The 45,254-nt window shown below is 41.9% G+C and carries 43 protein-coding genes and 1 pseudogene; 12 read left to right on the plus strand and 32 right to left on the minus strand.

Going from position 1 to position 45,254, the window contains the following annotated elements; translation table 11 throughout:
* From PI95_RS36055 to nrdJ, 9 genes are all read right to left on the minus strand, one after another.
* Positions 1 to 266: hypothetical protein (locus PI95_RS36055; protein ID WP_236117119.1), on the minus strand; the 266-nt coding region annotated here is incomplete at its 3' end.
* Entirely contained in the window at positions 212 to 1,600 is a 1,389-nt protein-coding gene (locus tag PI95_RS19605; protein WP_039747333.1) for a cobyrinic acid a,c-diamide synthase CobB, read from the minus strand. The genes PI95_RS19605 and PI95_RS36055, both read right to left, overlap by 55 nt.
* A 203-nt stretch (positions 1,601 to 1,803) precedes the next feature.
* The gene (gene opcA / locus PI95_RS19610; RefSeq protein WP_039747332.1) at positions 1,804 to 3,177 is read right to left on the minus strand and encodes a glucose-6-phosphate dehydrogenase assembly protein OpcA; all 1,374 of its coding nucleotides are present in this window, start codon (positions 3,175 to 3,177) and stop codon (positions 1,804 to 1,806) included.
* A gap of 219 nt (positions 3,178 to 3,396) precedes the next feature.
* Positions 3,397 to 4,926 carry a glucose-6-phosphate dehydrogenase gene (gene zwf, locus PI95_RS19615; protein WP_039747331.1) on the minus strand — a complete coding sequence of 510 codons (1,530 nt, stop codon included), beginning with the start codon at positions 4,924 to 4,926 and terminating at the stop codon, positions 3,397 to 3,399.
* Between the two features lie 166 nt (positions 4,927 to 5,092).
* On the minus strand, positions 5,093 to 6,241 hold the full coding sequence (gene tal, locus PI95_RS19620; RefSeq protein WP_039747330.1) for a transaldolase: 1,149 nt from the start codon (positions 6,239 to 6,241) through the stop codon (positions 5,093 to 5,095).
* Between the two features lie 212 nt (positions 6,242 to 6,453).
* Entirely contained in the window at positions 6,454 to 7,503 is a 1,050-nt protein-coding gene (gene fbp, locus PI95_RS19625; RefSeq protein WP_039747329.1) for a class 1 fructose-bisphosphatase, read from the minus strand.
* 695 nt (positions 7,504 to 8,198) lie between these two features.
* Positions 8,199 to 8,483, minus strand: coding sequence for an RNA-binding regulator (gene rbp / locus PI95_RS19630; RefSeq protein WP_039747328.1), 285 nt, complete (start codon positions 8,481 to 8,483; stop codon positions 8,199 to 8,201).
* 494 nt (positions 8,484 to 8,977) lie between these two features.
* Positions 8,978 to 9,196 carry a ssl0294 family protein gene (locus PI95_RS19635; protein WP_163519013.1) on the minus strand — a complete coding sequence of 73 codons (219 nt, stop codon included), beginning with the start codon at positions 9,194 to 9,196 and terminating at the stop codon, positions 8,978 to 8,980.
* A 175-nt stretch (positions 9,197 to 9,371) separates the two neighbouring features.
* Positions 9,372 to 13,856 carry a ribonucleoside-triphosphate reductase, adenosylcobalamin-dependent gene (nrdJ, locus tag PI95_RS19640; RefSeq protein ID WP_039747327.1) on the minus strand — a complete coding sequence of 1,495 codons (4,485 nt, stop codon included), beginning with the start codon at positions 13,854 to 13,856 and terminating at the stop codon, positions 9,372 to 9,374.
* 148 nt (positions 13,857 to 14,004) lie between these two features.
* On the opposite strand from nrdJ, the gene PI95_RS19645 reads away from it, so the two are divergent.
* Positions 14,005 to 14,589 (plus strand): Npun_F5749 family FMN-dependent PPOX-type flavoprotein, encoded by a 585-nt coding sequence (locus PI95_RS19645; RefSeq protein WP_039747326.1) that lies wholly within the window; start codon positions 14,005 to 14,007, stop codon positions 14,587 to 14,589.
* Here the strand turns inward: PI95_RS19645 and PI95_RS19650 are convergent.
* The 6 genes from PI95_RS19650 to PI95_RS19675 form a co-directional block, all read right to left on the minus strand.
* On the minus strand, positions 14,545 to 14,763 hold the full coding sequence (locus PI95_RS19650; RefSeq protein WP_163519014.1) for a hypothetical protein: 219 nt from the start codon (positions 14,761 to 14,763) through the stop codon (positions 14,545 to 14,547). The genes PI95_RS19645 and PI95_RS19650 overlap by 45 nt on opposite strands.
* Positions 14,747 to 15,508: a serine O-acetyltransferase gene (gene cysE / locus PI95_RS19655; RefSeq protein WP_039747325.1), complete on the minus strand. Its 762-nt coding sequence runs from the start codon at positions 15,506 to 15,508 to the stop codon at positions 14,747 to 14,749. Before cysE ends, PI95_RS19650 begins: the two co-directional genes overlap by 17 nt.
* A gap of 179 nt (positions 15,509 to 15,687) precedes the next feature.
* Positions 15,688 to 16,179, minus strand: a complete 492-nt coding sequence (locus PI95_RS19660; protein ID WP_039747324.1) for a hypothetical protein — start codon at positions 16,177 to 16,179, stop codon at positions 15,688 to 15,690.
* A gap of 40 nt (positions 16,180 to 16,219) precedes the next feature.
* Positions 16,220 to 16,444 (minus strand): hypothetical protein, encoded by a 225-nt coding sequence (locus PI95_RS19665; RefSeq protein WP_163519015.1) that lies wholly within the window; start codon positions 16,442 to 16,444, stop codon positions 16,220 to 16,222.
* Between the two features lie 17 nt (positions 16,445 to 16,461).
* Positions 16,462 to 18,120 (minus strand): DUF3352 domain-containing protein, encoded by a 1,659-nt coding sequence (locus tag PI95_RS19670; RefSeq protein ID WP_039747323.1) that lies wholly within the window; start codon positions 18,118 to 18,120, stop codon positions 16,462 to 16,464.
* Positions 18,121 to 18,224: 104 nt separating this feature from the next.
* A complete protein-coding gene (locus PI95_RS19675) occupies positions 18,225 to 18,428 on the minus strand; it encodes a hypothetical protein (RefSeq protein ID WP_163519016.1) in 204 nt (67 codons plus the stop codon).
* An 18-nt stretch (positions 18,429 to 18,446) separates the two neighbouring features.
* On the opposite strand from PI95_RS19675, the gene PI95_RS19680 reads away from it, so the two are divergent.
* The 6 genes and pseudogenes from PI95_RS19680 to PI95_RS36895 form a co-directional block, all read left to right on the plus strand.
* Complete coding sequence (locus tag PI95_RS19680; protein ID WP_039747322.1) at positions 18,447 to 18,794, plus strand: rhodanese-like domain-containing protein; 348 nt, start codon at positions 18,447 to 18,449, stop codon at positions 18,792 to 18,794.
* A gap of 451 nt (positions 18,795 to 19,245) precedes the next feature.
* Positions 19,246 to 20,322: a heat-inducible transcriptional repressor HrcA gene (gene hrcA, locus PI95_RS19685; protein ID WP_039747321.1), complete on the plus strand. Its 1,077-nt coding sequence runs from the start codon at positions 19,246 to 19,248 to the stop codon at positions 20,320 to 20,322.
* Between the two features lie 12 nt (positions 20,323 to 20,334).
* Positions 20,335 to 21,012 carry a hypothetical protein gene (locus PI95_RS19690; protein WP_039747320.1) on the plus strand — a complete coding sequence of 226 codons (678 nt, stop codon included), beginning with the start codon at positions 20,335 to 20,337 and terminating at the stop codon, positions 21,010 to 21,012.
* A gap of 49 nt (positions 21,013 to 21,061) precedes the next feature.
* Positions 21,062 to 21,709 (plus strand): hypothetical protein, encoded by a 648-nt coding sequence (locus tag PI95_RS19695; RefSeq protein ID WP_039747596.1) that lies wholly within the window; start codon positions 21,062 to 21,064, stop codon positions 21,707 to 21,709.
* Between the two features lie 891 nt (positions 21,710 to 22,600).
* The gene (locus tag PI95_RS19700) at positions 22,601 to 22,738 is read left to right on the plus strand and encodes a hypothetical protein (protein ID WP_163519012.1); all 138 of its coding nucleotides are present in this window, start codon (positions 22,601 to 22,603) and stop codon (positions 22,736 to 22,738) included.
* Between the two features lie 26 nt (positions 22,739 to 22,764).
* Positions 22,765 to 22,914 (plus strand): annotated as a pseudogene (locus tag PI95_RS36895) (Crp/Fnr family transcriptional regulator); the annotation flags it as partial.
* 137 nt (positions 22,915 to 23,051) lie between these two features.
* Here PI95_RS36895 and crtW read toward each other — a convergent pair.
* Positions 23,052 to 23,810 carry a beta-carotene ketolase CrtW gene (gene crtW / locus PI95_RS19710; RefSeq protein WP_039747318.1) on the minus strand — a complete coding sequence of 253 codons (759 nt, stop codon included), beginning with the start codon at positions 23,808 to 23,810 and terminating at the stop codon, positions 23,052 to 23,054.
* A 307-nt stretch (positions 23,811 to 24,117) separates the two neighbouring features.
* Entirely contained in the window at positions 24,118 to 24,336 is a 219-nt protein-coding gene (locus tag PI95_RS19715) for a chlorophyll a/b-binding protein (RefSeq protein ID WP_039747595.1), read from the minus strand.
* A 382-nt stretch (positions 24,337 to 24,718) separates the two neighbouring features.
* Here PI95_RS19715 and PI95_RS19720 point away from each other — a divergent pair, with 382 nt between their 5' ends.
* Complete coding sequence (locus tag PI95_RS19720) at positions 24,719 to 25,537, plus strand: SDR family NAD(P)-dependent oxidoreductase (RefSeq protein WP_039747317.1); 819 nt, start codon at positions 24,719 to 24,721, stop codon at positions 25,535 to 25,537.
* A gap of 48 nt (positions 25,538 to 25,585) precedes the next feature.
* Here the strand turns inward: PI95_RS19720 and PI95_RS19725 are convergent, their stop codons facing one another.
* The 5 genes from PI95_RS19725 to PI95_RS19745 all read right to left on the minus strand — a co-directional run bounded on the left by PI95_RS19725 (position 25,586) and on the right by PI95_RS19745 (position 29,225).
* Positions 25,586 to 26,284 (minus strand): hypothetical protein, encoded by a 699-nt coding sequence (locus PI95_RS19725; RefSeq protein ID WP_039747316.1) that lies wholly within the window; start codon positions 26,282 to 26,284, stop codon positions 25,586 to 25,588.
* Positions 26,285 to 26,478: 194 nt separating this feature from the next.
* Positions 26,479 to 26,928 (minus strand): SRPBCC family protein, encoded by a 450-nt coding sequence (locus tag PI95_RS19730; RefSeq protein WP_039747315.1) that lies wholly within the window; start codon positions 26,926 to 26,928, stop codon positions 26,479 to 26,481.
* A 19-nt stretch (positions 26,929 to 26,947) separates the two neighbouring features.
* A complete protein-coding gene (locus PI95_RS19735) occupies positions 26,948 to 27,136 on the minus strand; it encodes a CPXCG motif-containing cysteine-rich protein (RefSeq protein ID WP_029632843.1) in 189 nt (62 codons plus the stop codon).
* A gap of 92 nt (positions 27,137 to 27,228) precedes the next feature.
* Positions 27,229 to 28,875 carry a radical SAM protein gene (locus tag PI95_RS19740; RefSeq protein WP_039747314.1) on the minus strand — a complete coding sequence of 549 codons (1,647 nt, stop codon included), beginning with the start codon at positions 28,873 to 28,875 and terminating at the stop codon, positions 27,229 to 27,231.
* Between the two features lie 122 nt (positions 28,876 to 28,997).
* On the minus strand, positions 28,998 to 29,225 hold the full coding sequence (locus tag PI95_RS19745) for a SemiSWEET transporter (RefSeq protein ID WP_235018558.1): 228 nt from the start codon (positions 29,223 to 29,225) through the stop codon (positions 28,998 to 29,000).
* Here PI95_RS19745 and PI95_RS37205 point away from each other — a divergent pair.
* Positions 29,137 to 29,331: a hypothetical protein gene (locus PI95_RS37205; protein ID WP_336507310.1), complete on the plus strand. Its 195-nt coding sequence runs from the start codon at positions 29,137 to 29,139 to the stop codon at positions 29,329 to 29,331. The genes PI95_RS19745 and PI95_RS37205 overlap by 89 nt on opposite strands.
* A 3-nt stretch (positions 29,332 to 29,334) precedes the next feature.
* Here the strand turns inward: PI95_RS37205 and PI95_RS19750 are convergent, their stop codons facing one another.
* The 3 genes from PI95_RS19750 to PI95_RS19760 all read right to left on the minus strand — a co-directional run bounded on the left by PI95_RS19750 (position 29,335) and on the right by PI95_RS19760 (position 33,788).
* Positions 29,335 to 31,149 carry a hypothetical protein gene (locus PI95_RS19750; RefSeq protein ID WP_039747311.1) on the minus strand — a complete coding sequence of 605 codons (1,815 nt, stop codon included), beginning with the start codon at positions 31,147 to 31,149 and terminating at the stop codon, positions 29,335 to 29,337.
* Between the two features lie 129 nt (positions 31,150 to 31,278).
* Complete coding sequence (gene aroC, locus PI95_RS19755) at positions 31,279 to 32,367, minus strand: chorismate synthase (RefSeq protein WP_039747310.1); 1,089 nt, start codon at positions 32,365 to 32,367, stop codon at positions 31,279 to 31,281.
* 149 nt (positions 32,368 to 32,516) lie between these two features.
* Positions 32,517 to 33,788 carry an MFS transporter gene (locus tag PI95_RS19760; protein ID WP_163519019.1) on the minus strand — a complete coding sequence of 424 codons (1,272 nt, stop codon included), beginning with the start codon at positions 33,786 to 33,788 and terminating at the stop codon, positions 32,517 to 32,519.
* Between the two features lie 371 nt (positions 33,789 to 34,159).
* On the opposite strand from PI95_RS19760, the gene PI95_RS19765 reads away from it, so the two are divergent.
* Entirely contained in the window at positions 34,160 to 35,368 is a 1,209-nt protein-coding gene (locus tag PI95_RS19765) for a glycosyltransferase family 2 protein (protein ID WP_052325188.1), read from the plus strand.
* Positions 35,369 to 35,558: 190 nt separating this feature from the next.
* Here PI95_RS19765 and PI95_RS19770 read toward each other — a convergent pair whose 3' ends face one another.
* A complete protein-coding gene (locus PI95_RS19770; RefSeq protein ID WP_039747307.1) occupies positions 35,559 to 37,145 on the minus strand; it encodes an FAD-dependent oxidoreductase in 1,587 nt (528 codons plus the stop codon).
* Positions 37,146 to 37,324: 179 nt separating this feature from the next.
* On the opposite strand from PI95_RS19770, the gene PI95_RS19775 reads away from it, so the two are divergent.
* Both PI95_RS19775 and PI95_RS19780 read left to right on the plus strand, forming a co-directional pair.
* Positions 37,325 to 38,254, plus strand: a complete 930-nt coding sequence (locus PI95_RS19775) for a Dam family site-specific DNA-(adenine-N6)-methyltransferase (RefSeq protein WP_039747306.1) — start codon at positions 37,325 to 37,327, stop codon at positions 38,252 to 38,254.
* Positions 38,229 to 38,963: a hypothetical protein gene (locus PI95_RS19780; RefSeq protein WP_039747305.1), complete on the plus strand. Its 735-nt coding sequence runs from the start codon at positions 38,229 to 38,231 to the stop codon at positions 38,961 to 38,963. Before PI95_RS19775 ends, PI95_RS19780 begins: the two co-directional genes overlap by 26 nt.
* A 34-nt stretch (positions 38,964 to 38,997) precedes the next feature.
* On the opposite strand, the gene PI95_RS19785 is transcribed toward PI95_RS19780, so the two are convergent.
* The 6 genes from PI95_RS19785 to PI95_RS35290 form a co-directional block, all read right to left on the minus strand.
* Positions 38,998 to 40,287, minus strand: a complete 1,290-nt coding sequence (locus tag PI95_RS19785) for an SAM-dependent methyltransferase (RefSeq protein ID WP_163519020.1) — start codon at positions 40,285 to 40,287, stop codon at positions 38,998 to 39,000.
* Positions 40,288 to 40,398: 111 nt separating this feature from the next.
* Positions 40,399 to 41,127: a PIG-L deacetylase family protein gene (locus tag PI95_RS19790; RefSeq protein ID WP_039747304.1), complete on the minus strand. Its 729-nt coding sequence runs from the start codon at positions 41,125 to 41,127 to the stop codon at positions 40,399 to 40,401.
* A 261-nt stretch (positions 41,128 to 41,388) separates the two neighbouring features.
* Complete coding sequence (locus PI95_RS37210) at positions 41,389 to 42,624, minus strand: acyl-CoA dehydrogenase family protein (RefSeq protein ID WP_336507302.1); 1,236 nt, start codon at positions 42,622 to 42,624, stop codon at positions 41,389 to 41,391.
* Between the two features lie 172 nt (positions 42,625 to 42,796).
* A complete protein-coding gene (locus PI95_RS19800) occupies positions 42,797 to 43,966 on the minus strand; it encodes a CapA family protein (protein WP_039747303.1) in 1,170 nt (389 codons plus the stop codon).
* A gap of 167 nt (positions 43,967 to 44,133) precedes the next feature.
* Positions 44,134 to 44,508, minus strand: coding sequence for a hypothetical protein (locus PI95_RS19805; RefSeq protein ID WP_163519021.1), 375 nt, complete (start codon positions 44,506 to 44,508; stop codon positions 44,134 to 44,136).
* 75 nt (positions 44,509 to 44,583) lie between these two features.
* On the minus strand, positions 44,584 to 45,254 hold a 671-nt coding region (locus PI95_RS35290; protein WP_201280523.1), incomplete at its 5' end, for a WD40 repeat domain-containing protein.

Raw genomic sequence — 45,254 nt, forward strand, 5'->3', positions numbered from 1 at the left:
CAAAAATGGACAGGCTTCATCCTTTGTGACTCGCTATCGTGTTGAGGATCTTTAAAACAAGCCTGTCCATTTTTGTCTACATGAGTGTGAAACCCCCACTCTTTCTGCAAATTATACCTCTTCTTTGCGACGGACACATTCTTCAAGTCGGCGGAGCCGCCCACAGAAGTGTCCTCGTCTTTGCGACTTGGCGTGAGATATTCTATCTTGACTAAAATGCCACTTTCATGCATTGCGCTAAAAACCGCTGCGGAATTTCTGGACACGCTCCCCAGTGCATATGAATATAAGAAGCGTGAAGATTTGACAAACTCCATCCTTCATCACCTGTTGCTTCCTCAGAATCGCAACGGTAAGTTTGAAACAATGGTAAATTCGGTTCTGGTATTAAGCGAGAACGATGAAACTCATGTCCGTAAATGCTTGCACCTGCATCCACTAAGAGATTATCTTGCAAAGCAACTGCGCGACGATACCCCAAAGTTAAACGTCCACCCATGACAGATTTTGTCGGCAAAACTCCTACCATCGACCAAGATAACCCTTGAAAATCAACAATTTCCTCACATAAATACATCAATCCCCCACACTCTGCGATTGTAGGTATTCCGGCAAGAATTCCTGTTTTAACTGCTTCACGAGCGCTAGTATTTTCCGCAAGTTGTTCCGCAAAAACTTCTGGAAAACCACCACCAAAATACATACCTTGGACATTTTTGGGTAAAGCATCTTCCAGAGGACTCCAGAAAATTAGTTCTGCACCCAGTTGTTGCAGCAAGTCGAGATTATCTTGATAGTAAAAATTAAAAGCGCGATCGCGTGCAACAGCGAGTCGAAGAGGAAAGGGGGATGGGGGGAGGGGGGGAGGGGGGGAAGGAAGACGTTCTGATTTCAGTAAAGGTAATAAGCGATCCCAGTCAAAGCAAGTATCACCTAAATCGGCAAGTCGTTCGATAACTGCATCAAGTTGAGGAAGTTCTGCTGTGGGAACTAAACCCAAATGGCGATCGGGAATGGTAATATCATCTTCACGCCGCAACACGCCGATAATTGGTAATTGTAGGGGTTCTAGGGAATCTTTGAGCAGAGATAAATGGCGATCGCTTCCCACGCGATTTAGTACTACTCCAGCAATTTTAATTCTCGGATCGAAAGAGCAATAACCGTAAGCGATCGCTGCTACAGAACCAGACAATCGACTACAGTCAATCACCAATACTACAGGCAAATCCAGCAACCGCGCAATATGAGCCGTACTAGCGATTGGGGATTGGAGACTGGGGATTGGGGATTGGGAAGAATTTTGCTTAGTCCCTTTGATACCATCAAACAACCCCATTACCCCTTCTACAAGGGCAAAATCTACTTCTTGAATGTGACGCGCAAAACATTGTTGAATGTAAGCTTCCGAAGTCAGCACAGGGTCTAAATTGCGACAAGCACGATTAGTTACGTGCTGATGAAACATCGGGTCAATATAATCTGGACCGACTTTGAAAGATTGTACTATTTCACCACGACGACATAAAGATGCTAAAAGGGTGAGCGTGACAGTTGTCTTACCCACCCCACTACGTTCACCGGCAATAACTAAAGACATTGCTAATTGTTAGTTGTTATTTGTTAGTTGTTAGTTGTTGGTTGTTGGTTGTTGGTTGTTGGTTGTTGGTTGTTAGTTGTTGGTTGTTAGTTGTTAAGATTTACCACTAACCACCATCCACCATCCACCATCCACCATCCACTAACCACTATCAACTATCCACTAACCACTATCAACTATCCACTAACCACTAACAACCAACATTACTTATTATCCAATTTCAGAAACTTAGCTATCACCGCAAGACTTTCTTCAAAAAGTGCTTCATGACCCCAACGTTGCACCTGCTGACTTAGCAAAACTTCCGCTTTTTGTTCAGAAAGTGAAGTCACCTGCTGAAATAAACCAGAAGATTGGGCACCACCTTGGGTTTCCATCCGCATACAGCCACCAGTTTCCGAACAGATAACTGTACCGCAGTCAGCTTGGGGATTGGTCGAGCTCAACCGCAAAGCAATCAAGTCACCCATAATTTCTCCCATATCAGCCACCGGGACACCGGCTAACTCAGCTTGTACTTGGCGTTGGTCTTGTGCAAGAAAGCTAATTTTAGTAATTTGGTAGTCTCCGCTTTCTTTTTCATAAGAAACTGGACTCCATTCCAAGCGACTTGCCAGCCAACCTAGAAACATTAACGCTTGTGCGGGATTGCCTTTTTCGTAATCAATCGTTACTCGGTCAATTTCCCGCAGAGAAGCGCGACGCAAAGGGGGATCGTAAGCTTCAGCGGTTAACTCTTGCCATGCTGACAAACGACGCCAGTTCAAGTCAGCTAAAGGCACGCCAGTTTCTACCAACTCTTGCAAACTGAGCAAATCGCTTTCTGGCTCGTTAAATTCGCAAGAATCGACGATAACATTATTACATACTGCCGCCAGTCGCTTAAATAAAGGATTGTTCGGATCTGGTGTTGCTTTCCACCAGAGAAACTTGGGTAAGCCGCCGATTAACAATGCTGGAATCATACCCCCGATTCGTTCCAAAGCGGCAGTAGTGCCGGTTAGGGTGATGTATTCGCAGCAGATGAGTGTACTTGAGGACTGCTTTTGAATCGGGCAATAAGCAGAAACTTGAGCTTTTACCCCTTCGTCTTCGCCAGCGATTGGGCACAAAGCAATAATTCGGCAAGGGTTGCGGAGGGCAATTTCGTCGGCGATTCTGGGGCTTCTCGCCTCTAAAGTATAGGATGCGTTAGAACCATTTTCCCCCGTTGCGTCGGTGCCATGACGTTTAGCGACTTCTTCCCGCAATTTGGCGAGAGTTTCTGGTGTTGCGGTTCCAGTTTCTGGCAGTTTATGCGTTCTCTGAACTTCGCGTAATGCTGCTTCCATCTGCGGTCCGAGAATTCCGTCAATCGGACCGTTGTAATATCCGGAAGCTGACAAAAGATATTGAGTTTCTTCCGGTTCGTACACCACTAAAGTAAATGTCGTGGCACGAGTAGCCGCAGGAAGCGCACCGTTTGCATCGCCGATACCGTAACTTTGCCAAATTTGACTAAGTTCCGCTTCAACGTCTGAGAGCGAAATATCCTTTGGAGTTTGAAGTGAATAAATAGTAGGAGCTTGGGAAACCATAATATATTTTGGATTTTGGATTTTGGAGCCAAGGATTTTGGATTTTGGACTTTAGATTGTTAATTGTTAGTTGTTGGTTGTTGGTGAGCCAGTGCGCTATCGCGGCTCTGCCGACTTGAAGCACAGCCGCGAACCCGAAGGGTTGTTAGTTGTCAAAAAGAATCACTACCCACTAACTATCACTTCCAATCTAAAATCTAAAATCTAAAATCTAAAATTTTACAGTCTGCGCCAGCGACGACCATCTTGATTAATCAAGAATTCTGCTTCGGCTGGTTCCCAAGTACCAGCTTCGTATTTGGGAACCGATGCTGGATCTGCGGGTGCATCCCAAACAGAAAGGGCTGGTGTGACAACTTGCCAAGCGGCTTCTACTTCGTCGGCGCGTGTGAATAATGTTTGGTCGCCCATCATACAATCGAGAAATAGGCGATCGTAAGCGTCGGAAGTTGCTTGGATGCCAAAGGAACCATAACTAAAGTCCATATCAACCGAACGAGTGCGGAAATCTGCCCCAGGCATCTTGACTTCAAAACGCAGGGAAATTCCTTCATTCGGCTGAATCCGCATCGTCAAAATGTTGGCATTCATTTGTTGCGCGGCTGATTGAAACATCCGAGAAGGAACTTCGCGGAAGTGGATAGAAATTTCACTAACTTTTTTCGGCATCCGCTTACCGGTACGCAGGTAGAAAGGAACTCCTTGCCAGCGCCAGTTGTCAACCAAAAATTTCATTGCCACGTAGGTGGGTGTTGTGGATTTGGGAGCAACTCCTGGTTCTTCGTGATACCCAGGTACTTGTTTTCCTTTCATCCAGCCGGCGCTGTACTGACCGCGCACTGCGGAACGCTCTAAATTTTGAATATCTGCCAAGCGCGTTGCTTGTAAGACTTTGACTTTTTCCGTGCGGAGACTGTCGGCATCCATCGCGTTGGGTGCTTCCATTGCGGTGAGGCAGTAAAGTTGCATCAGGTGGTTTTGCAACATATCCCGCAATGCACCGGAACTTTCGTAGTATCCGGCTCGGTCTTCCACGCCCACGGTTTCTGCTACAGTAATCTGTACGTGGTCAACAAATCGACGGTTCCACAACGGTTCAAAAATCGCGTTGGCAAAGCGAAATACGAGGAGATTTTGAACTGTGTCTTTACCCAAGTAGTGGTCGATGCGGTATACTTGGTTTTCTTTACAATATTTCTGCACCACTCGGTTCAAGCTTTTGGCAGAAGCCAAGTCTCGACCAAAGGGTTTTTCAATTACTAGGCGATGTTTGTAGGGGTCTTGCAACATTTTTTCTTCCCCTAGTTGCTTGATGGCTTCAGGGAAGAAGTTAGGAGAGACGGAAAGGTAGAACATCCGGTTTCCCCGCGTTCCCCGTTTATCGTCTAATTCGCTTAAGAAATTCTTAAGTTTTTGGTAGCTTTCTGGGTTATCTATATCACCAGAGCAGTAGAATAATCCTTGGGAGAAGTCTTGCCAAAGTTCTTCTGGATGCACGCCTCCATGAGCTTCTTCCATGCCTTTCCGCATTTGTTCGCGAAAGTACTCGTGACTCCAATCTCGACGCGCCACGCCAACAATGGTAGTTTCTGGTGCAATGCGCCGCTCTTTTCGCAATTTGTAAAGTGCTGGTACGAGTTTGCGCCAGGTAAGGTCTCCAGAAGCACCAAAGATAACTATGATCTGGGGTTCGGGCATTCCTTGCTGTTGCAGACCTACGCGCAAGGGATTTTCTAGCAGACTAACCATAATAATTGCAAGATGTGGGTTTAAGATTTTCGATTTGGAGTTGTTAGTGGTTGGTTGTTGGTTGTTGGTTGTTAGTTGTTATTTGTTGGTTGTTGGTTGTTAGGATTTAACACTATCCACTAACCACGCTCCCACTAACTACTAACAACCAACCACTAACCATTTCCTAAACTGGTGACAAAACCTTGATTTTGTCTTCTAAGGAATCCATCAATGATTGGAAGGGCTTGACAAATTTATCAATACCATCAACAAGTAGTTCGTCCATAACTTGGTTGATGTCGATATTGATGTCGGGGTCTTTCAAGCTTTCGATGAGCTGGTAAGCTTGATCGACATTCGTCTCAACGCGACTTGCGACATCACAATGGTCGGCACAAGCTTCTATTGTCGCTGGTGGTAGGGTATTAACGGTGTCGGAACCTACCAACTCATCAACATACATCACGTCGCTGTAGCTGGGGTCTTTGGTGCTGGTGCTTGCCCATAGAAGTCGCTGGACTTTTGCACCTTTTGCTGCTAAGGCTTGCCAACGATCGCTTTCAACAATCTTTTTGTACTCTTGGTACGCTATCTTGGCGTTTGCGATCGCCACTTTCCCTTTCACAGCTCTCAGTTTCGCTTCCACGGCAATATCATCAACGCCTTTCTTCAACTTAGCATCAATCTTGCCGTCAATGTTGCTATCAATGCGACTAAGAAAGAAGCTGGCTACGCAAGCTATGTTACTAATGTCTTTACCTTCTTTGACTCTAGCTTCTAAACCGCGAATGTAAGCCCAAGCTGAGTTTATGTAGCTTTGAACTGAAAATAACAAAGTGACGTTAACGTTAATGCCGGCGGCTATCACTTGTTCGACTGCTGGCAAACCCGCTTCTGTACCGGGAATTTTAATCATCACATTTTCCCGTCCAATTTCTTGATAATAGCGACGGGCTTCCTTTATTGTTGCCTCTGTATCATGAGCGATCGTTGGTGGTACTTCTATACTCACGTAACCGTCTAATTTATCCGAGGCATCATAAACTGGGCGTAAAATATCACACGCATTGCGGATATCTGCAAAAACTAGGGATTCGTAAATTTTGTATGTCGGTAAGCTAGCGCGGACGCCTTTTTCTATATCGGCATCATAAATGACGTTTCCGGCGATCGCTTTTTCAAATATGGCTGGATTCGAGGTAATCCCACAAATACCTTTATTTTCCACCATATCTTTCAACTCGCCTGACTGAATCAGGTCACGAGTCAAGTTATCCATCCAGATACTTTGACCGTATTGTTTTATCTCTAATAAATGGTTAGTCGAAGTCATGTGTTTGTTTAACTCCTGTTAATTATGTCTTCAAGTTATGTTTGTCGTCTTTATCAGTTGATACTGACCTTTGAATTTTGACGTTGGTAATATCAAATTGCATCGACCATCTGAGATAATCCCTTGAAAAAGCGCTACCCGTGCGCTCACTAATTTCAATTTAATGGAGGAGGTTGCGCTCAAAGCACCCATGAGGCTTTTGTCAAGCTGTTTTAGTGACCGTTTTGAATAAAAGACTCCACCTTTGCTACATCCTGTTTGCTGCCAATAATCAAAGGGGTGCGCTGGTGCAGTTTTTTTGGTACTATGTCCAAAATATCTACTAGTCCCGTAGTAGCACGACCACCTGCTTGCTCTATTACAAATGCTAAAGGAGCAGATTCATAAAGCAAGCGCAGTTTACCTTCTGGCTTGGGAAGTATGCCTGGGTATAGAAATACACCGCCCTGAACTAAAATTCTGTGGATATCACTAACCATTGCCCCACTATAACGAGCCGTGTAGCCTTCGGTGCGATGGACGTAGCGAATATATTCGCGAATTGATTCGTCCCATTGCCAAAAATTACCCTCATTTACGCTGTAAACTGAACCGTGGGCAGGAATTTGGATATTTTCTTCGGTGAGAATAAACTCTCCTAAGCTGGGATCGAGGGTAAAAGAATGAACTCCCTTACCTATAGTATATACCAGCATGGTGCTCGGACCATACAGGATGTATCCGGCGGCTATTTGTTTGCGTCCATCGGTAAGTAAGTCTTTCGCCTCACCATCAAGATCGTCTCCTTCTTGTTGGCGAATCGCGAAGATTGAACCTAAGCTGAGATTAGTATCGGTGTTAGATGAGCCATCGATGGGATCGTACAATAGCGTGTAGCGACCAATCGGGCAGTTTTCCGGAATGTAGTAGGGTTTTTCCATTTCCTCGGAAGCTAAACGACAAACTAAGCCGCTTTGCTTAAATACCGAGATAAATACGTCGTTGGCGTAGACATCCATCTTTTTGACGGATTCTCCTTGGACGTTGACATCCCCTGTAAATCCAAGAACACCTTCCATTAAACCAGCACGGCTGAGGCGACGGGCAACTAGTTTACCTGCCAGGGCTATGCGATTCATCAGCGCACTTAAATCCTGTGCTTGGGGCGAAAAAGTCTTAAATTGCTGTAGGACGTGACGGGATAAAGTTGTACAATCACGATCTAAGCTTTTGTCTGTGATGTCGTTGTTAGACAACTCAAGAGATTCTGGCGATAGAGCCATGTTTTAGTCCTTCCTAACGACTTTGGTTGGTTGAGGTCAACTGAAGGATAAAGTGTGAAGTGAGCCTGAACGTATTAATACGTTCGCTTGTACCGCAAAGCTTTTTTCATCCTTTATCCTTCAGCCTTCATTTTGTCGCTGCCTCTATCTTAGAAAGGTAATTTGATAACTTAAGTGTGATTTTAGATAAACTAAATATTTCAAGCTTTTTTCGGTCTGTGCCAAAGCGCGATCGCCCCTTAGATAATGTCATACTTGGGCAAATCTACCTAAGCTTGTAGAATTCAATTATTTTTGTAAATATTTTTCTCTATTTCTTGACTTTTAGTCTGTAGATACTGATACGCCTATAAAGTGGCTTGATGAAGCACGCGCAAAGTTGTTAAGATATCCGCCCAAAAATACCATCTGTTTTAACGTTGGCTGCACTTGGACGATGCTTGCTATATCCTTATCTTTAATAATCAAAAAACCGACTAGTACGTAAGGGCAAAAATAAAGCGACCATTCAGAACAGACACAAAGCCTTCAGCATAGCTGCCTTTTTATACTAGTCGTGACATTTCCCTATCGGCATCACAACTTGCCGCGTGCAAACTTCTCTGGATTTATGGGAATTGTTAATTGTTTCTAATTTTCCCGACTTTTGTCTTGCATAACTAGAAAACAATTTGCTACTATAAGAGTCCCTCTTTTTAATAGTCTTGTTTTTTCCCCCAACTACTTCGTTGGCTCTCCTCGCGTGGTTTGGCTTTATTAACTCGAAGTTGACGACCCATCCATTCTGCGCCATCTAACTCTGTAATAGCGGCATCTTCTTGAGCATCTTCGGACATTTCTACAAAAGCAAAGCCGCGCAATCGTCCAGTTTCGCGGTCTGTAGGCAAGACGACTCTTTTTACCTCGCCGTACTCTGCAAATACTTCTTTTAAGTCGGCTTCGCTAGCGCGGTAGGAGAGATTTCCAACGTAAATAGTCATGTGGGATCACGTAAATTTCAACTAAAAGCGATGAGTTCAGCTGTCGAAATTTAACTTTTCTCAAAGATTGCACATCTTCGCATCCGAGTCACCAAAGCGCGGATGTTGTAGATTGGCAAGCAATCTGCTTGCATTATCTACTAATCGATTAGCGATCGAGCTGAACTTACGCATACGCTCATATAATAACTGATTGTGTCATTCTTCAAAGTATGAGATTTTACAAACACTCATAACTTATAATCAGTTGCGCTTATATGTTTGATATGTAGGGAACTATAAGTATATAATTATACTAATTACTTGGAGAAAAATAGTCTCGTTAAAGCTGTGGAGTTTTTCTATGAAACGCAGCTTATTTATATACAAGATAAAGATGCTGAATTAAAATAGCGTACTTAATTTTGATGTATAAAATATATGAAATTTTTCTAATAGAGACGTTGGATACAACGCCTCTATATTTGTGTTAAATTGCCTAGGAACACGAAAATTTAGTCAATTGATATTGACTGAGGACCGCTGGTTCTGCCGTTATGTGCTTGACTTGTAGAACTAGTATAACTAGTTGAGCCTAGCTGTTGATTCAGCCAGCTTTTAACTGGGTCGTCAGCCAACTGGAGTCGAAGCAAACCAGAGAAGAACCCGCCCATAAATGAGCCTGGATGCTGGGTAAATTGTTTAAAGATTGGTGACAATTCATCAAGAAACATGAAGAATCTCCTAGTGCTGGTGTGTAAAGTTATGACTGCTTAATTTATCGTAACTTGTTGTAGAGACGTTCCGGACGGAACGTCTCTACAATATGTGTGATTTCCTAGACATGATATTAAGGAAAGCGATGGTGTAAGGAAAGCAATTACATCCACCGCACTTAATTGTCTATTTTTACATTGGACTTTGTTCGGGCATCATGCACTTATCAGAGTCGCAACCGGCAGGTCCTGCTTCCATTAACTCACCGGAATCATAGCGACTTAAGACAGCATGAAAGTCATCAGTTTGACGGCGCATTTCTACTTCTTTGAGTAGTTGCTCATAGTGTTGTTTGGTGATAGGTTCAAATGGCAAACGCGGGAAAGTTTGATGATCGTCAAAGCGTGCCAGAAGTGCAGCGCTAATGTAACCTTCATCATTTTGTATGGCTTGCCAAATCAGATGTGATAGCGCTTCTACTTCGTTTTCTCGCAGTTCGATGGTGGCAGAAGTGTTATGTGTGACATAGAATTTCTGCACTTGCATGTAGAAATCCATTTGAGCGATCGCACTAAATTGACTAATATCAATTTCATCAACTCCAGGTATATCAGCCCAAGGTACAGCAACGGGAATTTCTACCAGCCATTCTGAACATCTAGGATCGAAGGGATCGTTTAACAAATTGCCCTTTTCATCTTTATCAGATTGCGAGGGAATGACATTATAGCCGTAGTCTATACAAGCTAAAGCTACGGGGTCATTTTTGCCAAAAGTGATCCTGCGAAGAAATCTTTGGGCTTTGGGGGGATGCCATCCGGGACTAGCACCGGTTAATAAAGATTTAGTTCCACTAGGTTGAACTGTAGTGCAGCGATTTGGACGTTTGAAATTATGGCGATCGCAATAATCCCAAACAACGCGATGCACAATATCTTTCCATGAAGTTAGGTATTTTTCTTCTTGTTGTTTAAACGCCAAACCTTGAGCATTTTCTGGTCTACCTTCTGCCCACCAGCGCAACCAATCAGCCCCAAAAGCATTTACAAAGAAATCAAATAAACCTGTGAAAGAAACTCCTACAATCGGGTCTAATTCGCGGCTGTATTGATAGCGAGGTTCAAGGAATTTGTGATGTAAAAGTGCGGCTACAGATAGCGCTCCAGCGGTGAAAGCTTCCTCCTGTTCTTTGTAGTTGGTTGGGTCAATTTGATTCAGATGAACCTCTGAAAGGTTACAATTTCCAGTTAAGGTATTACCAAAAACACCTTTATGATATTCTGGCTCATTAAAGCAGTAAGTATCATGTAAACCCGGCAATTCTTCAACATTTTTCACAACTTGCCATTTACCTTTGCATTTGGCATTTGTTCCTTTACTTACATCCAAACGTTGGCAAGGAATCTGCTGACAATCGGTTATTTGTAAGTAATACAAATCTCGACTTCTGACACCTAAATTAGTTATTGAACCTTTATGAGCACACAGATTCAGAGATGAACGAATACCACATTTAGTCAGTAGTAACTGAATTCTGTAAGCACGCTCGTAGTCAGATATATAAATCCTAATACCATTGCTTGACGTATTCGAGCCATCTGTATCAGCTAAACCAGCGATAAAATGTAAAATTGCTTGACGCTTCCAACTAGCAATTACATTCAGTGATTGGGAATTTGTTTTTAAGCTTTTGAGAAATTCTCCCGAAAAACCTAAATCTGTGACATCTGTAAAAGTAGGTAAGTAATCATAAGTTCTTTGAGGAGACTTATTACCAACTACAGATAACGCTGCTTTATTTTCGTACAGCCTAACTTTGGCATTATTCTTTCGATCTGTAGTACCATCGCCTACAGCTACCCCCAAAGTATAAGCATAACCAGAATCAACATTTAATCCATCTTCGTAATTAATTGTGAACGGTTCAGTGTGAATGCTATATCGACTCGTATCCATCAAGTCTTTGGTTTGAACTTCCTTATAGACTTTGCCCAATCTATCTTTCACAAAAAAGCGATGATATTCAGTTGCATCTAAATAAGAACCATCTCCAAACCGAACTCGATAAAGCTTTTGATTGCTACCAGTCTTAAATGGTGTAACTAAGCTCCATTTTTTACCATTCCAAATTTCAATTTCACATCCGACAACATCTTTAATGTTGTGCATTCCTTCCCTAGTGATGAGTAGAGTATTGCCGCTCACACAGTGAAAATTGGCACCTATAATTTCTCCGCACGGATTTAATCCATATCGAGCTAAACGATGTTCTAATTCCGATGCATCAAGCTGAGGATAGTGTTTTTGCAACCACTGTTTTGCTGTTCCTTGTTCGTAAGCTTGTAAAAAATCAGTTTTCAAAGCTTGGGTTGACAGCAAATCGCAATTAGCTCTGGCTAGAGCTTCACCAGCCCATTGAATTGCACCCTCGCCGCTGTAATATTGTTTGCGGACAGCATCAATACATTCTTCTAATGTTGGCTTGCGGTGAAAAACTCTGGTATGGTTTGCCATTCTGAGTGCATCGCGCTCTGGATCGATTCGCCAGTTGCCATTGTCATCTTGCTGCCATAAATTATCTTTAGCAGTGGCTGCTAGGCGATCGCTAGAATCAAACTGACGCATCCCCGCACTATTATGCGTCAGATAGCCATCACAGTAGAAGCAATGAGCTTCTTCAACTTCTATGTCGTAAGTTTGCACATAATCGTAGCTTCCCAGTCCTTTGACTGTGACTGGAATATCTAACAGTTGCTCGGACTCAGCGATATAGCGTTCATAATTGGCATCAACAAGGCGAGAACCTTCAAATCCCATTTCTCGCATTTGGCTGTAAGCGTAAGCCTCCCGCATGATAGCACTCCCGACGGTAAAACCGTACATTTTCAGTCTTCCTAGAAGCTCTCCTTTGACAGAGTGAGGTGCAATCAAAGCGTTATAACGTCCTTTAAGGGCTGGAATTGTCAAGTTGTATTTAAGTTTCCATTCCTGCTGTTGGGGACGAGTAATGCTAATTCTACCAGCAATACCTAAGCTAGATAAAACGGCTCCTACGTGTCTTGCAAAAGAGCGATAAACAGTAGTGACTTGAGGGGGACGGTTATTAATACCACCATCACTATCCATTAAGCCAGCTAAGTAAGCTGCTCTAATGTCTATTGAACCCTGCAAAATAAAACTAGGTACTTCCAGAGAAACATTAGGCTGCTTGATGTATCTATGGAAGTATTCAGCAAGACGAATCGATGAGCAGATAGATTTGGCTGTGTTTTCGCCTTTAATGATGCCATGAGAAGCAAAAAGACCAAACAAAGCTAAAGCAGCATCAATTTTAACTTGAATTTTTGCAGTAACTTCTGTATCCAAGCTGTTCATTGCCCATTCGACGCGACCATAAGGCTTTTCGTGCTTATTGCGACCGAGGGCAACATAGCCATCACCGTGAGTAAATCCAATTAGCCAAGCTACTTCTGATGTCAGTTCCGGAACCTTAAAAGACTTGGCATTTTGACTTTGAGCGGGTCTTACTTTGGTAAAGTCAGGCGGTAAGTGGGTGACTGTACCGGGTAGCACTTGCGTGTTGTGGAGGAGGCGATCGCCTTCAACCAAATTCGCAACTGATTTCCAGGCAATTCCCCCTTTAGCATCAAAAAGCACTGCTTGTTTGTGGTTTAAAGTTGCTCTGGGGTAAGTAGCATTGGTTTCAATTTCATAGACATCCTGAAATCCTTGGTCGAATTTATCAACAACTCGCCGAAATCCCAGAGGAGTCTGCACCAAGTCACCAACTTGGATATTACGAATGGGAACAAGACCTTTGTTCGTATGAACCAAGGCATCTTCAGGTAAACAGCGCCTAATATTACCAGCAACAATTGTTACCGCCGCTTGATCAATTAACAAACAGCATTCAACTGAATTTAATTGCCGTCCGACAGCTTTATTCAGGATGGATGCACAACGTTCATACAGTCCAGGCAATTTTACCGGATTAGCAACGCCACCAAAGCCTTTAAGAGTTTCTCCAGCTTTACGTACATCACTGATATCAACGATAACTTCAACTTCTCCAGAAAATCTTTCATCACTAGAGAGTTTTAAAAGTGTTTGATATGATTCAACCCAACCTTGACGACTGTCTCCAACGTGGATGGTGACAGAATTTCCGGTTATTTTGGTTTCTGTAAATTCCCGACGTTGTTCAACAGGAATACTGCCAATTTCACCTTGTACGCTTACATTTAAGCGGTTGCGGATGGGGGGAATTTTACTGATATATTTTGCTTCGATGACGGTGCCCGTACCGCAACCCATCATAGCCAGATCCATCATTAAGCCGAAAGCATTCCAGTCTTCGAGGTTGGTGGAAGTGCAATTATAACCCCCAGAAAAGTTTTTCGGCTTGGATATCCAGTCTGTACCACCAACCCACAGCCAGCGTCCACTGGGCAACGCTTTTAAGTTTTGCTGCATTTGTTGGAGTATGGCAGCGTCTTCTGGGCGTAGCTTTCCCACATTGGTTAAGCCTCGGAGAGTGCGATCGCATACTTGTTCCCATGTTTCCCTTTGTCCGACCTTTAAGGCACGGCTATAAGTTCTAAAAAACACAGGATTAGCAGCAGGGGCAGTTTCTGGAAACTTTGCCATCAGGCGTTTTAGTTCAAGTTCTCGAACCATGAGTCAAATATTGTTGGTTATTTTCCGACAGATTATGACTATACGCCAAGTAGATGTAACGTGAAAGATTGCAATTTTTTTTTATTTGCGCTAGCTCTAATTTTGCACTGATTGCAGTAAAGTTTTAATTTTATGTTTGAATTTTATTATGTCTGTTGCCCCTTGGCGATCGCCTATCGCTCGTGCGCTTCATCGCAACCGTAGCCTTGTTTATGCTCGTTACCTCCAACTGGCAACAGTTCGGGCAAATAATCGTCCCGCTAATCGTACCGTCGTCTTTCGCGGCTTTCTCGAAGACACCAACCAGCTTAAATTTATCACCGATGCCCGTAGCGAAAAAGCCGACCAGATACAGCAGCAACCTTGGGCAGAAGCTTGCTGGTACTTCCCCAACACGCGAGAACAATTCCGCATCACTGGCTGCTTGACTTTAGTAGGATGTGATAATTCTGACTCGGCTTTAGAGAAAGCACGCATCACCACTTGGCAAGAGCTAAGTGACGCAGCCCGGTTACAATTTGCTTGGGCTGATCCTGGTAAACCTAGAGTTCAAGATCCAGCAGCTTTTGATCCACCACCACCCGATGCTACTCAGCCATTGGCGAATTTCTGCCTATTGCTACTTGATCCCGTGCAAGTAGATCACCTGGAATTAAAAGGTGAACCACAAAATCGTTATTTATACTGCTTAGATCAGCAGCAACAGTGGTTTAGCCAAGAAATTAATCCTTGATGGAATGGGGAATGGGGGAGTGGGGAGTGGGGGAGAGGGGGATGGGGAGACAAAGAAGAAATTCCCCCAAGTCGTCCCCCTTGTCTCCTTGTCTCCTTGTCTCCCTTGTCTCCCTTGTCCCCCTTGTCCCCGTTGTCTCCCTTGTCCCCTTGTCTTTCTAAATCCCCGCACCATCGAGAAACTGCTGAATAGCTTTGTCTCTTAAGTTGCAGCGTAATTTATTTTCTGGTTCTTCACCTTCGTTGGCGGCTAAGTTCGCTGCCATCACAGGAGTTTTCCCAGAAGATTGCTGCTGAAGCTGTTGTATTTGTTGCTCTAACGACTCTATGCGGTCAACTAAGGCGCGAATTACTTCGGCTTCACAATCAGGTAAATTGTTATGTTCTAAAGGAGAAACTTTGACTCCAGAACGATAAATAATGCGACCGGGTACGCCGACCACAGTACAATCAGAAGGGACATCTCGTAGAACAACTGAGCCTGCGCCGATGCGGACGTTGTTACCAATTTGAATATTACCCAGTACCTTCGAGCCGGCACCAACTACGACATTTTCGCCTAAATTTGGATGGCGCTTGCCGCTTTGTTTACCAGTACCGCCAAGGGTGACACCTTGATAAATTAGGGCATAATCGCCGATAATCGCTGTTTCACCAATTACCACGCCCATACCGTGGTCAATAAATACACCTTTGCCAATAGTTGCGCCTGGGTGGATTTCAATTCCAGTCAAAAACCTAGCAATGTGGGAAATCAGCCGGGGAAAAAAGGGAATAGCAATTAAATGCAGTCGGTGAGCCAGCCGATGAAATAGCAAGGCTTGCAAACCTGGGTAGCAAAATAATACTTCCAACCAGTTACGAGCGGCTGGATCACGTTCAAAAATGATGCGAAAGTCTGTACGCAGTGTAGATAGCACTTTTATAGTACCCTCGGAAGGCAAAACGAGCTACTTGTCTATTTTATCCTTCCAAGTGCGATCGCTCTTATTTAGGGCATTAGTAATTGGGAATTGGAAATTGGTAATTGGGCATTGGGCTTTTCCTCTTTCCTATTCCCCATTTTCCATTTTCCATTACCCATTCCCCATTCCCCAGTTTATGGTTGCTCCACTCTCAGGGTGTAGTTGCCCTTGTCTTTTGAATTAAATGTACCTACCCAAATCCTATAAGTTCCAGCTTTCCAGTCACTACCTTGAATGCTGGCATCTTTTCTTTTACCAGTGTCATCTCCGCAACGAATACTTCCGTCGTCTGGTCCTTGGATGAGTAAAGTGGTATCTTTACCACCACTATTTACTCGTATATTCAACTGGGAAAAGTCTTTCTTTAAAACCATCACATGATCTGGTTTCGGATCGGCAAAACCAATACAAGGATTTCTGTCGCGATCGCGGTTACTAATCGCAGACAATGAATAAGAACCGCCAGTATACCCTTCTACTGTTCCTTGTGCTGGTGCAAACCCTGGTGCCAAACTTAACTTGCCAAAATTTGACGTATCTGCCATTACAGGGCTAGCAGTAATAGCACTTAACACAGCTAAAATCAAGCCGCTTCGGAACTGAAGTCGGGGGCGAAAATATTTCATATTAGCCCTCCAACAGGGTCATTATGGTTGTTTTATATACCTATTCTAAAAACAATAAACAGGTATATTTTTCTATGTGTGCCATTTTAATATGTGCCACAATGGAGGTTTTTGTTGAACAGAGTTCTTGAGGTGGGGAGAGTTCTTGAGATGGGGGGATGGGGAGAGGGGGGGACAAGGAGAGGGGGAGAGTATTAAATTTTGAATTCTCCAAGGAGTCACCTTGTCTCCTTGTCTCCTTGTCTCCTTGTCTCCTTGTCTCCATGCCCAATGCCGTCTACATTACGAGTGATTAAGTTCAAAAAAGACGCCACCTTTGAGCAATCCGGTGTCGCTACCGTAACTACTAACTATGAGCGATCGCACTTTGTCCAGAAACGGTTTAGCGACTACTTCCACTAGCTTGAGAATCGGTATTTGACGTTCTACTATCTCGTGACTCTTTGCCCAATCGAGGTAAAGATAGCCTTGATTCGGTTGGGGAATCGCAGCGATACTATCTTGGAAATTGCGATTTTTCACTAAGGAATTATCCTTGACTTTCAGGACTTGATTGATTACATCAATTGAAGAAGCAAAAATTTCGTAATTTCCTAAGTTTGTATGCACCCCCTGCACTTTTGCTTTCAGGTTAATCGATTCAGAACCGCTATCGGTGTTATTAGTCACGGTTGTTAACTTTGTCCAAGCAAAAACTTTTTGATTGTCTAAAGTAAGGGAACTAACGTTTAATCCTTGGGATGAAGCGATCGCATCTAATCGAGAAATAGCTTCGGGAACACCTTCGGATTTTTCCACCACAAAAACCCAGTCTGGATTAATTTGCTCTTGGTGAGGTAACAATGCTATAGCGTATTCACCTTTTACCCAACTGAAAATATCATTACGCAAATCGATACCCCAGGCTTTTTGTACATCCGCTAAGGGTTGCACCAAGCCAGAACGCAGATCTTTCTGCGAACCGGATATTGCGGTTGTCACTTGTTTCCAAAGTTGAGCTAAATCGCTGTTATCCAAATTGCTCAAATCTACGCCGGAAATTGCTAAACCCGCTGTTTCCGGAATATAATTTAATGCTCCCACAGGTTGCGAAAGTTGTGAAGATGGCGGTGATGTTGCCGATGATGTTAATAAGCTGGTTTCTGCGAGCAATCCTTTGGGGTTTAACGCCAAAGAAACTATTTGGCTGTCATAAGTTGCTTCTGATAGTTTTAAATTTTGCCATTCGGCTACAGCGGGAAGATTGAGGAAAGTCGCAGCTAAAGCATTTTTGGGCAATTGTTTTAGCGCTTTTTGATATTGAGCGGAATTTGTCAAATTGAGGTCGGGTGCTTGGACGTTATTAATTGCATCTCGCAGCACTTTCGGATCGTTAGCGAATAAGACAAAATCGCCAACAGATGCACCAACAAGCAAACCTTTTTCGGATGGGGAAGTGTCAGAAATCAGCTTAACGCCTTTGTATTGTTCGACAACTAAGTTTTCCCCAGCTAACACCCGCTTGGAAAATAACAACTCGACAAACTCGCGGCTTGTTTCTGGTTTATGGCTTGCAAGTGCCATTAAATACCCTGGTTGCCGTTTGTTTGCGGGGTCGCGATCGATATCTAAGCTGGTGACAGCGAGTGTAATTTCGTTCCCCAACCAGGGTTGAACATCTTGTTTGTAATCGATGCCAGTGTTAGCTAATAAACTTGTTTTCAATTTTGACAGTTCGCGATCGCTATTACTAGCCTGCAATTTGTCTGGATTCACCAGCATTGACACCATAACTGGTGCGCTTTTAGACACGAAGATGGCAGCACCTGGTTCTGAAGCAGTCCCACCACCAATCAGGTTAACTGGACTTTTGCCAAAGAACCAGTAAAAGCCTGCGATAACAATCAATAGCAGCGCGATCGCACCAGCTGCTAGAAAACCAAACAATGAGTTTTGCCTCATAATTTTCACATCACAGACCGCGCAAGCGGCTTTTACACACAACAATAATGTGAAACCGCCTTCTCAACAAAGGGAATGCGGTATTAATACTAAAACTAAGTTTATTACTGAAACCTCAGCAGAAATCTATTAAAAATAAAGAATAGGGAATAGGGCATTGGGCATTGGGCATTGGGGAGGCAGTGCGGTCTTGGTGTCGGACCAAGTGGAGCATCTGCCGTCATGGGGCATTGGGCATAAATAATTCCCCCTTGTCCCCACGCCCGTCGCCCTTGTCTCCCTTGTCCCCTTGTCTCCCTTGTCCCCATTCCCCACTCCCCTAATCTATGAATACTCAACCTATTACTCAAATTAGTGTAGAGGAACTGGCAGAACGTCTAACTTCAGGCGATCCAGATATTCAGCTAGTGGATGTGCGCGAACCACAAGAAGTAGCGATCGCTAGCATTGAGGGTTTTGTCAATCTACCCCTGAGTCAATTTGCCGAATGGGGCGATCAAATTCCCACCCGCTTCGATCCTCACGCGGAAACCCTTGTATTATGTCACCACGGTATTCGCTCGGCTCAGATGTGTCAGTGGTTAGTTGCTCAAGGTTTTACAAATGTTAAAAATATTGCAGGTGGTATTGATGCCTATTCCAGCTTAGTTAACCCTTCGATTCCTCATTATTAGGATTAGAACGTGTTTTCGCTTTTGCCCGACACCAAGCCAAGAGTGCCGCGAAAGCGAAAACACGCCCTAGTAATTCGGTATAACCTTGTTTTACCTAAATTCTTGTTTATATGCCGGGACTTACTTTTCCGGTTGACATTTGCTATTCTTAATACATACTAAATAACTTTATGGTTTTGTAAAAAAAGCTTAACAATACTTGCAAAAACTAATTTTTTCCGGAATTTATCAAAAATTAATTGCGTATGTTTTTCGATTAGTAAAAAAATACGACAAAAATCAATAAAAGTTTGTGTAAATATACGGTTATAGCCCAAACCGAATCAGAACAGGCAAATTTGGGAGTTTAGTTTTACTAATTAAAATAGAAGTAAATAATTTGCTATTTTAATTTAAAAATTATTAATTTTTTCAAAATCTAATTAAAATTCGGCTTCGTAAAACATTCCCTATGCAAGTCAAGCTGACCAATCGACAACAGCATATACTTTGGGCAACGGTACGCCATTATATCGCTACCGCAGAGCCTGTGGGTTCTAAAGCTTTGGTTGAAGAATACGACCTTGGTGTTAGTTCAGCCACAATTCGCAACGTCATGGGCTTTTTAGAAAAAGGTGGGTTGCTTTATCAACCTCACACCTCTGCCGGACGCATTCCTTCAGACTCAGGCTATCGTACTTATGTAGACCAGCTAATTACACCTTCAGAAAATTTATCACGAGAGGTAGAAGCGGTACTGCAAAAGCGCCTGAAGTGGGAAGATTGGAGTTTAGAGGCTCTACTGCACGGTGCGGCACAAATACTGGCAACTTTAAGTGGCTGTATTAGTTTGATTACCATGCCGCAAACTGAAAGAGCGACATTGCGACATTTACAAATGGTGCAAATCGAAGCGGGACGGGTAATGCTGATTGTAGTGACGGATGCTTATGAGACGCATTCGACATTAATGGATTTACCGACAGCATCACCAGATACACAACTTGAACCAGAAGTCATCGATCGCGAGTTGCAGATTGTTTCTAACTTTTTAAATAGCCAGTTGCGGGGACGGAGTTTGTTAGAATTAGCGACTCTCGACTGGACGCAATTAGATCGAGAGTTCCAACGCTACGGAGATTTTTTGAAACACTCAGTAGCAGAATTAACCCGTCGCACTGTTACACCATCTACAACCCAAATTATGATTCGCGGTGTAGCAGAAGTTTTGCGTCAGCCAGAATTTTCTCAACTACAGCAAGTGCAAACGATTATCCAACTGCTGGAGGAAGAACAAGACCAACTGTGGCGGTTAATATTTGAGGAGCCTCCATCAGATGAGGTGGGTAAACCACGGGTAATGATTCGGATTGGATCGGAAAACCCGCTAGAACCGATACGCACCTGCACCTTAATTTCTGCCACTTATCGCCGAGGTTCAATACCGGTAGGAAGCGTGGGAGTTTTAGGACCAACGCGGCTAGATTATGAAAGTGCGATCGCTGTCGTATCTGCTGCTGCTGATTACCTCTCAGAAGCCTTCAGTTAACTAATTTCAAACATGTTCAGAAAAATCGCTTTTGGGCTGCTGTGGCTGGGATTTATTACCTATGCTTTTGTCTTTGCCCCTCCCGATCAACCGGATACATTGGAGTTAATTAAAAATCTTTCTACCGGACAGTGGCAAGGCATTAACCCCTTAGTAGTAGCACTATTCAACATTATGGGCGTTTTCCCCATAATCTACAGTGCAGTATTATTTATTGATGGCAGAGGACAAAAAATACCCGCTTGGTTATTTGCTATTCCCTCGTTCGCAGTTGGCGCATTTGCGATTTTACCTTACTTAGCTTTACGCGAATCAAATAAACAGTTTCCTGGCAAAAAAGACTTTTTCCTCAAACTGTTAGATTCGCGTTTTACTGGTATTGCGCTAACTTTAGGCACAATTATTTTAGTTGCTTATGGCTTACTAGCCGGAGACTGGGGAAATTTTGTCCACCAGTGGCAAACTAGCCGTTTCATTCATGTGATGAGTTTAGATTTCTGCGTGCTTTGCCTAATATTTCCTACATTGGTAGGAGATGACATGGCACGTCGTCAGGTGAAAAATCCTCAGTTACTTTGGTTAATTAGCTTCATACCGCTGTTTGGTTCCTTAATATATTTGTCTGTGCGTCCACCTTTATTAGAAAATAGTGCAGAAGCAGTATCTATTAAACAACCGATAGCGAATTAATAAATTATTTTAATCGTAGTAAGCACTAAAGTGCTTACTACGAATGAATATGAATAGAAAAATTGCTTTTTGGTTACTTTGGGGGGGATTTATAGCTTATATCTTACTGCTATCTCCGCCGCTGCATTTAGAGCAAACCTTAACTCTGCTGAAAAATATATTCACTCTGAATTTTGCGGAAATAAATCCAATTATTCTCTCTTTATTTGCCTTGATTGGTATCTGGCTATTAATTTACAGCGGGTTGTTGTTTATTGATGGTAGGATGCAATCGATTCCTTTTTATCCTTTTGCTTTGGCATCAGTTGCCTCAGGTGTAATCGGACTAATTCCTTATTTAGCTTTGCGTAACCCGAATCAAGAGTTTTCTGGGCAGAAAGATGCGTTTTTGAATCTGTTAGATTCTCGCTTTTTTGGTGTTGTTTTGAGTTTAAGTACAATTGCTATCTTTGCCTATGGTTTTGGCTTTGGTGATTGGGACGATTTTGTGCAGCAGTTTTTAAGCGATCGCTTTATTCATGGTATGAGTTTGGCATTCTGCCTTTTTTGTCTTTTATTCCCAACTATCCTCGGTGATGATATGGCACGTCGAAGTTGGAATAATCCCCAAATTTTTTGGACAGTGACGCTTTTACCGCTAATCGGTCCGTTAATTTATCTTTGCTTGCGTCCGTCTTTAGCAGAAACTACAAGTTGAAGAATGGGGAATGGGGAATGGGTAATTGGTAATGGGTAATTGAATTAGGAGTTAAGAATTTATAAATCTTTAACTCCGCTTTTCCCGTACAGACACTCCACACTCCCACGTCTCTACCTGACTAAAGCAATGATTTTGAACGTGCTAGGCTTTGTGAGTGCTTTAGTATACCTACTTGACGCTGGGTATTTCAGTCTTTTATGTCGATTCACTTGGTTACAACCGCTTAAGTTAAGCAAATTGCCAATTTAACCGAGGAAACACGCTGGATTCTCAACTTTTTTGATGCCCCTTGTCAAAAATATTATCTTCTTTATTAATACAAGCTGCGTAATGTGAAGAAATATTAACTTTTGCAAAAATATCCGCTTTTATATTTGAGCAAATTCACCCAAATCCACGTCTAACCTGTCTTCTACACTTTCAGTTGTGTTACAAAAAATGTTAAAAAATATATCCTTAAAAAGTATAGCTCTTTACTTAAACAAAAAGCTGTATTAATCTTTAGCACGAGCCACCAGGAGCAAAGTATACGTAGATACGTGTTCCTGGGTTATTTTGTTCCCTAAAAAGCAATAATTTGCAAGAGTCTAGGGGAAAAAAATAAGGTGATTAAAAAATCTAATAGGACAATTCTCATGACGATACGGTGAAGGTGTCTGCACTCTGCGCGATCGCACTTAAATGTGTTCGTGCCAAGTGTAATTTTTCGATGACTAACTTAGCCAAATTTTTCACTAATGATATTGACAAAATCTCATTTCATATCGAATGAAACAAATCTGGAGATGTGGCGGGGGTGGCAAGGATGCTCGTTGACCACTACGGGCGATCGGTTCAGATGCGAAAAAAAGACAGCAAGAAAATCCGAGAAAAAGTGAAGCGCAGATCATGCAACCGTTTAAACTGCCAGAATTTTACATGCCTTGGCCCGCACGGCTGAACCCAAACCTGGAAGCAGCACGAGTGCATTCCAAAGCGTGGGGTTTCATTAAAGATAGACAAGAATGGCACAAGCGTTCGTATTAAAAGGAGCAAATACACTCGCGAGTCACCCCGACGAACACCAACCCGGCTTGTCCGTCCGATTCATGGGCATCAGCGAAAAGGCTATTATCTCTTACCTCGTCACGACCTACTACTCCGCAGCCGTCCTCGTCCCCGACGCACTCGGTATCCTCGAAGATGTGGAAATCGGGCGCTGAGGGAAGGGTGAAGAATGGGTAATGGGGAATGGGTAATGGGTAATTGGATTAGGAGTTAAATATTTACAATTCCTAACTCCTCACTCCTCACTCCTCACTCCTCACTTTTACCGTACAGACGTTCCACTGGAACGTCTCTACCTAATTCCTAACTTTTTTTGATAAATTTCTGGTAACTGCCACCAAGATACATGAGGATATTCATGATGTTCTTCATGGTAGCCGAAATGATAGCAGGTGATAAATGACCACCAAATTGGACGGGAGATTGTTTGAGCGCGATGAGGTTCACTATAACCTGATTCTGGCTCACTATGAGGTAAGAAAGTGCCAAAATAAAATAACTGTAATGAACTTACCAACGAGGGTATGACCCAAAAGTAAGTTAAATTATCTTTGGGTATATGAAAGACGTAATGGACAATATTATAGATACTTGTCAGAGCAATAATTTGAGTCCAACTCCAGTAACCCTTCATAAAATGAAAGTACCAGGCAATGAAGTTTTTCTGTTTACCGTTATGAAAATCGGGGTCTATTTCACTAGCAGGATTGTGGTGGTGTAACCAATGTTTTTTCAATAATTTTTGATATGGTAAAAAACCATAAAGAGAAAGGCATAATGAACCGATAAAATGGTTAACTTTAGTATTTTGAGGAAACACTACCCCATGCATGGCATCATGAGCAGTAATAAATAAACCAGTATAAATAAATGTTTGCCAAAGTATGATAGGCAATAACATTAAAAAGTTAAACTGGGTAATGTCAAGTGAAAGTAAGATAACAAGACTAATTGCCCATAATCCAATAATGGCAACAGCAATGAAGACAGCTGTATTTGATTCCCTGGTCAATTTTATCGGATGACTGGGCGGTTGTTCTAATGAAATCACGCTTTTTCTCCACGTAGCAGGTGAAAATTTCACAAAGTATAGTCATGGCAAATTACACTAACCACTAGGTTGGAAAATCCGAGAAGTCAGTGTTATGCGTTGAACATTGCCAAATAAATAAATATTTAGAAATGTTAAGTTATACTAACTATTATTACACAGCCAGCCATACTAAATATACTTTTCGATATGGAAGTAGACTCATATAAGTGAGGACACTGGGGAAGACTGTTTGCATTTCCTCTCAGTGTCCGAGGTTGTGTAGTCAGCTTGTCAACTATAATTGACAGAAACACTTAGAACATCCTTAGCGGGCATAAGAAACGAGGTGTAATACGTCGCGGACCACGCTGTAGCCGTTCAAGTCCCAAAGAAGGTAGGCAAGAAAGCCGATCATTGCAAAGCGTCCGTTCCATAGTTCAGCTTGGGGAGTAAAGCCAAACTCGAAGGCATTGCGATCGCTTCCATTGTAAGAGGTTTCGGTCGCATCAGTCGGGAATGGTCCTTTAGCTTGACGATTGCTCACACCGGCAGGAGTTTTAGCTGCATTAATAGGTGAAGGTTCCATTGTTAAATTTCCTAAATAATGTATTTACAATTTCATCTTATTCAGGTAAATAGATAACGCTATCTATCTGTGGTTCCAAAGTCTCAGCAAGTCTAAAGGATGAGATTTTGGGCATTGTGGGCAAAATTTGTATCACAAAAGGTTAATTAACATTGGATTAACCTATCAAATAGAAGATTTTTATTTAAAGAATTGTAGTAATTGCGTATACAAAGAAAATCTATAACATCAAAGCAGCAATGTCAGTGCAAAATGTCATTAAATATCTAACGCAAGTCAGAAGGATTCTAGAAAATTATTGCCCAAACTATAAACAGTAAATAGCGTTTTTATTTAAAACATGGCTTCTACAGTATTTATAACAGGTGCTTCCCAAGGTATTGGTAAAGCAACTGCGCTGATGTTTGCCCGCAAAGGTTATAATGTAGTACTTACAGCGCGTCACACTGACTCCTTAGAAAGCGCAGCACAGGAAATCCAAAGTGTTACTAATGCAGCACCACTAACGATTTCTTGCGATGTGACAGAACCATCACAAGTAAGCGCAGCAGTAGAAAAAGCGTTGGAGCATTATGGTAACATCGACATACTGGTAAACAATGCAGGTATTTATGCATCCGGACCAGTTGAGCAGTTTTCTCTCAAAGATTGGTATCAAATTATAGATACTAATTTATGGGGATATATCCATACAATTAATACGCTTTTGCCTCATTTTTTGGAACGGAGAAGCGGAAGCATTATTAATCTAAGTTCGATTGGTGGTAAAGTACCTACTCCTTATTTAGTTCCCTATTGCACGAGTAAGTTTGCTGTCACAGGTTTGACAGAAGCATTACACGCAGAATTAAAGCCCAAAGGTATTCATGTTTGTGGAATTTACCCAAATCTAATTAAAAGTGATTTTTTAGATCGAGCAATTTTTCGCGGTCAGGATGAGGAAGACGCTAAAAACCGTCGCGAACAACTCAATACTGTGGTGAAAACTCCGGTGGTGGAAAAGCCTGAGGATGTGGCAAATGCTATCTGGGATGCAGTGAAAAATCAACGGTCTGAGGTAGTAGTTGGTTCGGCGAATTTTTCCCAAGCAATTTATCGGTTGTTTCCTGGTATGCTTCAGTGGGTTTCTCGACAAGCTTTGAAAAATAAGGATAAATAAACTTAATTCGTAGTAAGCACGGAGAGTGCTTGCTACGAATTGTGTGTTTTAATTCCAGCGCAGGACTTTTTCTTTGATTACAGTTTGACCGTTGTCAGAAATTCTTAGCACTTTTCGCGTGAGAACATAACGGATATCACCGTTGACTGCAATATACTGACTGGCTTCGGGTACGCCTTTAGAATTATAGCTAGAGAGTGGAACTGCGATGCGACGATTGCCACTTCTAGTTATAGCAATATAGTTTGTGGGAAGATTGCTGCCGCAAATATAAACAATAAAGCTTTTGGTTTCGGCTTCACCAAAGATATTCTCACCTTCGGGACAAGCTTTAGCAAGAGGTTGACCGTCACCAGCGATCGCATTATTTACTCTTTCTTTGAGAACAACACGCCTATTTTTGATTACTTGCAGTTCATAAGGGGTAACAGCGTATGCTATTTCTCCCTTGCTAGCAATATAAGTTTCTCCTGTTGTGCTAGTTACTGGTACGGTGATTTTACTATTATCTGTTTTGGAAATACGCACGTAATACCCCAGCGCGTTGTTATTATCTCCTCGGCAAATATAAACAGAATATTTCGCTGTATCAAAACTGCGCTTGGGTAGCAAGTTTGCCGATGGACAAATTTGTGGCTGTGGGTTAACAGCTTTTACTGACGGTGTAAGTAAAAATAACGTAGTTGCACTCAGCAAAGCTAACTTTAAAGTACCTTTGCATTTAAACCCTGTTTGTAAAAATTTCATGTTTCTCAAGTTTGAATCAGTAAAATCACCGTCGCCACAACCAGTTAAGGGTGTGAAATTTCAGTAATCTAACGGTAGAAAAAGTGTTTTTATTATCGTAAAAAAAGAGGCTCAGGACAAGTAGATATCCTGAGCTATCATATATTCTTTAATAAAAGTGATTTTTCCGTGTTTTTACTGTTAAGTATATTTTCTTAACTTGACTCGCACTCGCGTTTAGTTACATAATGACGGTAGCGAAACATAGCTTCTAGTTGTGCTTGCACTAGCCAACCGCTGAAAAATTCTACAGAATCGCCACCTGGGATTGAAAAGGCGATCGCATCAGTTAATTTAGTTTTGCCATTTTCCGGTTCAAATTGATGTCGATGCACCCAAGATTCAAAGGGACCTGATATCTGTTCGTCGGTAAATAGACGATATTCTTCGCATTCGGTGTGACGCGCTAACCAAGTTAAAGGTAATAATCCTAAGAAAAGGCGAAATTCGGTAATCGCACCAACGTCAAGTCCCCCCTCGCGACGCATGACTTGCACTGGTTGCCAAGGTGGGGTAAGCAGTTGTAAAATTTCTGGTCTTTCGTGAAATTTCCAAACAACTTCTACGGGTGCATTAATTACTGAAGAATGTTTAAAGTGAAGCATTGACAGAAAAACCTAAAATTCAACCTTCGTATTCTGTATCAATTTCTATATCTAAAGTTTCTTCATCCACCCGCAGATATAGAATGTTTGGACGACAGCAAACTTGACAATCTTCTATATAAGATTGCTGTCCACCTGCGCTTAAGTCTACAAAGGTGACGTTTGGTTCGCCGCAATAAGCGCAGTAAAATTCGGATGTTGTTTGCATGGAAAGATTATTGAATGAACGAACCGCCAAGGGCGCAGAGGAAGAAGAGTTGGAGAGAGTTTTTGCGCTCATTGCTGTCTACTTTTAAAAAATTATAAGTTTAATGGCTGTAGTTCTTTTGGCGATGAGTTAATTTTACTGGTGGCATCAGCCAGGTGTTTAATTAGTGTAGACTGTGGTAGAGGTCCTTGCAAGTGACTCCAGGGTAATATTTGTTCGGTTGACCAGTCGGTGTGAACGTAAAAATCTAAGTCGGGAATTTGTTTTTTAAGTTGTTTGAAAGCGCGTTTGTAACTGCCTAAAGAATCGCCAAAGTTGCGAGTTAGTTGTAAAAGTTGGGAAAGTCGGCGATCGCCTCTCGATAATAATGCTTGAATTATTGACCAATTGTAACTTTCGGGACGGAAATCTATTCCTTGCGGTTTTAGTTCTTTTTGTAAAAATTGCAACCGCTTCTCAGCTTGGCGATTTACTCCAAACCATTGAAAGGGCGTGTGTGCTTTGGGTACAAAGGTGCTGCATCCTAGTGTTAACCGCAATCCTGGTGCAGCTTTTTTGACGGTACGCATCATCGTTACAGTTTGCTCTAAATCTTCTGATTCTTCGCCGGGAATTCCTGCCATGCCGTAAAGTTTTAAGCAAGATAAGCCACCTGCTTTGGCGTTTACCGCAGCTTGAATGATTTCCTCATTATGCAGCTTTTTGTTAATGATTTCGCGTAATTTTTCTGAACCACTTTCGATGGCAATGGTAAGCGATCGCGTGTCTCTTTTCGCTAAGGTTTGCGCTAATTGCACTGTTACTGTATTAGTTCGCACTGAGGCAATACTCAAGCGTACATCGTCATATTTTGGCTGACTAATATAATCGAGTAACGTTTCAAATTCTGGATGCTGAGTTACTGAAGCTCCTAATAATCCTAAGCGATTTGTGACAGCTAAACCTCTTTCGATTGCCGGAATTAAAGATTCTTCAACACTCGCAGTTCTAAAAGGTAAAGTGAGATAACTTGCCAAACAGAAACGGCACATTTCTGGACAACTTCTCACCATTTCCACCATGTAAATATTTTCCCAAGCGGCTTTTTCGGTGACGACAGTTGAAGCTGAGAGAACATTTCCCCGGTAAGTTTGCTTTTGCACTATTGCGGGAATTTCTGGGGAGATTGGTTGAATTGATTTGATATCACCGTCTAATGTGTGATATTCAACTTGATACAAACTAGGAACATAAATTCCCGGTACTTGTGCAAGTGCTTTTAACTGGATTTGTCTAGAAGCGTTTCTAACTTGTTTATAAGCTTCAATAAAATTCCCTAATAAATCTTCGCCATCTCCGAGTAAAATTACATCAAAGAAATCGGCGAAAGGTTCGGGGTTAGCTGTGAGGACGGGACCCCCACCAAAAACTATCGGATGATTGCGATCGCGAATATCTGCCCTAATAGGAATTTCTAAAGATTCCAGCAGATTTAAAATATTCACATAATCTAATTCCCACGACATCGAAAAGCCGAGTAATTCCGGGTTTCTTGGAAGTTGTTCGCGAGTATCGGTAAACAAGCGGCTTACTTGCACATCATCACGCATTGCTAAAGTAGCCCATACTATTTGATAGCCTAGGCTGGTGATTCCCACGGTGTATTCATTGGGGAAAGCGAAAATTGTCGGGATAGCGTCGTTATCGGGGGTTGCACGAGTAAATAAAAGACGTTCAGCAGCGAATACAGATGATGTCACAGTTGTTTGTTGGGGCTGGATTATCGGAAAAGCCCTCACCCTGAAGGGTGGGGCTACACGGACAAAGCCTGCGAAGGCAGGCTTCGTTCGTATAGCCTTAGGCTAGAAGCCTAAGGGCTTCTTCATCTATATTTAATTTTAAGCCATAGAATTATGATGTTAAAAAATAATGTCACCCCGTTTGCGAGAATAACCGGCAATGATTGTAGAGATATTCCATAAATTATCCATAAAAAAACACCAATATTAAAAGTAATTAGCATGATGTATGAAACATCTTTGGCTGATTTGCTTTGCCATGTTTTTATCATTTGCGGTAGAAAGGAAAATGTTGTTAATGTCGCGGCAATTAATCCTAAAATTGTAGTTAAATCCATGATTATGCAACCCTCTAACGCACTACTCGACATTCCAGCAGATTTTACAATAGTGAAATCTGATGGTGATTTTACTTGAGATTTAAGCCTGATTTTTTGGCTTCTTCAGATAAGACTTAGCCCAAGCATATCGCTGTGAATCTTTTTTTAGTAAGTAATTCACTGCATACTGTCGTTTATTCTCATCTTTTGTACTCCGGAGTACTCGCTTAATTTCGTCATCTATTTCCTCAGTTTTCGCACCACGTTTCACTGCTTCTTCAAAGTAATAATCTCCTGTTGAGTATTCACCTTTGTCATAGTAAATCGCTCCGAGTAAAGTGTAAGGTTGATAACTTTGAGGATGATATTCAATAGCTTTTTTGGCAGAACTTTCTGCATTAAATAAATCATCAATGTCTCTGAACGCTGCACCTCTAGTTACTAAAATAGCTGACTTGAGATTACTTTCGCGGATACTGCTTAAGTCTAGATTAGTTAGTTGTAATGCGCGTTCTGGTTCATCTGCTTTGCGCCAATAACTACTAGCAGTAGGAATGTGCCATTTATGTCCAGTGCGTTGAAATTCCTGTTCATAAAAATCTGCTTCGAGTTTGTAATGTGCAATAGCAATTTTTCCGTCACGAGATAATAGATTTTGTTCTATAAGCTGAACAACTAAGAGAGGAACTAGCCGCTCTTTTTTCTCCAGTTTTAGCATTATTGTGTAAAATGGTTCAATCGGTAATTGATTTGCAGGATCTACAAGTGCATACTTTTTCTTGAGAGTTGCAAAGTGCTTTTGTTTAGCGAAAGTAATGATATCTTCACGATCATTTTGTTTTAACCAGTCAATCTCTGCCTCACTTAGTAGTTCTCCTGATTCTACCTTTTTATTAAGAATATAAGCATATTTTTCGTTAGCGATCGCAATCGTTTCACTCAATTTACGCTTTTTGAGAAAATTGATATCCTGCTGACTGAGATAATTTTCCAAATCAAGTCTTTTGAGAACTTTGTACAAATGACTTGAACAAGATGAATCCTCATATCTACTTGCTTTGTACTTGGCTTTAAAAGCAGCAAATTCTTGCTTTTGTTCGAGTTCATTAGCGATGCTAATCGTTTCCGTAAATCCGTGCTGTTCCAGCCAGTAAATTTCGGAATTAATTAGCTTTTTGTCTGCATCCAGTTTTTGCAAGATTGGATATAGTGGACTGGATAATGATGTATCTGGCTGTTTAATCGCTTGGTACTTCGCTTTTAATTGGGAAAACTCAACTTCTCTTGCTGACTCTTGTTGTTCAAAAATTTTGATAGTTTCAAATAGTTCTCGATTTGTCAACCATTCAAGTTCAGGATAGCTTACCCTTTCTTTTATTTCCAGTTTTTTTAGAATTTTATATAGTGGACTATTAGGCGATAAACCTTCATATTTAGTTGCTTGGTACTTTGCTTTTAAAACAAAAAAGTGCCGCTTCAATTTCATCTCATGAGCAATAGCAACTGTCCCACCAAGCCGATTCTTTTCTAACCATTCAATCTCTGGATTAGTCAGCGCATATTCGGAGTTAAGTTTCCAAAGAATTGGGTAAAGAGGAACAGAAATATTATCTTTAAAACCTAGCCAAAACTTGGGGACTTTATACTGAGATTTGAGATGATAAAACTCACTTTCTAGTTTTATAAGTTCTTCTGTCCTAGATTGCTGCTTTTGGCAAATTGTTTCGACAGTTTCAAAAAGTTTATGTTCTTTCAACCAATCAAACTCTAATTCAGTTAGTTCAATTCCTAAGTCAGCTTTTCGCAACATAAGATACAGAAGACTACAGGGTGATGAATCTTCATATTTAATTGCTTGGTACTTGGACTTGAGAGCAGCAAAGTGTTTTAAACGATTTTCAGACTCTTTTTCCATGTTGATATAAGCCGCAATAACATTGCTTAATTTGTGTCATTTGCCACTATAACAACACTTAAAAAAAACAGGGATGGCAAAATCACCACCCCACAACAGAGAAACTTTCTTGAGAAAACTGCGTGTTACCTACAACACCTTACACTGTCCCTGCTGCCGCAATAAATGATCGCACAATACTAAAGCCACCATCGCTTCTACCATCGGCACAGCACGCGGTAAAACGCAAGGATCGTGTCTTCCTTTGGCAGCTAATAGCGTTTCTTCACCCTCATTAGTCACCGTCTTCTGTTCTTTTCTAATGGTGGCTGTCGGCTTAAATGCTACTCGTAAAATGATATTCTCACCGTTGGAAATTCCGCCTTGAATTCCCCCTGAACGATTAGTTACAGTGCGAATTTCACCGTTTTCATCAATATAATATTCGTCGTTATGTTCAATTCCAGTTAACAGCGTCCCTGCGAAACCTGAACCGATTTCAAAACCTTTACTAGCGGGGAGAGACATTACACCTTTAGCGATATCTGCTTCTAATTTATCGAAAACTGGAACGCCCAAACCTTTGGGAACGTTTCGCGCTACACATTCTACCACACCCCCGATAGAATCACCTTGCCTACCGATCGCCTCAATTAATTCAATCATCCGTTCGGCACATTCACCATCGGGACAGCGGACGATGTTACTTTCAACTTGTTCTAATGTGACGGTATTTGCATCAATCGCACCTTCTAAATCTTTGATGCGCTTGACGTAACCGATGACTTCCACATTAGCGACTTGACGAAGAATTTTTTTAGCGATCGCACCGGCTGCTACTCTACCAATTGTCTCACGCGCCGACGATCTACCGCCACCTTGCCAATTACGAATGCCATATTTGGCATCATACGTCGCATCGGCATGAGAAGGACGATACTTTTGTTGCATTTCGTCGTAATCTTGAGAACGAGCATCTTTATTCCGCACCAAAATTGAGATTGGTGTTCCCAAAGTTTTACCTTCAAACACTCCAGAGAGAATTTCGCACTTATCTTCTTCTTTGCGAGGTGTTGTAATCTTACTTTGTCCCGGACGCCTTCTATCTAACTCTACTTGAATTTCTTCAGCAGATATTTCTAGCCGTGGTGGACAACCATCAATGATAACTCCCACACCACCGCCGTGAGACTCGCCAAAAGTAGTGACGCGAAATAAATGCCCAAAAGTGTTGCCCATAATTAAAAAGAGTTAGGAGTTAGGTAGAGACGTTCCACCGGAACGTCTGTACGAAAGTTAGGGTTAGGTTTATGTATTTTAGCTGATGTGTTGTTCTCACCACAAAGACAAAAAACATCAAGATTTTGTCTTTTTTTTTCCTCTTGCGATTATGATTTTTTAGTTTCCGGCATTGCTAGCCAAAACCAACTTAAGCCAACGGCGGCAATTCCTGCTAAGGTCATAAAACCAATGTGATAACCTGCTGCTTTCACTAAAAAACCGCTTCCCAGGTTGCTCAATGCCGCACCAATACCAATCATAGTATTAATTGCTCCCTGTGCTAAATTAAATCGCCCAGTTCCTTGAGTTAAATCTGCGACAACTACCACGACTAACACCGTAAAAATACCAGATGCGATACCGTCGAGAACTTGGACTGACACTAAAAACCACGGATTGCGGCTGAGGGTGTACAATAAAGCGCGAATTAAGACTGCACCAAAGGCAATTAATATTAGCGGCTTTCTACCCCACTTGTTGGCGGTTGTTCCTGCCCAAGCTGCAACGGGAATCATGATTAATTGTGCCACAACAACAGCCGCAGAAACGTAAAGCGAAGGGGCATTCTGTTTGCCTCCGGTTAATTCCTGACTGACTAAAGGTAGTAGCGCTGCGTTGGCTAAATAGAACAAAATTACAGATGAGGCAAAGATGATGAGAGTGCGTAGGCGTAGCCCGCCGTAGGCATCGCTCAATAAATCTTTCATACTGGCACGTTCTTTATTTTCGCCATCGTCGCCTCGCGCTTGTGTATTATCTATATCTTTTTTGCGAATCTGAAATACTGAAACAATCGTCAAAATACACAGAATGACAAAAAAGTAAAAAATCCACGCTCGTCCGACAAATTGCCCTAAAATACCAGCAACAATTGCCGCAACCACATTACCTGTATGATTAAGCGCTTCATTTCGTCCTACGCGCTTTTCTAAACGTTCTTTTCCTACCAATCCCAAGGAAGCAGCTGCAACCGCAGGACTGACAATGACTGCGGAGATACCAATCATACCTTGAGCCGCAATTACTGCCCAGAATGCCGGAAAATGCACAATTATCATGTAGCTGATGGCAACAGTTAAAGTCGCGATCGCTATTAACTTTCTTTTGTCGCGGGAAGCATCAACTACAGCACCCAGCGGCGTTTGTGCTAAAATTCCGGCAATGCTGGTGATTGAAATAGCAATACCTACTTGTGCCGGATTTAAGTTGCGATCGGCTGTGAGAAAGATTGCCAGGTAAGGCTCAAATACATCTCGCACATCTCCCAAAGACAAGTTTACTCGATCTAGTGCCGCTACTGAGGAGCTTTTAGACTTGGGTTTTCCACCTTTATGCTGACTAAAGAGCAGGTTTTTCACAACTCGTTGAAGCTTTTGCATACATCTGCTCTTGCTTAACAATTATTAATAACACTGTTACTTTTTATAAGATTAATCACCTCTTTCTTAAGAATTATTATGAGTAATATTTCTGATAAATAATAAAAGATAGTCAAATTAATTACATATATTTCCCCAAAAATTGTATTTATGAGAATATACGCCTAGCCGACAGGCGCGATCTGCCGCACCTTTCAAGGTGTCGGTTACTTATTGCACCTATTGATAGATTTTCAATCAACATTAATCTTGCTGTAGATAGATTCAAAGTAAATGATGAAGATTACAAAATAAATTTACAAAACTTCAAAAAATTCAATTTTGGATGAATACGCTCTGTCTGTTTTGCTGGAAATCAAAAAATGGTGTACATGGATAAGCGTTTGCATGTGTTTGCTAATCCAGCTACACAACTTTATGGCGATACTCCTGCTTTAGTTGAAAAGACCCCTTTACCCCAATGTGAAATTTCCGTAATTGTTCCAGCTCGCAATGAAGCCGAAACTTTACCAGCAACGCTTTCGGCTTTAGCGCATCAGGTTGATTTAGAAGGACAGCGCTTAGGTTTCAGGCGGTATGAAATAATTTTGTTACTGAATAATTGTAGTGATAATTCAGCAGCGATCGCCCGGAATTTTGCACAGCAGCATCCAGATTTAGTATTGCACATAGTTGAAAAAACTCTAAGAGCAACTGAAGCTTATATTGGTCGAGTCCGACAAATTTTGATGGATGAAGCGTATCGTCGCTTAATAAGTATAGGACGCAAGCGGGGAGTAATTGCTTCCACCGATGGCGATTCTCAGGTAAGCGAGACTTGGATCGCTGCGACGCTATATGAAATTAGCTGCGGTGCGGATGCGGTGGGAGGAAGAATTATCACCAATCAAAGCGATCGCGCAACTTTAGATCCCTATGCCAAAGCTTGTCATCTGCGGGAAGTCGGCTACCGCTACTTGATTGCAGAATTAGAAAGTTACCTTGACCCCGATCCTTATGATAGCTTTCCGCGACACTATCAACACTATGGGGCAAGTTTAGCCGTGACTGCACAGATGTATGCGATCGCTGGCGGTTTACCAGCCGTGCGAACACCCGAAGATGTCGCATTTTATCATGCTTTGGTGCGCGTCAATGCCCGTTTTCGCCACAGTCCGTTAGTGCGGGTAGAAACTTCCGCAAGACAAACCGGACGCACCGACATTGGTTTAGCGAATCAGTTGAATGAATGGTCACAAATGGGACGACAAAAGCAAGCATTTTTAGTAGAATCAGCAGCAGCTATTGAAACTCGTTATTCAGCGCGTCATCAGTTAAGAGTTATTTGGTTTTCTGTTCTTAACGGAAAAATGCCAACTCATATGCAATTAGCACCGTTAGCAGACATTTTAGGAGTTCCAGCAGAATGGCTTGTGCAAGAATTAAAACAACCATACACCTTTAGTCTGTTATTTGAACGAGTTGATGAATACTCAAGAGAAGAAGGAATTTGGGCACAGCGTTGGCAAAAAGTAGAAATTCAAACAGCAATTAGCGATTTACGTCTGCGTTTAGAAAGTCTGCGTCGGGGTAGCAAATAAAATTTTGCTCTTATTCGTAGTGAGCGATTTATCGCTCAATTACAACCAAATGTCAACTTCATCAGTTAAAGGAATAAAAAATAACGTCGCCAAGGGGTTTTTATTTATTGAGGAGTTACGAACCGCAGAGAACGCAGAGGACGCAGAGAAGGAAAAGAGTATGATTTTTGTGGCAGAGAAGAAGTTATTTTTAGGAATGTAAATGCTTAACTAAATCGAAGTTTCCTTGACGCAATGTTTCGGGATTTGGCATTTTGTTTAAGCGCATTAGTTCGGTGATGGCTGCGGTTTCGGTGTCTCGCTGGCTGGTGGCTGCTGCTAATATTTGGTTGTCTTTGATGTAAAATACGATAAATTCGCGTTTTTGCAAGTCGCCATTGATGATAATTTCATCCCATTGTTCGGCATGTCCGACGTAGCGCAGGGGAAAGTCAAATTGCATTGTCCAAAAAACAGGTACTGTTTTGAATTTGATTGATTTTCCTAGCATATTGTAAGCGGCAATGCGTCCTTGTTGGGCGGCAATTCGCCAGTGTTCTACGCGAATTTTCTCACCTGTGCGCTCGTCTGGAAAGCGGGCAATGTCACCTGCTGCGTATAAGTTATCGGCAGCGCGAAGATATTCATCTACTGGTATACTTTTGTCTTTGGGGTGCAAGTCTACGCCAGAGAGAATTTGAGTTGCAGGTTGTACGCCTATGCCTACGACAACTATATCAGCTTCAAGGCGTTGGTTATTATCTAAAATTACTGCTTCAACTTTGCTGTTTCCGATTAATTTAGTGACTTTTCTGCCAAATTGAAAGCTGACCCCATTTTCTTCATGGACTTGTTGAAATAATTGTCCAATTTCTTCGCCCAATATTTTTTTAAAAGGTAAAGAATCTGGTGAGATTACTGTTACTTTTAAACCGAGTTTGGTAAGACCAGAAGCGGTTTCCATGCCAATAAAACTTGAGCCGATGACTACGGCTTGCTTGGCTTGTGCGGCAGATGCGAGAATGCGATCGCTATCTGCAAAGCTGCGTAAGGTAAAGACGTTTTCTAAATCTGCACCTTCAACTTCTAACTGTTTTGGTTTTCCACCTGTGGCTAACAGTAGAGAATCATAACTGAGGGTTTCACTGTCATCAAAAGTTATTTTTTTTGCTTTGGCATCAACATTTACCGCTTGTTTGTTTAACAGAACCTCGATATTATGCTGTTTGTAAAACTCCGGCGTTCTCAGTGGTACTTGTTCTTTGGGAACATCACCGTTGAAATAATCTTTGCTTAATACAGTGCGATCGTAAGGTAGTTGGTCTTCACGAGTAATCATCAAAATGCGTCCTTGATAGCCAGCAGTTCTCAAAGTTTCTGCTGCATGGGCACCAGCTGCACCCGCTCCTAAAATGACAAATGTGCGTGAATCGACATTGGGATTGTATGATGCCATTGCAGGGGTTCTCAATCCAGATGCTTTTTCTGGTACGCTGACAATGACATTTTCGCCTTCGATTCTAACTTGATAACAAGGCAAAGAATCTAATCCCGGTGGCTCTTGTTGGTCGCCTGTGGTGATATTAAAATAAGCATTATGCCAGGGACAAACGATGCTGTTACCACTTAGCACTCCTTCTGCTAACGGTGCTTGGTAGTGCGTGCAAAATGCTCCTAAAGCCTGAAAATTTCCATTAACGCGGATTAGCAGTACGTCCGTGTCACCTACAGAAACCTGCCGTTTTTCGCCATCCTGCAATTCATTAACTTTGGCAACGACTGCTTCAATCTGCTGCATAAAATTTCTGCTGATAATAGAACACGATTTCTAAAGTAAACTGCAATCAGTAAGTCATTCCTCGGTCACAAGGTAGAAATTTAATTGTTGAGGAGTAAGATTGAGAAAATCTTTTGATAACGAGTTAGCTGTATTAATTCTCGTGGTAAGCTTAACGAGAGCATTTATTCTCAAATGAGATGGCTAGTCTTCCGCATCCAATTCAGTATCAAGGAAGTAAGAGAAATCTGGCTTCAGAAATTCTGAGATTTCTACCTAATAAAGTCGAAAGGTTAGTTGAGCCATTTGCAGGAACTGCTGCAATTAGTATTGCTGCTTCTGCAAGACATATTTCTCAATTTTTTTGGATTAACGATTTAAATAAGCCGCTGGTTGAGCTACTAAAGTTGATAGTCGAGAAACCAGACGAAATAGCAGATTCATACACACATATATGGTATGAACAGCAAAGTAATGTAGAGCATTATTATCAAGTAAGAGAAAACTTTAATAGCACTAACGATCCGAGTCTTTTTCTCTACTTGCTGGCTCGATGTGTAAAAGGAGCAGTTCGCTATAATTCTCTTGGACTCTTTAATCAAAGCCCAGACAAAAGACGAAAAGGAACTCAACCAGAAAAGATGCGAAAAAATATAGAAGGAGTTTCTAGGCTTCTCAAGGGCAAATGTATATTTACAAGCTGGGATTATAGAGATGTTTTAGCTGAAGTACGAAAGAATGATTTTATCTATATAGATCCTCCTTATCAAGGTGTATGTGGTAATAAAGATTCGAGATATTATTCGGGAATTCAATTTGATGATTTTGTTATAGCTCTCGAAGAGCTAAATCGCAAGGAAATAGCGTTTGCAGTTAGTTATGATGGCAAACGAGGAAACAAAACTTTCGGTAACGAATTACCGTTAGCATTAAATCTTAAGAAGATTGAAATCGAAGTAGGACGTTCCTCTCAAGCAACACTTTTAGGTAAAGAAGAAGTAACAGTAGAGTCTTTGTACTTGTCACATATAGCAAATAGCTATACCGAAGACTTAGAAAGTTATATTAACGCAAAAGCTAAACAGCTTACTTTTCTGGAGCCAAATGGACAGTTCTCAACAGCTACCTGATGAGTTTATACAACTTTGTCAGTCAGTGACAGCTAAAAGACCAAAAGCTGTTATCGATCATATCTTGCAGTATGGCTTTATAACGACAGAAGAACTAAAGCAAAGGTACGGTTATAATCATCCTCCAAGAGCAGCCAGAGATGTTCGAGAACATGGAATACCTTTGGAAACCTTTCGTGTTACAGGAACCGATCAAAGAAAAATAGCTGCATACAAGTTTGGAGATATTAGTAAGGCTAGATTTTCCAGATTATCCGGTAGAACAGGTTTCTCGAAACTATTAAAAGATGAATTGATTAATAAATATGGCTGTAAATGCTTTATTTATTTAGAAGAGGTTGATAAACGTGAATTACAGATAGATCATCGTGTACCATTTGAGGTGGACGGAGAACCAGATTTAGAACCAGAAAACTTTATGCTGCTTTGTGGTTCTGCTAATCGGGCTAAATCTTGGTCGTGTGAGCATTGTGAAAATTGGAAAAGCATAAAGGACAAATCTATATGCTTATCTTGTTATTGGGCATATCCAGAAAATTATACTCATATTGCCATGCGACAAGTTAGGAGAATAGACCTTATATGGCAAGGAGATGATATTGAAAATTATGAAAGACTAAAACAACAGGCTGCTAGGTTAAACAAAGAAATGCCGCAATTTATTAAGGAAATTATTGACCAACAAATTAGGCTAAATAATGACAGCTAAAACCTATTGCCGCAAACAAAGCAAAGATGGTAAATCAAACTCGCTCAAATAAATCAAGTCGATATTGTTCCTCGCGTTGACTTTTTAAATGTCGTAATTTATTCGGGGTTAACTCCATAAATGAATCGTGAACTTGATCGCCATTCAAAGGATAATCACGCGCATACTCTGTCCAATGAACTAAAAGCAAATGTCCTCCTGGTTCCAAGTGTTCTAAAATGCACTGCTTGGCTTTTTGCAGGTCTGACCAGCACCAGTAATAGCCAACTTCTGACACTAAAACTAAATCAAACATTTCTTCAGGATACTGTTCTGGTAAACGCATGATTTGAAAGCGTACCTGCTTTAAGTGCTGACAGCGCTGTATTGCTTTTTCTTGAGCTAGCTTTGACACATCAATTGAAAGCAAAGAGTCACATAAAGATGCTAGCTTTTCAGTTAAAACGCCAATTGAACCACCAATTTCAAAAGCAGATTTATAGCGTTTCGGTAAAGCAGCGATTGTGGCAGTATATTTCTTCGCTTCGTATTCGCTGGTTTCAAATTTCCACGGATCGGGATCGGTACCGTAAAGTGCTTCAAAATAACTTGGGGGAAGCGATCGCTTTTCTATCTCTAACAATTTTTTCGGCTTGGGGATACTTGCAGTGTTCAAAGCTTGTAAAAAATCATCAAAATTTACAAAGTCTTCGATAATCTGTTCAACTCCCGCATCCTGCAAGATTATTTTTTGTTCACCGCTAGCGACACCGACAAAATCTAGTTGCAGCTGCACAGCAGTTAAAACATCCCAAATTCCATCACCGATACAAACTATTTTTTCAAAATCTGATTCAGCATATAACGCTTTCGCTCTGGATATTGCGGTTTTGACAATATCTTCACGAGAAATACCATCATCAGCAGACGCAATCGGCAATTGTCCAACATCCAACTTTGCACTATCTAATTTCATGCAAGCTGATGCACTCCATCCTCCAGTTGCCAAAGCGATCGCCCAATCTTCTGTTTCTCGCAATCTCCGCAACATTACGGTTGCTCCAGGTACTTCAGCAAACAATATATTATCCGCTGTATATTGTTCTTGCAACAAATCGACAAAGCGGTGCTGAAGCCGAGATAATTCACTTTCTTGGGGAACACGTCCGAGAAACTCCTGAAAAATCTGCAAAGTTATCCCAGAATCGGTTGTGTGTCCGTAACTAGCCCAGTTCGTGTTAATATCTTCAATGCCATCCAGAGCAAACGCTTTCACAAAGCATTGAGTATCGACATCATTTGTTTTAGTCAGCGTTCCATCAATATCAAAAATTGCTAGTTTCATTAAAGCCTTTAATTTTCAACTTCTATAGGACTTACACACTCATGTCGTCACCAATTGAATTTACGTAGGGGCAATTCATGAATTGCCGCTACAAGACTTTAGGAAAAGCGCTCATTCCACTTCTAAATAAACTTCCCAAGGACGAGCGAAATTCAAAAGCATTTCTGGTGTCAAGCAAAAACCTTCGGGATCGTCATCAATTAAGTTGGTGATTTGCGAACGATAACAAGCGATCGCCTGTTTTTTCAACTCTACCACCGCAGCAATATCCAGACGCCAACTTGTTACTTTTTCCGATTCTGTCAAGTTTCCCCGTTGCCGTGGGTCCCAATCCCAGATAGGATATTCAATAATGCGCGGTGATAAATTTAAGTTACCCAAAGCGGTGTAAATTAACTTTGAAGTTGCTCGATGGTCAGGGTGAGGATCGTACCGCCAAGGTAAAAAGATAATTTGCGGCGCAATTTCTCTTAAATAAGCACTACAACTCGCTATTGCACTAATATATTGTGTCGAAATTGACCCATCTTGCAGTCCGCAAAATGTCACGTTATCCGGATTAACGCCTAACTTTGTTAAAGCTTCCAACGTTTCGCTTTCACGTAATGCCTGTAACAAAGGTGCGGGATACTTTAGAGAATTGGGGTGAGAAAGCGTACCGTTACTGATAACTAAAACGCGGACATCGCAATTTAGAGAACGTAAAAGAGCGATCGCACCACCACAACCCAACGTTTCATCATCGGGATGAGGTGCAACAATTAGCACCGGACTATAAGCAATTTCCTTAATAGACCGACAAGGCAAAACATCAGGATTAGTTAGCGGTGATGCAGTCATGCGATTTTGGATTTTAGATTTTAGATTTTGGATTGTAAAATAAACTTCTTACATAAATCAAAAACAAGAACCCCACCCCGCCTTTGACGTAAGTCAAAGTCTCCCCTCCCCGCCTGCGGGGAGGGGCTGGGGGTGGGGTGTTAAAGGATTTTTGCAATCTTGTTTAATGCTTATTCTATGTCACGAACTAGGATACCCCAACCTTCCTAGAGACGTTCGGTGCGGAACGTCTCTACTATAAAGGTGATTTGCCAATAATATTCATTGGTTCCAAAGCGAATGTGCTGGATTACTTTCAGCTAAAACATACTGTCCTACACTAGAAAGTGCAGCATCAAACGCGGGTTGACGCAGATACAGGGTTAAATCCCGGATGATGCGTTCCATCGGATTTGGTGGTAGCAAACCGCGAGTCCCAACAGAACGTTCGCACATTTGCATTACATCGATGCAAATTTGTTCAATTGCTGTCCGCACCATATTTGCATAAGCGACGAGTTGACTAGCTTGCGGATTGTCAACCGTCGGATAACCTCCAAACACAGGTGCATATGCTGCTACCATATCCGCAGCCGATCGCAACCAGAGATTACCACTTTCAATCGCGATCGCCATTCTACCCAGTCGTTCTCTTTGGTATGGATCGTTTGTATAATTCAGCTTTTGCAGATATTCGCGAGTTAAATCAAATAATGCTTCTGCACCACCCAATTGTACCGCTGCAAACCGAATTACTCCCACAGATAACCAAGGCTGTCTATAATAATCTCCAGGTTCACCGATTAAAGCATTTTGCTGCAACTCAACCCCGCTAAAATCTACTTTATAGCTAGCAGTTGCTCGCATTCCCGAAGGTTCCCACCAAGATGGATCGCTTACCGTTGCTACTTCATCCATTGGCACAATGCACATTTGCCAAGTACCATCGGGTAAGACTCCATTCACAAACGGACGCTCAACGTAGCCAGAGCCAGAACAAAAGGTTTTACAACCTTCGAGGCGATATTTACCATCCTCTAGGGGAATAATTTTAACACCATCAGCAGCTTCCGCATTCCAAACGCCAAATATTTTCAGGCGATCGCGTGCTTCACTTGCATAAGTTGCGATTTGTTCTTTAGTACCAAAAGTTTGAATTAGTTGCAGCGCATTGATATGTCCCTCATAAACTCGCCCAACCGCCAAATTGCCACGCCCGATCTGTTTTAATAGCATTAGGAGTTGTTGAGTTACACTCGCATCAATTCCCGCACCCCACCCACCTAAACCTCGGTGTAAAGGTGCAGACAACAAGCCAGCCTCAGCAATTAACTCAAACTCCTTTTTCGGGAAAGCGCCATTATAATCAATCGCGCTAGCGTTTAGCATACAATAATCAGCAATCTCTCTAGCACGTCTGAGAACTTCCGCAATGCACGAATCATGCCATTCTGTAAGGATAACATCCTTTGATAGTTGAGTATTAATAGCCGCCTCCTTTACATAACATATCTTCACATATTCTTGAAGATAATGAAATTCAGTTGGGTAGCGCCTCTATCTTCTGCGGGAAATAACGAACTTGATTTATATGAGTTTGATGCATCGGGCGATCGCCACGAAAAATTTAAACGTTCGTAGTGAGCACTAAAGTGCTCAAATAAGCGTTGAAACGCTTACTACGATTTTCTCATTTTATATTCGCCAAGACAATTTCTCCTTTCTTATTAATCTTCATCGGCTTATCCGGAAAAGCATTTTTATTCAAATAACGCAATAGACTCACAGTTCTAAACCGCTGATCTATCTGCGGAATTCCCTGTTTGTTCATCCGAACCGGGATAATTTTACTTCCGATTAATTCGCCATCAGAGTTCATTTTGACTTCTAAAATCATTGAATAACTGGTTTCACCTTCTGTTGATAAAGTTCTGTATCCGAGAAAGTTTCCTAATGAATAAGCGATGAGTTTACCTTTATAGATTTCCATCGCTCTAGGAACGTGAGGTCCATGTCCTATAACTAAATCTGCGCCAGCATCAATCATTGTCCGCGCAAATTTCATTGAATTTCCTCGGTCTTCTCCATAGAAATATTCAGTTTTATTTTTCACATGCATTGCCCCGGTTCCCTCCGCACCTGCCTGCATGGAAATAATTACCAGATTCGCGTTGGCTCTAGCTTCTTGAACGAGTGCTTTAGCTGTTTCTAAATCGTGCATTGAGTTGTAAATGTCATAGGTAGTAAATCCAATCATCGCTACCGGAACATTACGAACTTGTTTATAGAGAATTTGATTTTTATGACCTAATGTTTCAATGCCAACTGTGGCAAGATTATTAACTGTATCGCGAAATCCCACCTTGCCAAAGTCTAATGCATGGTTGTTTGCCATATTGAAAACATCAAAGCCAACATCAGCAAACAACTGTGCATATGCTGGGGGAGAACGAAACGCGAAAATTTGCCCTTGATTGATATCTTTGGAAGAATAGGGATAGGTAGTTAAGCTAGTTTCCAGATTACCCAATAATAAATCGGCTCTTTGCAAGTATGCCCTCACCGACTTTGGGATTAGCTGATTGCGATCGCGTGGAAGTCTGTGATTGGGGTAATTAGTACCGGGAATTACATCCCCCACAGCTTGAATCGTGATGTAATCGGATTCTGGCAAATCAAAACTTGGTGGTGGAGTGTATTCTGGCTGATATCCTGGTAAAAGCGGTATCGCTTCTTCTGAAGTTGCAGCTTGCGATCGCTGCACCTGCCCAAAGCGGACAAAGATTCCGATACTAATGCCTACACAAAAACAAAAGCTGATAAAACTCAACGGGAGTAATCGCCCAATTCTATTTGCCATATTCGCACTAGTTCCACTCCTCAGATTATGGGATTAGTTTAGCCCAAAAATGGGGAATTTTTGGTATAAATTAACGTATCCTCTTTGTAAATCTTGATTGCGAAATATTTAACCACACTCTGCGACCCTCCTTTGTTTACCTCCGCGTCCCTCTGCGTTTAAAAACGCTAAATGTTGCAATACTCTGGAATGCGATTGTCACTCGATGCATTGTAAAGACAAAACGGGTTCCCAAATTCAATAAACGGGTTCCCAAATTCAATAAACGGGTTCCCAAATTCAATAAACGGGTTCCCAAATTCAATAAACGGGTTCCCAAATTCGATAAACGGGTTGCCAAATTCGATAAACGGGTTGCCAAATTCGATAAACGGGTTGCCAAATTCGATAAACGGGTTGCCAAATTCGATAAACGAATTGCCAAATTCGATAAACGGGTTGCCAAATACAATAATAAGGAGAGGGGAGATAAAGCACAGGTTTATCGCGGTGAGGTTATGATTGACTACAACTTTATCGCGGCGATCGCAATTGACTTGCAACTATCCCCATAAGCTAAACCCTCAAACCCTTCCCCCCCTCTCCCCCTCTCCCCCTCCCCCCCTCCTCCTCTCCCCTCATCTCTTCTTACACACCTCAAGTTCTTCCAACGTCTCCGGATGAGCGATAAAGTAATCACTTAACCACAGACAACCCCTATTTAACAGTTCATCTAAGCCTTGAACTTGCCACACCTTGGCGGTTTTGTCTACTGATGCGGTGAGAATTCGTTTGCCATCAGGGCTAAAACTGGCGCTGAAGACTTGTTGTTGATGCCCAGTCAGGGTAGCGATGAGTTTACCATTTAAATCCCACACCTTGGCGGTTTTGTCACTTGATGCGGTGACAATTCGTTTGCCATCAGGGCTAAAACTGGCGCTGCTGACTTCTGCTTGATGCCCAGTCAGGGTAGCGATGAGTTTGCCATTTAAATCCCACACCTTGGCGGTATTGTCAACTGATGCGGTGACAATTCGTTTGCCATCAGGACTAAAACTGGCGCTGAAGACTACTCCTTGATGCCCAGTCAGGGTGGCGATGAGTTTGCCATTTAAGTCCCACACCTTGGCGGTTTTGTCAACTGATGCGGTGACAATTCGTTTGCCATTAGGACTAAAACTGGCGCTGAAGACTACTCTTTGATGCCCGGTAAGGGTGGCGATGAGTTTGCCATTTAAGTCCCACACCTTCGGGGTATTGTCAACTGAAGCAGTGACAATTCGTTTGCCATCAGGACTAAAACTGGCGC

The organism is Hassallia byssoidea VB512170 (genome assembly GCF_000817785.2).
GTDB classification, from domain to species: Bacteria; Cyanobacteriota; Cyanobacteriia; order Cyanobacteriales; family Nostocaceae; genus Hassallia; species Hassallia carrinoi.

Excerpts from the sequence above, each read along its gene's own strand:
- PI95_RS19605 (WP_039747333.1), bottom strand. The coding sequence starts at position 1,600 with ATGTCTTTAGTTATTGCCGGTGAACGTAGTGGGGTGGGTAAGACAACT.
- opcA (WP_039747332.1), bottom strand. The coding sequence starts at position 3,177 with ATGGTTTCCCAAGCTCCTACTATTTATTCACTTCAAACTCCAAAGGAT.
- zwf (WP_039747331.1), bottom strand. The coding sequence starts at position 4,926 with ATGGTTAGTCTGCTAGAAAATCCCTTGCGCGTAGGTCTGCAACAGCAA.
- tal (WP_039747330.1), bottom strand. The coding sequence starts at position 6,241 with ATGACTTCGACTAACCATTTATTAGAGATAAAACAATACGGTCAAAGT.
- fbp (WP_039747329.1), bottom strand. The coding sequence starts at position 7,503 with ATGGCTCTATCGCCAGAATCTCTTGAGTTGTCTAACAACGACATCACA.
- rbp (WP_039747328.1), bottom strand. The coding sequence starts at position 8,483 with ATGACTATTTACGTTGGAAATCTCTCCTACCGCGCTAGCGAAGCCGAC.
- PI95_RS19635 (WP_163519013.1), bottom strand. The coding sequence starts at position 9,196 with ATGTTTCTTGATGAATTGTCACCAATCTTTAAACAATTTACCCAGCAT.
- nrdJ (WP_039747327.1), bottom strand. The coding sequence starts at position 13,856 with ATGGTTCGAGAACTTGAACTAAAACGCCTGATGGCAAAGTTTCCAGAA.
- PI95_RS19645 (WP_039747326.1), top strand. The coding sequence starts at position 14,005 with ATGTCTGTTGCCCCTTGGCGATCGCCTATCGCTCGTGCGCTTCATCGC.
- PI95_RS19650 (WP_163519014.1), bottom strand. The coding sequence starts at position 14,763 with ATGGTGCGGGGATTTAGAAAGACAAGGGGACAAGGGAGACAACGGGGA.
- PI95_RS19660 (WP_039747324.1), bottom strand. The coding sequence starts at position 16,179 with ATGAAATATTTTCGCCCCCGACTTCAGTTCCGAAGCGGCTTGATTTTA.
- PI95_RS19665 (WP_163519015.1), bottom strand. The coding sequence starts at position 16,444 with ATGGAGACAAGGAGACAAGGAGACAAGGAGACAAGGAGACAAGGTGAC.
- PI95_RS19670 (WP_039747323.1), bottom strand. The coding sequence starts at position 18,120 with ATGAGGCAAAACTCATTGTTTGGTTTTCTAGCAGCTGGTGCGATCGCG.
- PI95_RS19675 (WP_163519016.1), bottom strand. The coding sequence starts at position 18,428 with ATGGGGACAAGGGAGACAAGGGGACAAGGGAGACAAGGGCGACGGGCG.
- PI95_RS19680 (WP_039747322.1), top strand. The coding sequence starts at position 18,447 with ATGAATACTCAACCTATTACTCAAATTAGTGTAGAGGAACTGGCAGAA.
- hrcA (WP_039747321.1), top strand. The coding sequence starts at position 19,246 with ATGCAAGTCAAGCTGACCAATCGACAACAGCATATACTTTGGGCAACG.
- PI95_RS19690 (WP_039747320.1), top strand. The coding sequence starts at position 20,335 with ATGTTCAGAAAAATCGCTTTTGGGCTGCTGTGGCTGGGATTTATTACC.
- PI95_RS19695 (WP_039747596.1), top strand. The coding sequence starts at position 21,062 with ATGAATAGAAAAATTGCTTTTTGGTTACTTTGGGGGGGATTTATAGCT.
- PI95_RS19700 (WP_163519012.1), top strand. The coding sequence starts at position 22,601 with ATGCAACCGTTTAAACTGCCAGAATTTTACATGCCTTGGCCCGCACGG.
- PI95_RS19720 (WP_039747317.1), top strand. The coding sequence starts at position 24,719 with ATGGCTTCTACAGTATTTATAACAGGTGCTTCCCAAGGTATTGGTAAA.
- PI95_RS19725 (WP_039747316.1), bottom strand. The coding sequence starts at position 26,284 with ATGAAATTTTTACAAACAGGGTTTAAATGCAAAGGTACTTTAAAGTTA.
- PI95_RS19730 (WP_039747315.1), bottom strand. The coding sequence starts at position 26,928 with ATGCTTCACTTTAAACATTCTTCAGTAATTAATGCACCCGTAGAAGTT.
- PI95_RS19735 (WP_029632843.1), bottom strand. The coding sequence starts at position 27,136 with ATGCAAACAACATCCGAATTTTACTGCGCTTATTGCGGCGAACCAAAC.
- PI95_RS37205 (WP_336507310.1), top strand. The coding sequence starts at position 29,137 with ATGATGTATGAAACATCTTTGGCTGATTTGCTTTGCCATGTTTTTATC.
- PI95_RS19750 (WP_039747311.1), bottom strand. The coding sequence starts at position 31,149 with ATGGAAAAAGAGTCTGAAAATCGTTTAAAACACTTTGCTGCTCTCAAG.
- aroC (WP_039747310.1), bottom strand. The coding sequence starts at position 32,367 with ATGGGCAACACTTTTGGGCATTTATTTCGCGTCACTACTTTTGGCGAG.
- PI95_RS19760 (WP_163519019.1), bottom strand. The coding sequence starts at position 33,788 with ATGCAAAAGCTTCAACGAGTTGTGAAAAACCTGCTCTTTAGTCAGCAT.
- PI95_RS19765 (WP_052325188.1), top strand. The coding sequence starts at position 34,160 with ATGGATAAGCGTTTGCATGTGTTTGCTAATCCAGCTACACAACTTTAT.
- PI95_RS19770 (WP_039747307.1), bottom strand. The coding sequence starts at position 37,145 with ATGCAGCAGATTGAAGCAGTCGTTGCCAAAGTTAATGAATTGCAGGAT.
- PI95_RS19775 (WP_039747306.1), top strand. The coding sequence starts at position 37,325 with ATGGCTAGTCTTCCGCATCCAATTCAGTATCAAGGAAGTAAGAGAAAT.
- PI95_RS19780 (WP_039747305.1), top strand. The coding sequence starts at position 38,229 with ATGGACAGTTCTCAACAGCTACCTGATGAGTTTATACAACTTTGTCAG.
- PI95_RS19785 (WP_163519020.1), bottom strand. The coding sequence starts at position 40,287 with ATGAAACTAGCAATTTTTGATATTGATGGAACGCTGACTAAAACAAAT.
- PI95_RS19790 (WP_039747304.1), bottom strand. The coding sequence starts at position 41,127 with ATGACTGCATCACCGCTAACTAATCCTGATGTTTTGCCTTGTCGGTCT.
- PI95_RS19800 (WP_039747303.1), bottom strand. The coding sequence starts at position 43,966 with ATGGCAAATAGAATTGGGCGATTACTCCCGTTGAGTTTTATCAGCTTT.